This is a genomic window from Bacillus sp. PK3_68, from assembly GCF_003600835.1.
Taxonomy (GTDB): Bacteria; Bacillota; Bacilli; order Bacillales; family Domibacillaceae; genus Pseudobacillus.
Genome location: NZ_NQYC01000001.1, coordinates 3725687 through 3783357, shown reverse-complemented (window position 1 = coordinate 3783357; position 57671 = coordinate 3725687). Strand labels below are relative to the sequence as shown.

50 protein-coding genes, 1 pseudogene and 2 riboswitches (2 of these 53 running past the window's edge) are annotated in these 57671 nt (G+C 40.4%); of the genes and pseudogenes, 11 read left to right on the top strand and 40 right to left on the bottom strand.

The genetic code is table 11. From position 1 onward, the window contains the following. From CJ483_RS19015 to CJ483_RS18990, 6 genes are all read right to left on the bottom strand, one after another. Positions 1-57, bottom strand: partial view of a chromate transporter gene (locus CJ483_RS19015; protein WP_120036632.1) — the start only. The gene continues 540 nt to the left of window position 1, outside the view; the window shows 57 of its 597 coding nt (coding positions 1-57); the start codon lies at positions 55-57; the stop codon falls past the left edge of the window. 107 nt (positions 58-164) lie between these two features. After that, a complete protein-coding gene (locus CJ483_RS19010; RefSeq protein WP_120036631.1) occupies positions 165-644 on the bottom strand; it encodes a GlcG/HbpS family heme-binding protein in 480 nt (159 codons plus the stop codon). Between the two features lie 25 nt (positions 645-669). Next, positions 670-2136, bottom strand: a complete 1467-nt coding sequence (locus CJ483_RS19005) for an aldehyde dehydrogenase family protein (RefSeq protein WP_220702344.1) — start codon at positions 2134-2136, stop codon at positions 670-672. 165 nt (positions 2137-2301) lie between these two features. Then, positions 2302-3030 carry an iron-containing redox enzyme family protein gene (locus tag CJ483_RS19000; protein WP_120036629.1) on the bottom strand — a complete coding sequence of 243 codons (729 nt, stop codon included), beginning with the start codon at positions 3028-3030 and terminating at the stop codon, positions 2302-2304. A gap of 194 nt (positions 3031-3224) precedes the next feature. After that, positions 3225-4007 carry a creatininase family protein gene (locus CJ483_RS18995; RefSeq protein WP_120036628.1) on the bottom strand — a complete coding sequence of 261 codons (783 nt, stop codon included), beginning with the start codon at positions 4005-4007 and terminating at the stop codon, positions 3225-3227. A gap of 69 nt (positions 4008-4076) precedes the next feature. Further along, positions 4077-4409: a 2Fe-2S iron-sulfur cluster-binding protein gene (locus CJ483_RS18990; RefSeq protein ID WP_120036627.1), complete on the bottom strand. Its 333-nt coding sequence runs from the start codon at positions 4407-4409 to the stop codon at positions 4077-4079. Between the two features lie 253 nt (positions 4410-4662). Between CJ483_RS18990 and CJ483_RS18985 the strand changes: the two genes are divergently transcribed. The 3 genes from CJ483_RS18985 (at position 4663) to CJ483_RS18980 (ending at position 6835) form a co-directional block, all read left to right on the top strand. Beyond that, entirely contained in the window at positions 4663-4998 is a 336-nt protein-coding gene (locus tag CJ483_RS18985) for a hypothetical protein (protein ID WP_120036626.1), read from the top strand. A 455-nt stretch (positions 4999-5453) separates the two neighbouring features. Continuing rightward, entirely contained in the window at positions 5454-5855 is a 402-nt protein-coding gene (locus CJ483_RS25175; protein ID WP_259455717.1) for a hypothetical protein, read from the top strand. An 80-nt stretch (positions 5856-5935) separates the two neighbouring features. Beyond that, the gene (locus CJ483_RS18980; protein ID WP_259455716.1) at positions 5936-6835 is read left to right on the top strand and encodes a hypothetical protein; all 900 of its coding nucleotides are present in this window, start codon (positions 5936-5938) and stop codon (positions 6833-6835) included. Between the two features lie 72 nt (positions 6836-6907). On the opposite strand, the gene CJ483_RS18975 is transcribed toward CJ483_RS18980, so the two are convergent. From CJ483_RS18975 to CJ483_RS18950, 6 genes are all read right to left on the bottom strand, one after another. Next, the gene (locus CJ483_RS18975; RefSeq protein WP_120036625.1) at positions 6908-7603 is read right to left on the bottom strand and encodes an NAD(P)-binding domain-containing protein; all 696 of its coding nucleotides are present in this window, start codon (positions 7601-7603) and stop codon (positions 6908-6910) included. 110 nt (positions 7604-7713) lie between these two features. Beyond that, complete coding sequence (locus CJ483_RS18970; RefSeq protein ID WP_120036624.1) at positions 7714-9165, bottom strand: hypothetical protein; 1452 nt, start codon at positions 9163-9165, stop codon at positions 7714-7716. A 589-nt stretch (positions 9166-9754) separates the two neighbouring features. Beyond that, positions 9755-10441: a GntR family transcriptional regulator gene (locus CJ483_RS18965; protein WP_120036623.1), complete on the bottom strand. Its 687-nt coding sequence runs from the start codon at positions 10439-10441 to the stop codon at positions 9755-9757. Between the two features lie 153 nt (positions 10442-10594). Then, entirely contained in the window at positions 10595-11137 is a 543-nt protein-coding gene (gene yyaC, locus CJ483_RS18960) for a spore protease YyaC (RefSeq protein WP_120036622.1), read from the bottom strand. Positions 11138-11365: 228 nt separating this feature from the next. Continuing rightward, positions 11366-11881, bottom strand: a complete 516-nt coding sequence (locus CJ483_RS18955) for an isoprenylcysteine carboxyl methyltransferase family protein (RefSeq protein ID WP_120036621.1) — start codon at positions 11879-11881, stop codon at positions 11366-11368. Further along, positions 11878-12948 carry a type III polyketide synthase gene (locus CJ483_RS18950; RefSeq protein ID WP_120038155.1) on the bottom strand — a complete coding sequence of 357 codons (1071 nt, stop codon included), beginning with the start codon at positions 12946-12948 and terminating at the stop codon, positions 11878-11880. Before CJ483_RS18950 ends, CJ483_RS18955 begins: the two co-directional genes overlap by 4 nt. Positions 12949-13213: 265 nt before the next feature. Here CJ483_RS18950 and CJ483_RS18945 point away from each other — a divergent pair, with 265 nt between their 5' ends. Beyond that, positions 13214-13630 (top strand): PaaI family thioesterase, encoded by a 417-nt coding sequence (locus tag CJ483_RS18945; protein ID WP_120036620.1) that lies wholly within the window; start codon positions 13214-13216, stop codon positions 13628-13630. Positions 13631-13759: 129 nt separating this feature from the next. Here the strand turns inward: CJ483_RS18945 and CJ483_RS18940 are convergent, their stop codons facing one another. The 3 genes from CJ483_RS18940 to CJ483_RS18930 all read right to left on the bottom strand — a co-directional run bounded on the left by CJ483_RS18940 (position 13760) and on the right by CJ483_RS18930 (position 18234). Further along, the gene (locus tag CJ483_RS18940) at positions 13760-15202 is read right to left on the bottom strand and encodes an aldehyde dehydrogenase family protein (protein WP_120036619.1); all 1443 of its coding nucleotides are present in this window, start codon (positions 15200-15202) and stop codon (positions 13760-13762) included. 370 nt (positions 15203-15572) lie between these two features. Beyond that, complete coding sequence (locus CJ483_RS18935) at positions 15573-17072, bottom strand: class I adenylate-forming enzyme family protein (RefSeq protein WP_120036618.1); 1500 nt, start codon at positions 17070-17072, stop codon at positions 15573-15575. Positions 17073-17516: 444 nt separating this feature from the next. Continuing rightward, positions 17517-17604: riboswitch (cyclic di-GMP riboswitch) on the bottom strand. Positions 17605-17898: 294 nt separating this feature from the next. Beyond that, complete coding sequence (locus CJ483_RS18930; RefSeq protein WP_120036617.1) at positions 17899-18234, bottom strand: hypothetical protein; 336 nt, start codon at positions 18232-18234, stop codon at positions 17899-17901. Between the two features lie 306 nt (positions 18235-18540). Here CJ483_RS18930 and CJ483_RS18925 point away from each other — a divergent pair, with 306 nt between their 5' ends. Further along, positions 18541-20529, top strand: coding sequence for an S-layer homology domain-containing protein (locus CJ483_RS18925; protein WP_182917108.1), 1989 nt, complete (start codon positions 18541-18543; stop codon positions 20527-20529). 221 nt (positions 20530-20750) lie between these two features. On the opposite strand, the gene CJ483_RS18920 is transcribed toward CJ483_RS18925, so the two are convergent. Continuing rightward, positions 20751-21617, bottom strand: a complete 867-nt coding sequence (locus tag CJ483_RS18920; RefSeq protein WP_120036615.1) for an HD domain-containing protein — start codon at positions 21615-21617, stop codon at positions 20751-20753. Between the two features lie 303 nt (positions 21618-21920). Then, entirely contained in the window at positions 21921-22880 is a 960-nt protein-coding gene (locus CJ483_RS18915; protein WP_120036614.1) for a carbon-nitrogen hydrolase family protein, read from the bottom strand. Between the two features lie 132 nt (positions 22881-23012). Between CJ483_RS18915 and CJ483_RS18910 the strand changes: the two genes are divergently transcribed. After that, positions 23013-23753, top strand: coding sequence for a helix-turn-helix transcriptional regulator (locus CJ483_RS18910; protein ID WP_120036613.1), 741 nt, complete (start codon positions 23013-23015; stop codon positions 23751-23753). 330 nt (positions 23754-24083) lie between these two features. On the opposite strand, the gene CJ483_RS18905 is transcribed toward CJ483_RS18910, so the two are convergent. The 18 genes from CJ483_RS18905 to CJ483_RS18825 all read right to left on the bottom strand — a co-directional run bounded on the left by CJ483_RS18905 (position 24084) and on the right by CJ483_RS18825 (position 46930). Next, a complete protein-coding gene (locus CJ483_RS18905) occupies positions 24084-25796 on the bottom strand; it encodes a methyl-accepting chemotaxis protein (RefSeq protein ID WP_120036612.1) in 1713 nt (570 codons plus the stop codon). 182 nt (positions 25797-25978) lie between these two features. Continuing rightward, positions 25979-26881 (bottom strand): amidase, encoded by a 903-nt coding sequence (locus tag CJ483_RS18900; RefSeq protein WP_120036611.1) that lies wholly within the window; start codon positions 26879-26881, stop codon positions 25979-25981. Between the two features lie 49 nt (positions 26882-26930). Next, positions 26931-27017, bottom strand: a riboswitch (cyclic di-GMP riboswitch). 84 nt (positions 27018-27101) lie between these two features. Beyond that, positions 27102-28769, bottom strand: coding sequence for an FMN-binding glutamate synthase family protein (locus tag CJ483_RS18895; RefSeq protein ID WP_120036610.1), 1668 nt, complete (start codon positions 28767-28769; stop codon positions 27102-27104). Positions 28770-28937: 168 nt separating this feature from the next. Next, positions 28938-30377 carry an aspartate ammonia-lyase gene (gene aspA / locus CJ483_RS18890; RefSeq protein ID WP_406908852.1) on the bottom strand — a complete coding sequence of 480 codons (1440 nt, stop codon included), beginning with the start codon at positions 30375-30377 and terminating at the stop codon, positions 28938-28940. Between the two features lie 361 nt (positions 30378-30738). Continuing rightward, positions 30739-31842 (bottom strand): Zn-dependent hydrolase, encoded by a 1104-nt coding sequence (locus tag CJ483_RS18885; protein ID WP_259455715.1) that lies wholly within the window; start codon positions 31840-31842, stop codon positions 30739-30741. Next, positions 31797-32105, bottom strand: a complete 309-nt coding sequence (locus CJ483_RS25170; protein WP_259455714.1) for a hypothetical protein — start codon at positions 32103-32105, stop codon at positions 31797-31799. The genes CJ483_RS18885 and CJ483_RS25170 overlap by 46 nt, the downstream gene beginning before the upstream one ends. 490 nt (positions 32106-32595) lie before the next feature. Further along, complete coding sequence (locus tag CJ483_RS18880) at positions 32596-33063, bottom strand: RidA family protein (protein WP_041098752.1); 468 nt, start codon at positions 33061-33063, stop codon at positions 32596-32598. A 376-nt stretch (positions 33064-33439) separates the two neighbouring features. After that, positions 33440-34885, bottom strand: a complete 1446-nt coding sequence (nhaC, locus tag CJ483_RS18875; protein ID WP_041098754.1) for a Na+/H+ antiporter NhaC — start codon at positions 34883-34885, stop codon at positions 33440-33442. Between the two features lie 197 nt (positions 34886-35082). Beyond that, positions 35083-36564, bottom strand: coding sequence for an aldehyde dehydrogenase family protein (locus CJ483_RS18870; protein WP_120036609.1), 1482 nt, complete (start codon positions 36562-36564; stop codon positions 35083-35085). Between the two features lie 85 nt (positions 36565-36649). Continuing rightward, on the bottom strand, positions 36650-38029 hold the full coding sequence (locus CJ483_RS18865; RefSeq protein ID WP_041098758.1) for an aminotransferase family protein: 1380 nt from the start codon (positions 38027-38029) through the stop codon (positions 36650-36652). Between the two features lie 148 nt (positions 38030-38177). Beyond that, a complete protein-coding gene (locus tag CJ483_RS18860) occupies positions 38178-39548 on the bottom strand; it encodes a purine-cytosine permease family protein (RefSeq protein ID WP_120036608.1) in 1371 nt (456 codons plus the stop codon). An 81-nt stretch (positions 39549-39629) separates the two neighbouring features. After that, positions 39630-40748, bottom strand: coding sequence for a class II histone deacetylase (locus tag CJ483_RS18855; RefSeq protein ID WP_120036607.1), 1119 nt, complete (start codon positions 40746-40748; stop codon positions 39630-39632). A gap of 47 nt (positions 40749-40795) precedes the next feature. After that, a complete protein-coding gene (locus CJ483_RS18850; RefSeq protein WP_120036606.1) occupies positions 40796-42238 on the bottom strand; it encodes an amino acid permease in 1443 nt (480 codons plus the stop codon). Positions 42239-42980: 742 nt separating this feature from the next. Then, positions 42981-43670, bottom strand: coding sequence for a DUF1028 domain-containing protein (locus CJ483_RS18845; RefSeq protein ID WP_041098764.1), 690 nt, complete (start codon positions 43668-43670; stop codon positions 42981-42983). Between the two features lie 97 nt (positions 43671-43767). After that, complete coding sequence (locus CJ483_RS18840) at positions 43768-44214, bottom strand: RidA family protein (RefSeq protein ID WP_041098767.1); 447 nt, start codon at positions 44212-44214, stop codon at positions 43768-43770. Between the two features lie 58 nt (positions 44215-44272). Further along, the gene (locus CJ483_RS18835) at positions 44273-44845 is read right to left on the bottom strand and encodes an FAD synthetase family protein (protein WP_041098769.1); all 573 of its coding nucleotides are present in this window, start codon (positions 44843-44845) and stop codon (positions 44273-44275) included. 28 nt (positions 44846-44873) lie between these two features. Continuing rightward, positions 44874-46337 (bottom strand): 4-hydroxyphenylacetate 3-hydroxylase family protein, encoded by a 1464-nt coding sequence (locus CJ483_RS18830; protein WP_041098771.1) that lies wholly within the window; start codon positions 46335-46337, stop codon positions 44874-44876. 77 nt (positions 46338-46414) lie between these two features. Further along, entirely contained in the window at positions 46415-46930 is a 516-nt protein-coding gene (locus tag CJ483_RS18825) for a flavin reductase family protein (RefSeq protein ID WP_120036605.1), read from the bottom strand. A 258-nt stretch (positions 46931-47188) separates the two neighbouring features. Here CJ483_RS18825 and CJ483_RS18815 point away from each other — a divergent pair, with 258 nt between their 5' ends. After that, positions 47189-48490 (top strand): helix-turn-helix domain-containing protein, encoded by a 1302-nt coding sequence (locus CJ483_RS18815; protein WP_120036603.1) that lies wholly within the window; start codon positions 47189-47191, stop codon positions 48488-48490. A 99-nt stretch (positions 48491-48589) separates the two neighbouring features. Here CJ483_RS18815 and fdhD read toward each other — a convergent pair whose 3' ends face one another. Together fdhD and CJ483_RS18805 are read right to left on the bottom strand one after the other, a co-directional pair. Continuing rightward, positions 48590-49402 carry a formate dehydrogenase accessory sulfurtransferase FdhD gene (fdhD, locus tag CJ483_RS18810; protein WP_120036602.1) on the bottom strand — a complete coding sequence of 271 codons (813 nt, stop codon included), beginning with the start codon at positions 49400-49402 and terminating at the stop codon, positions 48590-48592. A 12-nt stretch (positions 49403-49414) separates the two neighbouring features. Next, positions 49415-49759, bottom strand: coding sequence for a Na-translocating system protein MpsC family protein (locus CJ483_RS18805; protein WP_041098779.1), 345 nt, complete (start codon positions 49757-49759; stop codon positions 49415-49417). Positions 49760-50069: 310 nt separating this feature from the next. Between CJ483_RS18805 and fdhF the strand changes: the two are divergent. The 4 genes and pseudogenes from fdhF to CJ483_RS18785 all read left to right on the top strand — a co-directional run bounded on the left by fdhF (position 50070) and on the right by CJ483_RS18785 (position 55297). Beyond that, positions 50070-52996 (top strand): annotated as a pseudogene (gene fdhF / locus CJ483_RS18800) (formate dehydrogenase subunit alpha). 18 nt (positions 52997-53014) lie between these two features. After that, entirely contained in the window at positions 53015-53497 is a 483-nt protein-coding gene (locus tag CJ483_RS18795) for a helical membrane plugin domain-containing protein (RefSeq protein ID WP_120036601.1), read from the top strand. 247 nt (positions 53498-53744) lie between these two features. Next, complete coding sequence (locus tag CJ483_RS18790; RefSeq protein ID WP_120036600.1) at positions 53745-54554, top strand: ABC transporter ATP-binding protein; 810 nt, start codon at positions 53745-53747, stop codon at positions 54552-54554. A 185-nt stretch (positions 54555-54739) separates the two neighbouring features. Then, positions 54740-55297, top strand: coding sequence for a hypothetical protein (locus CJ483_RS18785; protein ID WP_120036599.1), 558 nt, complete (start codon positions 54740-54742; stop codon positions 55295-55297). A 103-nt stretch (positions 55298-55400) separates the two neighbouring features. Here the strand turns inward: CJ483_RS18785 and CJ483_RS18780 are convergent, their stop codons facing one another. The 3 genes from CJ483_RS18780 to hydA all read right to left on the bottom strand — a co-directional run. Further along, positions 55401-55628: a hypothetical protein gene (locus CJ483_RS18780; protein WP_120036598.1), complete on the bottom strand. Its 228-nt coding sequence runs from the start codon at positions 55626-55628 to the stop codon at positions 55401-55403. A gap of 29 nt (positions 55629-55657) precedes the next feature. After that, complete coding sequence (locus CJ483_RS18775) at positions 55658-57124, bottom strand: NCS1 family transporter (protein ID WP_120036597.1); 1467 nt, start codon at positions 57122-57124, stop codon at positions 55658-55660. A gap of 127 nt (positions 57125-57251) precedes the next feature. Then, on the bottom strand, positions 57252-57671 hold the end of the coding sequence (gene hydA / locus CJ483_RS18770) for a dihydropyrimidinase (protein WP_120036596.1). The gene runs 990 nt beyond the window's last position; the window shows 420 of its 1410 coding nt (coding positions 991-1410); its start codon lies beyond the right edge, outside the window; the stop codon is at positions 57252-57254.

The window sequence follows — 57671 nt, the reverse complement described above, 5'->3', positions numbered from 1 at the left end:
ATAGCCGGTTACACCAGTTCGGGCAAACCCAATAGCTAAATCCACATAAGCTTTCAAATAAATCTTCCTTTCTCTCTAATAAAAATGAATGGGGCCTTCAGCCATTGGCGAATAAGGACCTCATCCACCCTGGACAGGTACTATGAATGAGGTCCCCGCTATGTTTATTTTTTTATATCAGCTTCTGTGATTACCTCTAAGCCGTCTTTTTCAAGGTGCTGCTGCAAGGCTTGCAAAGCAGCGGTTCCAACCGCCGTATCCTGTCCTCCATTCCCTCCGCTAATGCCGATTCCACCAATTACTTCACCGTTCACCACTATTGGAAAACCACCGACAAATACAGCAAACTTACCCGGGATCATCAATTGAATGCCAAATGCTTCATTTCCCGGAAGAGCAGGTCCATTTGGTTCTTTATTGAATAGATGGGTAGACCGCTTGTGACCGGATGCCGTATAAGCTTTTGCGATGGCGATTTCCGGTCCAGTGATTCTCGCTCCATTCATCCGTTCAAGGGCCAGAAGATTCCCTCCGTCATCAACTATGGCAATGGTTTCGAGCACCTGTATTTCTTCTGATTTTTGTTTTGCTGCTTCAATCATTAATTTCGCTTCTTCTAATTCTAGCTTTAATACTTTTTTCATTTATGTTCTCCTCTACTTTTCTTTATTAATAACCGATATAAACTGTTTTCACTTGAGTGAAAAATTCTAACCCCGTTCTACCCGATTCACGGAATGTAGAGGTGCTTGATTTTTTCAAGCCTCCGAAAGGAGCATTCATTAAGTTACCGGTGGTTGTTCGATTTACTTTGACCGTTCCCGCTTGAATTTCTTTTGTAAATTGATGGGCAATCTTCAGGTTATTTGTGACGATCGATGCTGATAACCCATACTCGACATCATTGGCAATTGCTATAGCCTCTTCGTATGTTTCTACTGCTATAACCGCCACAACAGGTCCAAAAATCTCTTCTCTTGCAATTCGCATATCCGGCCTGACATCTGTGAAAACAGCCGGTTGCACATAAAATCCATTACGATATTCTTTTCCCGTCAGCTGTTCACCGCCATACACTAAAGAAGCGCCGTCTTCTTTTCCATAGGAAATGTATTTCAAAACATTTTTAAGCTGCTTTTCATTGGCGAGCGGTCCAATTTTTACTCCATCCTCAAAACCACTGCCAATTTTCAACTCACTTGTTTTCTCAATTAGCTTTTGAATATAGCTTTCTTTCACGTCCTCTAGAACAATCACTCGGCTCGTTCCAGTGCACGCCTGTCCGGTTAAGGAAAATCCACCATTAATCGTTAAGTTCACTGCTAGTTCAATATCGGCGTCATCCATAACAATAATCGGGTTTTTTCCTCCCAATTCCATTTGTGTCCGGGTAGTAAAGGATGATTTCCGGTGAATATCCTCTCCTGCAGCCGTTGATCCTGTAAAAGTAACCGCCTTTACCGAGGGATGGGTAACAAGCAGATCGCCTATGTCCGATGACTTTCCTGTAACGAAGTTAATAACACCTTCAGGAATGCCGGCATTATGTAATGCCTCAACGAGACGCAAAGCAATGAGCGGGGTATCAGATGAAGGCTTGAATACAACCGTATTGCCAGTAATCAAAGCTGGCGCAATCTTTCTAGCCGGAATAGAAAGCGGAAAGTTCCATGGAGTAATCACACTAGCCACACCAAGCGGTTCCCTTTCCGTTGACACGTTCATATGAGGATCATCGTTCGGAAATGTTTCTCCGGTAAAGCTCTGCCCCTCTACCGCATAGTAGCGAAATGTTTGTGCGGATCTTATGACCTCATTTCTAGCATCCTTAATATGCTTTCCTTCTTCTCGGGTTAACTCCTCCGCCAGCTTATCTGCATTTTCTTCCAATATACTTGCTGCTTGATTCAAGATAGCTGCCCGCTTGGAAGGAGCTGTCTGTGCCCACTGCGGAAAAGCTCGGTTGGCCGCTTCAATAGCAAGCTGTATGTCTTGATCATTTGAGGCTTGAAACGTACCAACGATTTCTTCTTTATTAGCAGGATTAAGACTATCGAATGTTCGGCCGCTTGTAGACTCTGTCCACTGGCCATTAATGTAATTGCTGAACGTAATTACTTTGGTTGTCAACACAATTATCACCTTTTCTTCTTAATGTCTTTCCTTTCTTGCGAAAACAAATTCCCTAAGAAAAACGGACCGTCACTCACAACCTCGATTTCACAAGATTAAATTTGACGGTCCGCTATAAATGCTCATCCAGTTAAAACCTCTTTATTGAGCTGATTGTTTAATTGTTCATTAAGATTGGACTAATGCTCCAAGATCTTTCTCCAGATACTCTCTCCATAAGCCATCCATATACATCCGCCGCATCTTTGCCCCTACACGAACGATTTCTAGGCAACGTTGCTGGAGTTCAGGTGTATCGGCATGGTCGAGTACAATTTTGTAACCGCGCTCTCCATGAATCTCATCCGATACAATATGCAAATCGAAGAATTCAATTTCTTCATCTGTAAATCCGTATGCCTCACGTAAAGCTGGTGTTTGCTTTCTATAAATATCAGGAACTTGAGATTCTAAACCGACAACTAAAGCTGCAGTGGCAACAACAAAATGTTCACGAGCCGCTACTGCATAGCACCAGCTTTGGAGGCCCAATGTAGTAGGTGCCATATTATTTGGATCCATTACGCGTTCGCCCGTTGTTCCACAAGCTTCTGCAAATCGAATGAGCAAATCAGTATGGCGATCAGCAGCGATTTCTTCTTCATACATGTTTTGTAAAGTAAAGTCTTTTGCAGAAGTGTATTTGGGATTATCAGGAGTATTGTGATAAATGTAGGCCAGGTAATCCGCGAACGGCCCGACGTAATGGTAGTGATTTTCAGCCCATTTAGCAAAATGCTTTCTTTCCAATTTTCCTTCAGCCCAAGCAATAGTGAATGGCGCCTTTTGGCTGTGATTGCCCTTGATCGCTTCTTCTAACTCTTTCCGAAATTCGTCTTTCGATAACAAACCTGTCATAATGAATCTCCTCCTTAGGTTTATTGGTGCACTTAAATTGGTATTTGATATTTTGTATACCAAATGTGTTTAAAAAATAAAAAGATTGGCTCTTCTATCCCTCTCTTTTTGAACTATATTAAACTATTTGGTATACCTCTAGAACTGATACTAAACTATTTCTCTTTATTTGTAAACATAATATTTCAAATTTTTCAAAAATTCAACTCATTGATATTCACTCTCTCTAAATCTAACAACTCCAAAAGCTCTTCCGTCAGACGGTTAAGCGCCTCCTCGACAATCTTTTCTCCTATTTCACGACTCGCCTCCATGGCATTTCCAATACAGCCGTTTTTTGTCATCTCCTCATAACGATAAAAGCCTTGAATAGCACCGCCGGGCCTTAGCTGCCGCCACCTTCCCTCAATTTGAATCTCTCCCTTTGTTATCTTATCTTTACGTACAAGTTCTGGAGCTAAATAAAGGGCTTCGGACACTTCTCTCTCACAGCTGTGTCCAAATAATGGAGAAGAAATATAACTTTTTATAGATTCTTTTGCGGCAGCAGTCGTTTTAGCATAATAAACTTCCACTTCAAATTCTTTAGACAAAAGTGCGGATGCTGTATTTAGGGTAGCCATATTTCCACCATGCGCATTTAAAAACAAGAACTTTTTAATACCGTGATGTTGTAAAGACGAGACAACATCTCTTAAAATAGCGATTAACGTATCTGGCTGCAGAGAAATTGTCCCAGGAAAATTCAAATGATGTGGCGATACGCCCATACTAATTGTTGGAGTAATCAGCACGTAAGGAAACATCCTATCACCGAGCCGCTCAGCCATTTTCTCTGCCAGTACAGCATCGCAGCTTTCTGTCATATGCGGTCCATGCTGTTCATGAGCACCAACAGGTACAACTGCAAGCTGAACAGTTTCTAACGCTGACTCCACTTCTTCCCACGTCATTTTCGTTAAGTTGTAACACTTCATTGCCAATCAACTCCTGAACAGCTTTTGACTTTTGGCATTTTGTATACCTTTATTGTTAAAAAATAAAAACTACTTCATCGTAGCAGTGGTTCGTTTTTTGGGCGGCTTTATTGAAATGTTTTCTTGCGACAATTCAACATCACCTGTGATTGTTAACTGACAAGTTAGCCGGTAACCCTCATTTACTTTGTCACCGAGCATTTTTTCTTCTTTCCAGTTTGGCGGTCCGAGAGACTCTGTACCTTCAATCACTTGACAGGTGCATTTCGTGCATCTACCCATCCCACAACCATACTTTAATTTAGGAAATTGTCTGATCGCTGCCAAAACGACTAAATTAGCATTGTCCTTTACTTCTTGTTCTACAATGGATCCATCTACATGAAGTTTGACTTTCGGCATAGCACTGCTCCTTTTCTGTTTATTAAATGAAAATGGATATCTGCCCAAATTATAGCCTTTCTAAAGAAAAAAAGCAAATATATATTAGAATTATTAAAATATTTAGAATACAGCTTGAACTTTTAAAAAATATCGTTTAGACTGGGATATAGAATTATTTGGTATACAAAACACCAAAAAAGATAGTTACCTTTCTTTGTCTTCCTTTCCAAGAGTAGTTTAAATTAATTAATCTAATGAAGGAGTGTTGAAAGTGGGAAAATATGTAGTATTAACAAATAAAGATACGTTCCAAACCGTACTCGATAATGAAGGATTAAAGCCGGTTGAAACTTATCACTTTTATTTCTTTGATAATCTAAAGGCTAAGTATACCATTGCGGAAGTGTTAGATGACGATATGAAAATTCAGTTGTTTGAAGAATATGAAGGAAAAGAATACGTCAATCACATTGGCATTAAATTTTTTGAGAAATTTGAAAGCATTGAAGCGGCGCGTGAAGAATTAGATGAAATTGTTAAAGCTTCTGGGAATAGTACCGATTCGATGCATTCTAAACTTGTTAAATCAGAACATGTAGCTGTTTAGCTAATCGTGCAGACAATCGGCTTCCCAGTCGGAGAGAAAAACTATTCTCTCCGACTTTTTTATTTACCTTCTTTTGAAGCCTCTATGTATAAAAATAGGGCTATTCAATGGAATAGCCCTGCAATTCTTTAGAAATTAAGTGTTTTTCTCAATCTCAATAATTTTTTTTCTGCTTTCTCCATTGCTCTTTTAGAACCAAATAAAAAGTTATACATTTTGACCCCTCCACTGATTAATTAGTTTTATTATACTATGAATATTAAAAAAAACAATAAAATTGTATACCAAATACCAAAATTATTATATAATTATGAAAAAACTAAGAAAATATTGCTTGAACAGCCCTTTTTGGTATACCTTTTTCTATAAAAGAACGTTCCACGATTAAAAGAGTGGTGTTTCGAATTCACATTATACACCGGGGTCCGCTCTATTATTAAAGGCTAGGTGATCATATGCTCAGATTTTTGTTTTTGGTTCTTATCACTTTCTATTTATTCTCTGCTCTCTTCCCCCAGTGGGATATCCAGCCGCTTCTCTCTGTTCTTTGTCTTACGGCGGTGGCAATTACATTTTGGGCAACCAAAAAATTCGTTCAAATATTGGGAAGTATTTTTCTAGCCTCTGGCCTATGGCTGCTTTGGACAAGCGGGGCATCTTGGCAGGAATACCTTCTCTCCTTCGGCCCGATGCTCGACTTGCTAACCATGTTTGTACTTATTCCTATATTAGGCATACCTATTCGACTTGGTGAATATGGAAGCAGTATTCAGTCTCTTATTCAGAAGAAGGTAAAAACATCTGGACACCTTTATATGCTTACTTCTGGTATCTCTTATTTTTTAGTATTTTTATGAATTTAGCTACTTTGCCAATGACTTATCATTCCATTAGGCCCGCCCTCAGCATTTTCCCTGTTCAGCATAAAGAGCGCTTTATGAGCCGGGCAATTACACGCGGGTTTGCCATGCCTTTAACATGGGCACCAGTAACCCCTATCGTTGGAATTGTAATTGTAATGACAGGTGTAAGCTGGGTTTCTGTTCTTCCTTACCTTATTCCATTAAGTTTATTTGGATTGCTGATGGATTGGTACATAGGCTCCCGCAAAGCCAAAAAGATGCCCCTCTCTTCTGACAGTATCTCGATGCATGAAATGGCTGTCAGTGTAGAACAACATCCAGCGAGTCGTGCGGGCCGGGTATGGCAAATTTTGCTCGCTATTCTTATTTTCAATGTAACTATTTCTATCGCTGAACTGCAATTCTCTTATTCCTTTTTAACTCTTGTATCATTAGCAGTTATTCCCTTTGCGTTTGTCTGGTCGCTCTTATTAAGGAAAGGAAAAGCATTTGGCAAACAATTATTGGAGCATTTTAGAGCTTTTTCTATTGGCATGAAGGATCAGTTTTTTATTTACCTGTCTGCTGGTTTTTTCATTTCAACCATCAAAATCTCTCATACCAATGAATTGCTATATGATTGGATTACAAGCCTGATCAATGTCATTGGCGTAGAATTCTTTTTAATATTGCTGCCTCTTATCCCTTTGGCTTTTGCCTTTATCGGTTTGCATCCTGCTGTTACGCTCGCTCTAATGGCAGAGGCTTTAGCTCCTGATGTCATTGGAATTTCTCCAGCCGTTCTGACTGTTGCCATGCTTGCTGGGGCGGTGTCTGCATTCTTAGTAGGACCGTATAATGCAACGATTGGTTTGATGTCCAATATTGCAAAAGAAAGCTCCTACAAGATATCTAATTGGAATCTTGGGTTTACCTTCCTTTATATTGGGTGTGTGGCGATATACCTATTTATGTTGCAGCTACTGACCCCCTAAATATTCAAAAAGACTGGCTCGTATGCAAATAAACTTCACATATGGGCCAGCCTTTCTTTTATGCCTTCCCTTTTATGTCCTGTCGAGAATATTTCTACGCTCCCTCTGCAATTCAGCTGCGACCTCTCTCCCGAAATGACCAAGTGTTCCTTCACTGTAAGAACGCAACACTTCGGGAGCAATGGAAGTTAACGCTCGTTCGACATATTTTATATCAAGTTCTTTCTTTGTGAATTCACGTTCAATGTCTAAGGCTGTTTTAACTGCATGATAAGTTGCTAATTTATTCACTTGAACTAGCCGCTCTTCACTATCCTGCTTGATTTCACCGAGAAATTGAAATATTTTTTGGATGCTAGATGGCAATGGGGACTCTGCAATAAATAGGCCATTCCCCCGCTCCAGTAACTCTCTGCTATGACCCATAAACTTTACCCCATAAATGGATAAGTGCGGAAATTTGTGTTTTACTTCTTTCGTATAAAGAGTGGTAGCCATGTTAACGACATGCATGCTGGAAGTACCGATTTCTTTAGCTATAAATTGCTCAATAAACGGAATGACCTCTTTCGCCGGCAAAGCTAGAACAAGAATATCTAAGTTTAGAAGATCTTTCTCCATGAGTACCTGTCCGTGTTGATAATGTTGAACAAACTTTTCTGCTTTCAACTTGTCTGGGTGATATACTGCTACTGTTTGATTGCTGTCAGACCAATGCTTCATCATGGCCGTGCCTAATTTTCCTATCCCTATCAAACCAACTCTCATAATCTCACTCTCCTTTCTTTCCTACTTTAAAACAGGACGATCCAAAAGAACAGTTGGTTTCTGTCTTTCAGGTCGTCCTGCATGCTAAACAATCGCCTTTGAAGCTGTCATTACCAAATTACAATAGCCAGCAATGTCGCAATAAATAACCCAACTATAACCGGGATAAAATTCTTTCTGGCCAGTTCAATCGGCGACAATTGAAGAAAGCCTGCTACAGCTACAAGTGAAGACCAGGCAACAATGGTTCCTCCTCCCCAGATCGCTCCCATTTGTCCGATCGCGGCCATCGTTGACGGGTCCATCCCTACTCCGTCTGCTAATGCACCAGACAATGCCCCTGTTAGTGGAAGACCAGAAAATCCAGAACCATCCAGTCCAGTAATTAAACCTACAATAAGAATACCAATCCCAGCAAATAGAGCGTTCTGAGGAATAAAAGTTTGACCTGCCTGTACCATATCAAAGAGAAAGGCTGGCGTAGCAGCTCCTTCCTTTAAAGAGAGGATCGAGCCTGTGAATTCTCCACTACCCATAAAAAAGAAGCCAGCAATCGGAATAACAGGAGCCATCGCTCGAAAAGCAAAGACAAATCCTTCTGTTAAATGGTCACTAATTTTATCAAGCGCATGAATGCGATTAAAAGCAATCGTAGCTAATATTAATAGGATAGTCGCTACCCCTCCGACAAAAGCCGCTCCGTCTGTTCCTTCAAATCCAGAACCGCCAACAAGCTTTGTTGAAAACATATAAATCATAACCGCTAACATTGATAAAGGAACGATTACTGCAAATACTTTCCCCCATGTTTGTTTTCGTTGAACGATTTCTGCATTTTCATCTACCGTTGCAGCTAGTTCATCAGCGACATTGAAGTAAGCCTTTTCCTCTTCATTAAAATCAGCTTCCGATCTAGCAGCTGAATTTTGTGAAATCGCTTTTCGGGCTTTCATATAAACAATGGAAAGAGCGCTCAAGCCAGTCACAAGGGAAAGAACCAACACTTTATCAGTAACCAATAGTTTATCAATTCCCGCTGCCTTTGCGCTGAGCATAGGGGCGACCTGGATAATATAATCGGAAGAAAGCGCCATTCCTTGCCCTGCAATGACAATAACCATTCCGGCAGTCATCAATGGAAGGCCTGCCCGGACAGCTGCTGGTACGAGCAAAGCACAAATGAGCGGCACAGCAGGAGTGGGCCAGAAAAAGAGTGAAATAACATAAGTGATAATAATTAAAATAAAATAAGAGACATGTCCGTTTACCATTACTTTTTGTATAGGAGCAATTAATTTCTTATCAGCTCCTAAGTCCTTTAAAGAATTGAGGAGAGCAATCATTAAAGAAATGATAAGAAAGATGCTGAAAAGTTCTTTAGCTGCTACAAGATTCGCGTTAAAAACTGCTTGAAATCCAGAAATAACATTGCCTTTATATACAATAGCTACTAAAAATGTACCAATGATAACAGGCAAAACAACCCCTTTTCTAAAGAGCATTGTAGAAATAACTGCCACAGTAACAAGCGCATAAAGCCAGTGAGCTAATGTTAGTTCCATATCTTTCCTCCAATGTTTAATAAGATAAAAAGCCAGGCAAATCAATGCTTTATTTCATACTCATTGGCAAGAAGGAAGAGTTGAGCAGCAAAAAATACTTGTACAAAAGCAACTCATTATATTTTCCTTTTATAGACAAAAACAGCAAATAGAAAGCGCTTTTATTTTTTTACAGAGATAGTATTCTCTCTTTAATCTTGTTTTTCATCTTTTGTATACTGTGCATTGTATACCAACATCTCCGAAAAATTATTTCTTGCCATTTTTCAGCCTAATCTCCAACAGGCTGATGGACAAGAATTCCCTCAATCGGCTTTTTATTCTCTGTCTACTATCCAAATCCCTTCATCTTATCCCTCCTTCTTTTAGTATCTCTAGTAACAAGTCAAAAAGATTAAAATCAATATATCACTAAAGATAGTTTTTAGTCAAATGATTTTAAAAATTTAGACAATTGCAACAAACTATTCCTGTTCCTCCGTTTGCAAGTCTGATAGTCTTCATACGTTGGCTATATAATAGGAATGATGTAGCTTCTCCTCATTTCAAATGAATGAAAAAGAAGGACTTCTATGTCCTTCCTGATCTTTTAGAGTTTTTCTTTAGCTTTTTTGTCTTGATTGACTGCCTCTATATAAGCTTTTTTTGAATTTTCAATGTGGATTTTGGTTAAATACTCTGCCATTTCAGCTTCCTGATTAATGATTGCCTTCATAATATTAAGGTGTTCTTCCATAGATTGTCTGGGTCTTCCCGACTTTTTAAATCCTGTTTTTGCAAAAGCCCTTATGTAATCGGTTAAGCTGCTTAGCATTTCATGTAGTTTGGCATTTTTTGCAGAACTGTATAACAAGTAATTTAATTCGGTATGCAAGTCCGAAAAATCTGATTCTTTCTCATCTTTTAGCTGTGTTTCTACCTCTTCTATATAGTGAGCAAACTTTTGCTTCGTTTCATCGTCAAGCTTTTGAACAGCTAACTTCGCAGCCAAGACCTCCAAAGAAGAAAGGATAGTGAATACTTCAATAATCTCTTTATCTGAAATATCCGCCACAATAACACCTTTTCTTGGCACTGTTTTTACAAAACCCTGTGACTCTAATCTGAATAAGGCTTCACGGATCGGTGTGCGACTAATATTTAGTTTTTCAGCCAGCTCCCTCTCTACTAGACGATCTCCCGTCTTAAGCTCACCGTCCAATATTAAGTCTTTTAAGTGCAAATATGCTCTTTCCCGTATAGAGAGCAAATTCTCCTCTGACCAATTGTTTGCCAATTGTCCATCCCTCTTCCCTTTATTGTATATCGTATACCTTATAAAAATTATAACTTACTCTTTCTGTAAAGATCAAACCCCTTCTATTACACTGGAAAAGTACAGATAAATAGGAAGAATAGCGATTTTGCAGAGCCAAAAAATTTTTACTTTTTATGTTAATGAAATCTTTTCAGTAGAAAGTGTCTTAGTGATCACTTTCGTAATTGCTTTTGCAAGATTGATCACTGTGTAAAGCCGGGTGTTATTTAAAGACTGTGCAGGTGATAGCGGATCTAAATAATTCACTATTGCTCTCAAATGCAAATCCCCTACTTGAGGCAAAGCTTTATTAAGAGCGTTTCCCGGGATAAACGGTTCTTCTTTAAAGAGAATAAAGCCAATTTGATGTTCATCCCCTAAACAAGCATCAATTCCAAACACCAATGGATCACTATGTGTTTTATAAATTTCCTTTAAAACCTTTTCTAAATTTAAAGCGTGGACAGGCTCTTCCAGCGTACCGTATATAGGATAGGGAATTTTTTCTTTTTTCAGCATCGTTCCAACGAGAGGGCCGAGCGAATCTCCTGTCGAACGATCGGACCCGATGCATAAAAAAATAATTTCTTTATTAACTGAATGCTGCAGAGCCCATCTTACTTTACTAGCCAAAATCTCTATTTCCCTCTCATCGATTTGGTCTTTGGCAGCCATGTAGTATCCTTTTTTGCCTTTACTTCATTCTTTTTCCGCTTGGGAAAAGGCCACATATTCATCCCTATCCTCTCTATCTATATAGGTGTAGTAGTAAAAATAATCAAAATCTTATGTTCTATTCTATCAGGTATTTGTTATTTTTCACATCCTTCCTCTCCTTGTTCAACGATTGTTCATCTTATTCTTATGATAGAAAGGGGATAATAAAAGAAAATATCGGCTGCTTTAAATTCTTTTCAATTTTTGCAGTGCCTTTTCTTCTGCTGGGATTCGTACGAAAAGCAATAACAGTGCATTTGCAACAGAAAAAATTAATGCTGTTCTCCATGCTCCGAAGATGAGCGGAAGTGTGACAATCTCAGTAGCTACTACTACATAGTTTGGATGGGAAATCCAGCGGTATGGACCACGTTTTACTCTCCATGCTCCTGGAAGAACAAGAATTTTTGTATTCCAAAATGGACCAAGAGACGCAAGAGACCAGATACGAAGTACTTGAGCAATTAAAAAAACAGTAAAATACCACTGCCACCCCCATGCCAGCTCTGTTCCCAAATAAAGGGCCTCTGCTAGCAAAGAAACAAAGAACAGGATGTGGAGCCATACAATCCATTTATAATGATCCGCTCCTATTTCTATAGCTCCCTGAGCTCTCATTCTCTTTTCATTGGAGCGAGCATAAATAACTTCCAACAGCCGTTGGATAACAACAAAAATGAATAGGATAAAAAAAAAGTTCATGATTGCTTCTCTCCCCATTCCATCCAGACCATCTCTGAACTAAACCCCGGTCCAAGCGCCGTGAGTAGTCCCTGTTCACCAGAATCAGGCTGCTGACTCATCACTTCCTTTAAAACGTATAGCACTGTCGGAGAGGACATGTTCCCATGAGAGGCTAACACGTTTCTTGATGGGGCCGTTTTCTCTTTTGGAAATCCTAGTGACTTTTCGTAGGCATCAATTACTTTTTTTCCACCTGGATGGGCAATAAAGTGGTCGATTTCAATTAATTCTTTGCCGAGCTTATCTAAAAAAAGAGCGGCATTGGGCTTTAACCAGTTTTCAATAATATTTGGAATATCCCTAGAGAAAACGACGTGCAGCCCTCCTTCTTTTACATCCCAGCCCATAACGTCTTCAGAATCAGGCATTAGTGTGGACTGTGTACCTTTAGTATAGAATCCTGCTCCCTCAACTTGTGCCTCTTCACCGGTAACTAGCGCACACGCTGCACCATCGGCAAATAAGGACGTGCCGATCAAATTGCTTTTTGACATATCAGCATGCTGAAAAGTTAAGCTACATAATTCGATGCAGAGTACGAGCACTTTAGCGTCCGGATAAGCAAGACAATAATCATGTGCCCGGCTGATCCCCGCTGCACCACCTGCACAACCGAGTCCCCAAAGTGGGATTCTCTTTATATGAGCAGGAAATTTTAGTTCATTCATAATACGGGCATCAATAGTCGGTGTCGCCATTCCCGAGCTGGAGACAAAAATAAAGGCATCAATGTCCTCTTTATTGATCTTGGCTTCTTGCAAGCACTTTGTGACAGCTCTGCTTCCGAGACGGACAGATTCTTCAATATATTTCTGATTTTTTTCCTCTAATCCTCTCTCTTTCTCAAACCATGATAATGGAGCTGCAAAATATCGGCTTTCAATTTGTCCGTTACCGAATACCCGCAATAGTCGCTCAATGTCGGTGTAATGCTCTCCAAACAAACTCCTTACAACTTTTACTACTTCTTTTTGATCAAAACGATACGGCGGATTCTCAGTCACTACACTCCGAATAAACGGCATCTCTTTCTCATCCCTTCTACCAACTAAATAATTTACTTGTATCTTTCCCTCTTTAAATGGCTCATACACCCGTCTGTATTGGTTTTTGAAGAGTTTGTTCATCCTCTGTGCCGCCACATTAATTTATCCTTCTAGTGTATAAATTCAATGTAACACTCTTTTTACGATCGTTCATTTAATGTTAATGCAGGAGATCTAGCATACGTTGACGAATAGTTTATTTATTGTTTTGAAAGCGCTTATTTACATAGGAGGATGGATAAGAATGATTAAGACGATTAATTTAAATGAAGTGATCCGCGGGGAAAGTGCTCCACCGGCCTGCGATACAACACTTGGTGTAAAAGTAGTGGAAGCAGGGGAAGGGTATTCAAAAGGAACCTGGTCGATTGAGGACCGGCTGCTAAATGGGAATGGTGTCATCATGGGAGGTTTCGTAGCAGCGGCGGCTGATATTATGATGGCTTATGCCATTACTCCGTTATTGCATGAAAACCAAACGTTTGCGTCAATTAACTTGCAAACAACTTTTCACCGCCCTACCTTTACCGGCGAAGTAGACATCGAAGTCAAGGTAGAAAAGTTCGGTCGCACGGTTTCCTATCTGACTGCAGAATTAAAACAAAATGGGAAATTGACTGCTAGTGTGACTTCTTCTGTTATGATCATGGAGAAAAAGTGAAAATCAATTACCTATTTACCTGCTACTAGCGATATGATTTAAACAAGCGAGGTCTACTTTCTACGACATAACAGCCCCTTTGACGAAGCTGTCAGAGGGGCTGTTCCTTGTTCTTTTAATAAGAAGAAATTACATTCGATCCATGTAAACCGTTTTAACCTGTGTATAAAACTCAATTGCCGTTTTGCCTTGTTCGCGTGAACCCGTGCTGGATGCTTTACAGCCGCCAAACGGAACTTGCGGCTCAGCACCAGCTGTTTCTGAATTTACATGAATAATCCCTGCTTCAATGTCATCCGCAAAGCGATGAGCAAAGGTAAGATTATTTGTACAGATAGCTGCACTTAAACCATATTCTGTATCATTAGCCATATCAATTGCCTGTTCATAGCTCTTTACTTTGAATAAGGCAATGACAGGTCCGAAAATTTCTTCCCTGGCAATTCGGGCATTCCGAGATACATTTTCAAAAATGGTTGGCTGCACATAAAAACCGCTGGCAAGCTCTTCATTCGCTGCCATCTCGCCTCCGCACAGAAGAGTCGCTTCTTTCTTGCCAGCTTCTATCATAGCTAGCACGCCGTCTCTTTGGTTTTTTGATACTGCCGGTCCCATAAATGAATCTGCTTCAAGGGGATTTCCCACTTTTAATTCTTTCGTACGTTCAACTAAACGATCACGAAATGCTTCATAGATTCCCTCTTCGACAATCACGCGACTCGTTGCCGTACATTTTTGTCCGGTAGATTTAAAAGCGCCATTTATAGCAATACTCACAGCTTTTTCTACATCAGCATCTGCGAGTACGATCAATGGGTTTTTTCCACCCATTTCTAACTGCACCTTTTTCCCATTTGCTGTTGCTTGATTTTGAATTTGCAAACCAACCTGATTAGAGCCGGTGAAAGAAATAGCTTTGATTCCCGGGTTTTCTACAAGCTCATTGCCGACTACCGACCCTCTTCCGAATACACAGTTTACAACACCCGCTGGCATCCCAGCTTCGTCAAAGGCTTTCATGACGTGATAAACAGACTTCGGAGTAAGATCTGCTGGCTTAATCACTATTGTGTTTCCATAAATAAGGGCTGGTGCGAGTTTCCAAACTGGAATAGCGATTGGAAAGTTCCAAGGAGTAATTAATGCAATTGGGCCAAGTGGGACACGGTTCGTATATAAAAGTGTGTCTGCATTGGCAGATGGAATCACGTCACCGATTGGCTGAAGACCTTCTGCTGCGTAATACTCTAGAATACTAATGGCACGCTGTGTCTCTCCAATTGATTCTGCAAGTGTTTTACCTTCTTCAAGCGCCAAGTCCCGCCCTACTTCTTCTATATTTTCACTTAAGATCGCTGCTGCCTTACGCAGATAGGATGCCCGTGTTTGGGAAGAGCATTTTTTCCATGACAAAAACGCTTCCTTCGCTGCTGCTACTGCTTCTTGAACATCCTCTTTTGAGCTAGAAGGAAATTCCCCTAGAATTTCTCCATTATGAGGACTTGTATTTTCTTTGTATTCCCCTGTAATTGGTTCTTTCCACTGTCCATTAATGTAATTTAAATAACGCATTGTTTCTCCTCCTCTTTCAACAATAATCACTTATACTGCTTTATCAAAAAAGCAATCGGGCATCTGTTCCTATCAGTTTGTCTATCTATCGTTCACTCGCAAATGAGTGGCAATGTTTCCCCAGACTATGCCGAAAAGTGAGAGGGAATGCGGATTCTACATTTGGTAAAAGTGTCATGAATAGTGGAACTTTTTTTAGTTTAGCATATTTTCAGTTATTAGAAATAGCGAAATGGTTGTCTTGCAATCAAATGTTAGATGATTTTTCAGAGACCTGTACTTCATTCTGATTTCCTTCCTCTTCAGCTATGTATGAGCTTTTTAAAAGGAATGCTTTTATTAAGATAAACCGTCTCACCATGTAAAAGAATTAACTCTTTTCTTCAATATTCGCAATTAATTTTTGCGCCTCTTTCTTTAAGGTCACTTTATCCACTTTTCCTTGAACTAAAGGAATATCTTCCAAAATAAAAATCTTATCCGGAACCTTGAAACTGGCCAAACGGTCTCTACAATAATTGTAAATCTCGCTTAATGGAATTTCTTTCTTTTTAATAATAAAAGCAATGACTTGTTCGCCAAAGATGGCATGAGGCATTCCTAAAACCGCTGCTTTTTCTACTGCTTCATGCTTCGTTAGCATTTGTTCAATTTCACCCGGGATAACCTGTTGTCCGCCTTTCTTGATCATATCTTTTTTTCGACCAACGACTTTAATTTTTTGCTCACTCGTGATTTTCGCCAAATCTCCTGTACTAAACCAGCCTTCTTTATACAGTTCTTCTGTTAGCTCCGGGCATTTATAATAGCCAAGAAATTTACAAGGTGTTTTAAAATGTAATTCACCTACGCCTTCTTTGGATAGATTCTCCAAATTATACGCCACTCCAGGTGTTAACGACCATTCCACTCCCTCCCGAATATCAGACTCTGTGTACATAAGGGCTCCTAATTCCGAGAGACCATACATACTAGTGATTTTACAATGATGTAGGGGGTCAAGTCCTTCAAAAAATTCGGCCGTAATCATTTCCCCAGCCAAGCTTACTTCCGTTAGCGATTTAAGCACAGATATATCACTAACTTTGTCAAACATACATAAAGCTTTGAATAACGAAGGACTGGTCACTAGTTTATTCGCAGGATTCCACTTCATTAGTTTTAAAATTGCCGGAAAACTAAATGATTCAGTAGCAACAATCGTGATTTGAGAATGAAGCCCCGCCAGCAGCCAGCAAAGCCCATACAACACCGATGTTGGAACCACCAGGAAAACCTTGTCTTCTTTTGAGAGGCTAGCCCCCTTAGTTAGTGCCCTTTCGGCAAACTCAAAAAAGGCTCTATCAACTATTATTCCCTTTGGTGTTCCCGTGCTGCCGGATGTACACCCGATGATGTAAGGCGAGTGGTCCGCTTCCCTTCGTTTTGGTTTCCCAGCAATGATCTCCGTTTTCCATTCATGACCATCGGCTGATTCAATGATCGCAACCTCCTCACCCACAGAGTCTGCCCATGCCCGCACAGTTTTTTCTAAATAGAAACCGTTGTGTTCCTTGACTGTAAAGACGATATGCGGATCAATAAAGGTTAGGATTTGAGTTAAATCTTCTTTTCTTAAGAGTGGGCTTATCGGGACAACTGTTCCGCCTAACCTGTTCACCGTTAGTAAGATACTTAAAAAAGTAGCCACCCCTGGTACAATGATCGCTACTTTTTTCCCTTTGATATCACCCATATCTTTCAAAATTGAATGATATTCTTTGACACTTTTCTTTAGGTCTCCTAACGTGTACGTCCCTGTTTGTGTAATTAGAGCTCTTTTAGATAAATCTGCTTCTTCACAAAAAATCCAATTATATAAATCCGTCATACGGACCTTCCTTTCGTAAGAAAACGTGCCATCTTTTTTAACATGTATAGCATCTATCAAAAAGAATGAACGCTGCTTTCAATTTCCTTTAAATGTAGACCATCAAGCACATTAGACAACTCTTGTTTTACGTTGAATTTTTATTAGTAACATAAGTTTTAAGCAAGCTTTCTATAATTAACTTTAACAGAGCAGCTTAACAAAGAGGGCGCCTTTTAAAAAAACATATTTTTTTGATGCTTCGATAAATAGTTGCATGAACGCTTCTATTCTTAGAGAGTTTTTGTTAACTTATCTATTTAAAATTAAATTCCCTCTTAATATTCCGCATCTTCCCCCTACAATTTAGTGAAAGTCATACAAAAAGGCCTGCCAAAGATTGGCAGGCCTTTTTGTATCAGGGTACTCTCATAAAGAGCATCCCTGATTTTTGCCCAATCCTCTTTCTGTAACCAGGAGGCCATAGCTAAAAAATAGCCACAGGCCCTTAGCTTTGCGTCCTTATCTCTGGACAAGCTTTCCATCCTCGTTTGTAAATACAGCTTATTCCTGACAAATCTTAAGTCACAGAGCCTTCTCATGGTTATGATAATCGTTCTAAAAATAAATGTAAACATCAATGTATAAATTAACCATTTCTTGTTCATATTTGACGAAAAAACCAATTATAGTTATTGCTTACTTCATATTTCTTCGTAGCAAGCTCTTTTATCATCGACGCTCACTTAGCTTATAAGCCCCCAAAATACATAGGCTCTTTCATTGACATTCATTAACGAGTGATGAATGGTAGAAAGAATGAAAAACTCCGGTACGTCTCCTCAGCCTATGAGTGAGCAGTTTCCTGCACACTCTCTTTTCCCTTTACTTTGTCAATCTTATCGATGAACATTTGAAACACTTTTTTCTTTTCTTCCAAATCCTTGATTTCTTCCTTTAGCTGATTAAACCTCTTTTCAAAAGGGGTATGATAAAGCTCACGGATATTGCGAATAATGTCTTCGTTAATTGTTGACTGAATCACTTGTTTAGTGATGCTGAATTTATAAGAATACACCTGTAGTTCCCGCTTGATTTCCTCATATTCCTTATCTATATCTTTTAACAATTCGCCAATCTCGCATTTCCATTCTTCTAAAGACTTCTTTACATGTTCCTCCATGTGTGGACTCCTTTATCCGTCATAGTATGTATCTTATTTATTGCTACCTTTCATTGTAGCAATTGAACTTTTCATCTTCTTTTCTATGAAATTACATGGAAATAAAAAATGAGTAACATCTTTTATTTTTTACCGTAACAGAAAAAAAGATTGCTGTATTTTCTTAAATCTTTTTCCTTCTATAGTAGAATGGACCCCTTATCTTGTTCTTTATTTTCTGTTACGATTAATCGGTAGATGAAAAACTATCATATTATGGAAGATTACAAAAATCATAGGAAGTTTTTTGAAAGAAAGGAGTCTATTATGAGAAAACTAACTACGTTTTTCCTCACTCTTTTGTTGGTTCTCCCGATTATACCCTCTCCCTCTGCCGCAGATGACATCAGCGGTGCATTAGAAAAAGAAATGAGAGCGATGGTTGAGAAAGGAATTGTCTCTGGCTACGGAGAAGGACGCTATGCCCCAAAGGAAAAAGTAACAAGAGGACAATTCGCTGCTTTCTTAGCGCGAGCTCTTCATTTAAGTGGCGGAACGACAACATTTTCTGATGTTCCCCCTACATTAACACTGGCACCAAGCATCAATGCAGCAGCCCAAGCAGGGATCATTTCTGGTTATTCAAACGGGAAATTCGGTCCTGATGACTTTATCAACCGGGAACAAATGTCCGTCATGATCGACAATTCGCTTGATTTTCTTAAAGTATCGAAAATAAGAGGATCGCTTGATTTTACTGACGCCAATGAAATCACCTCCTCTATGTTCCGGTTAGCTATTGCTCACATGGTAGGACTTAATATTACCGCTGGCATTCCAAATGTTGACAAAAACAATAACAATCTCGGAACCCTTAGGTTTGAACCGAAAAGCCACACAACACGCGAACAAGCGGCGGCTTTTATTTATCGAATGCTTAAGGTTGCTGAAAAAGAAGAAGAGCCCGAGCCGGATGGGCCATTTAGAGTGGGAACAGTGGACGCAAACGGCAGCCTGAATACCGGCGCTAAAAGCTTTGATACATACGAAAAAGCCGCAGCGGCTATGGCAAATGATCCGGCACAAGTTATTATGTCCGGCAACCAAATCGTTAAAATGAATGCCGGCATCGTCGTTGCTAAACCGACCGTTGAACATGCGGCCACATTAATCTATGATTCTTCATTAAAAAACTTTTATTTCAATGTGGACGCCGGAGCTTATGGTACTCCTCCAACTGAATTGGAATACGTCACATCGGATGCAGAAAAAATAGAAATCAAAATTGCTGGAAAAACAGGTTTTGTCAAGCACAGCGATGCCTACCTTTTGCCTCAACCAATGATTAAGCGTCGAGCTTATTATTCAAAAGAGAACAACGGCCAATTGGTTCATCATTTATATAACTTTAATACAGATAAGTTTGTTACATACAGCGTAGGCCCTGCCCCTTCATTCATGAATTCTGGGGTGGAATATTACAGCTGGGATGGTGTTCATTTTAGAACGAAGCAAGGGGAAGCAGGAGCAGCTTATCAATATTTCAACATGCTATCTGCCCGTGCTAAAACAAATTATACTGCAGCTGACTTAGATCGGTATATTGATCAGGAGTTAGCAAGAAGAGAACAACTGCCAGGCTCTACATATAAGGACGCCACAAAGCTTAGCAAACTAAAAGGAATGGGCTCTTATTTTAAAGCAGCCGAGCAAAAATACAAGATTAACGCCCTGCTAATGCTTGGTATCTCTATTAATGAAAGCCAATTCGGCATGAGCGGCAATGCGTTGCAAAAAAATAACCTGTTTGGCCTGAACGTAACGGATAATAATCCGGAGAACGGCGATGCGTTTAAAACGCCTCAAGACAGCATCAATAGTTTTGCCAATAATTTCTTGAACAAAAAATATATCCCTATCCCACAAGATGGCCGGTTACTTTATCAAAATGGCGCTCACCTTGGCAATAAAAATAGCGGAATCAACGTAAGATACGCTTCTGATACAAACTGGGGCTACAAAGCAGCCGGTCATATGTATACACTGGATAAGGCAATGGGCGGCAAGGATTTTGTTAACAATCCTGCTCCATATTCAATCGGATTGACCACACAGTTGGTAAATGTGAGAAGCGGAGCTGGAACAAGCTTTGCCAAGCAGTTCACTTACCCTTCAGCCGGCTATTCAGTCGTCATTGTTGACACGGTTAAAGGAACAGATGGATCAACCTGGTATAAAGTTCTATCCGATAGTTTGGAAAATGAATTTTCCTATATTCATTCGGACTATATTAAAAAAATTAATATTGCCCGTTAAATAAAACAACGGTACGCTTTTCATTTGCGTACCGTTGTTTTGCCATTATCGCTTCTTTGTAAATGTTTTATTGGAGGCTTTCCTTCATTATTACGATATACCTTTTGTTCTAGATAGAAATTGAAAAAGAAACTGAACCATTTTCCAAACAAAAATAGCGCTGCTCAATTTGAACAGCGCCTTTCATATATAAAGTGCCTAAATTTGATCGCCAGCATCATTTATAGCTTTTTTTCATTGCGTTTAAAATACCGATAAACTTCATCATCAGACCAGGCGAGCCGCTTTTGCAAAACGGCTGTGTATAGCATTAAAAGGAGCGGCCCATCCGAATTACTTTGAAATTCGGTCCCTCGCTTTTGAAAAGCTTCCATTAGCGGAAGAGCAAAGTCCATTCGACCGTTTCGATAATAAAAATCTACTTCTGCATGTACTTCTTTAACAAATTCCAAAAGTTCAGCCTTTTCTAAAAGTGGAATTTCCTCCTCTATCACTTGATAAGGTACATCAAATAACAAATCAATGGTTTCATTTGTAAGTTTTTCTCTACCAATGAATAGCCGGTTCACATCTTTTTCCAAATCACGAATCAGCTTAAACTCCCCTCTTCGTGGCTTAAGCTGTTTTACAATATTTGAATAGTACCAGTGTTGATTGCTTTTTCCTTGATTAAAATGCTCCCATGCTTTCGCTCCTTCTTCTTCCATTACCTTGTGAATGCTGCGGACATTATGAATCTTGTCACAGACAATAACTTGAAGTGCCTCTTTCGACATAAACGGCAAAGCAGCAATCGTTGCCTGTTTTCTCTCTTCCCAAGATAAGGATTTATCCTGCTCTGAAGCTGCTCTCACAATATCCGCTACCCGTCTACCAAACTCTGTGACTAGCTGATCATACGTGGTCTCTGTGTCCTCCAGAGTATCATGAAGGATTCCTGCTGCAATGACTCCCTCAGAGCAGCCTGCTTTTTGCAGCATCATCCCCACGGCAAATGGATGAGCAATGTAAGGAATAGCAGCCGCTTTACGCACTTGCTCCCTATGAGCGATTGCAGCAAAGTTGATAGCTTTTTCAATAAGTTCCATTGTATTTCCCCACCTTTTGAAAGATTTCACTTTTCTATTCTTATACCCTATTCAATCGATATTTTTCAGGAAGAAGACCTTGATCTATTCATTATAAACCTTCCGTTTCAAAGAGACAGATACAGTTCGGAGGAATTTTGAAAATACTCTGCGAGGTGAATGGAGAAGAAGAAGAGAGGTAAACGGCCGCTGACAGACATGGCAGAACAACTATTATCATTGCCATGCCTGTTTCAACAGCTCACTTTAACAAACAGCTGACAGATTATCATTTAAACAGCTGCCTGTGTCCAAACTGATTAATTAGTGAGACGAAGTCTTTAATTCTTTTGGGCCTTTATAGCGAGTAATCTGGTCCGGCGTCTTTGCATGAGGAAAGGAAAGATTTTTATATACATCTGCATTCTCAATGCCGTTTCTATAACATTCGTCCACATTACATCCCTCTTCTTTAAATTCCTTTAACATTTTTAGAAAACCAAACATCCCGCAGGAACCATTTTCTCTCACACGTCTCACTTCCTCTAAGTTTAAGTGAACGAAAGTAAAAGACTCCGCAATGCCTAACTCTTCAATGATTCTTCCTTCTGGATCAATTGCTACTGAATTCCCCATCCCAACCGGTGACGGCTGATTAATGCTGACAACAAAACACTGGTTTTCAATTGCCCGGGTAATCGCCACCGGTGTATGATTTCGCAACCCGCCAATCCACTCTCCTTGAAGAGTAGGCTTAATAATCACTTCTGCTCCCTTTAAAGCAAGGTTACGCGCCGATTCCGGATAATGACCGTCCGCACAAATCAAAAAGCCGATCTTTCCAATGTGAGGGATTTCAAATACAGGAAATTCGTTGCCCGGAGAAGACGGCTCTAACGGGTAAGGAATGAATACCATTCTATACTTGAGAACAATCTCTCCCTGAGGAGAAATTAATATCATTGTATTGTACACTTTTTCATCTTCACCCAGCTCAAAGAAGGAACCTGGAACGAGCCATTTGTTTATCTGTTTCGCTTTTTCTATCAGCTTTTGTACAATCGGGCCATTTGGTATTGGCTCTGCCATTTTTCTCCATTTTATAGGTTCTACTCCACTCAAATACAGTTCTGGAAAAGCGATCAGATCAATAGTCGGGTTTATAAAACAAACTTGATCGATGTGCCACATCATTCTTTCTAGATTTTCTCTCTTTTTCTCTCCTGGATCAGAGCTCGCACTTGGTGATGCTACTTGAATGATTGCCATATTTAAATAACTCATTCTATCCTCTCCCTTCTTTTTTTATCATAAAATAGATAGAATAGTATGAATATTATTCGAAAGTGTAATATTCCTTCTGTTATATCAACAACGGATTTAGTAGGAATGTACAGAATTTAACGAGGTGAGAACATGGGAGAAATACTGTTCAGCACTTGTAAAGATATGCTGCTTCAGTTGGATGATCTGGAGACATTCTCAGAATTCCAGGAACAGGTACTATTTTTATTCGATAAATATTTTGGGCTCGAACGCTCAATTTTCTGGCTATGCAGGGAGGAAGGAGAGATTTACAGTCCTGTCACTAGAAATACACCCGAACAATCCCTTCGCCAATATATGAGTGACTATTCCGACAAGGACCTTCTATTGCCTATACGTGTATCTTCCCTGCTATCCAATACAAGAGTGCTAAGAATAGAAGATATGGTATCTAAACAAGAATATGAAAATAGTCTTTTTTATAATGACTTCATGAAGCCCGGTAACATTTATCATGAAATGGGCGTTTATTTGATGAACCAAAACAAGCTAATCGGCGGAATCTCTTTTGTAGGAGAACAAGAAAACGCGGGCTTTAAGGATGAAGCGGCCAAAAGCATCGATCTCCTTTCACACTTTATCTCGATGAAGCTTTACTACATTCTGAAACACCCCTTTAGGAATATTCCGATGGAGGATGTACATTTAACACCTAGTGAAGAAAAAGTTTGCAAACTTTTACAAACGGGTCTCACGAATCAAGAAATGGCTGACCATTTATTTGTCAGCTTACATACGATAAAAAAGCATCTGCAAAATATTTATAAGATGCTCGGTGTAACAAACAGAACAAGCCTTTTATCCTTTATCATGCATAAAAGTTTATCATAGGGATATTTTCCTTCTATATGAATAATGACAATCGGCTAAACCGTCCTCCTGTAGAAAGACGGTCAAGCCTTCAATCTCACTATTTCACCTTGACAATCACGAAATTTTCCTTGTAATTACGAAGCGTCACCTCTTCAATTGTTTTCTGCGCTCATACATTTGATGTTCAGAAAAACAATTAAGATCTAATTTACTCGTGACTGTAACTGTCAGGCTCCTATCAAAAACCCCCGAAAGAAAATGTCTTCTTTCGGGGGTTCTTTCAATTAACGGATGAAACAGATTGTTCAAACCTGCAAAAAACGAGAAGCCTTCCTCTGTCTCCATCCTTTACACTTTAAACCTCATAATCAACTGCTGCAGTTCTTCGGATATCTTTGCTAGAGTCGCAGAAGCTGTGGAAATCTCATCCATCGAAACTAATTGTTCTTTTGTTGCTGTTGAGACGCTTTCATTGCTTGCCGCTGACTCTTCAGCTACATTTCTAACGACATTCATTGAATCGGCAACTTGAACAGTACCTGAAGATAGTTGGTTAATCGCGCTAGCAACATCTTTAATTTGGGAGACGACTTCATGAATGGAAATTTCGATTTTCTCAAATGATTCTCCGGCTTCCTGCACTACATTAAGGCCTGCTTCTACTTCTGTTGCCGCAGAGGTCATAGATTGTAAGGTTTGTCCTGTGTTACTTTGAATGATTTGAATCAAGTTTGTAATTTGCTCGGCTGAGGCTGCTGATTGTTCAGCAAGCTTCCGTACTTCATCAGCAACTACAGCAAACCCTTTGCCTGCTTCTCCTGCTCTTGCTGCCTCGATGGCAGCATTTAAGGCAAGAAGATTGGTTTGAGCAGCAATCGCTGTAATCACCTCATTAATTCTCCCAATCTCACTTGAGCTTTCGCTAAGTTCTTTAATCGAAACTCCTAATCCTGTAACATTTTCATTGATGGAATTCATCTGTTGCATAACTTTTTCAATCGACTGCTTTCCCTCAGAGGACATATCAGACGTTTGGGAAACTTTTTGTGACACTTGCTCAGCATGAACAGTGATTTTCTCTGCATAACCTGCCATCTCATTAATAATTTTTGTGCTCTCTTCCACACTTCTTAATTGGCGGCTTGATCCTTTAGCCAATTCTTCAATATTAGTAGATACGCTCTCGCCAGCGCGGCTGCTTTGTTCGGCGCTTGCGCTTAATTCTTCAGAAGAAGCCGCAACCAACTCAGATGTTTCGCTCACTGTTTTAATAATTTGCTTTAAGCCATTAATCATGTTGTTAAAAGAGGACACCAGCTGGCCGATTTCATCTTTAGAGCGATAGTTTCCTTCAACCGTAAAGTCTCCGTCTTCCGCCCTGGACATTAAAGATTGGATTTGTTTGATCGGATTGACGATAATTTTCGTAATCATGAGCCCAATGAAAATCGAAATAACGATTCCCAACAAACTAACTGTAATTAAGATCAGCCTAGCTGTTCCCAATTTCTCGTTGTTTTTCTCTTTAATTCTCTTCGCTAATTGCTCATTGTAATCTTGAAGGTCATTAATTGCCTGATTGATTTGCTGGCGTTTCTGAGAAGCTTCTCGATTATAAAGAGCATATGCCTGATCGTTCTTATTTTGAGCAGCCAAATCAAGCACTTTTTGCCTCAGCTCTCGAAACTCAAGCAATCTTTTCTGAAAAACTGCTAATCCTTCTTTCTCTTTGGAGGATAATTCTGTTTTTTTGTATTGCTCCATCCATGCATTATTTTCCTTTATTGCTCGATTAATGCTATTCATCAACTCTTCGTATTTGGCCGGGTCCTTAGTGACCATAATTTCCAAGGTGAAAGCATCGATTGCACGGTTATTGGCATTTATCCTCCCAAGCCAATCAAGCGGCTGCAAGTGCTCCTTATACATTATCTCTGAACCATGAGCCATCTCTTTCATATTTTTATATCCCACTACACCGACAATGCTTGTAATAACAGCAAAGAGAATAATCAGGGTTAATAATTTCTGTGATATCTTCAAATCATGTAGAATCTTCATTGTCTAGCCCCTTTTTTGTAAAGTTTTTATTAAGTTATATCGGACATTTATCATCTAAATATAGAGCTAGTCTCGTCTATAAAAAAAAATTTTTTAGGAATGTTTAAAACATGACACAAATTCAGTAAAAGACATCTAAAACAACTAAAAAAACGCAACTAGAAAAGTTGCGCTTGATATTTTCATGACTGCCATGCCATCCAGCTTTGCAAGGAATGAATAGAGAAACCTTCAAAACTTGAAAGATTGCCGTAATAAGACTTAACGATCGCTAATTGCTCCCACATATATGTCTCGCCTTCTTCAGAAAAAGAAACAAAGTCAGCTTCCGTGGAAGGAACTGTTTCCACTCCAACAGAAACTTTTTTATTCTTTGCTGCAGCGTTATTCATCTCATTTCGAACGAGCTCCATTATTCCGTTCGGGCTGCCAGCAGTATCCCGATAAGCCATAATGGTAATGGCATCCGTATTTGCAATGACCCACTCTGATAGCTTTCCTTTTCCTAAAGTGTTGCTGTAATTTTTTTCATCAAACCAAAATGGAATATCTACTGCAAGAGGCAGACCTAAGCGCTGGGCGGATTGATGGGCCTCTATCAAAAGTGTTTGATAAGCTAAAACTGTTTTTTTATATTGACTGTTCCATCCCTCATATAAATACGGTTCCACATCTAAATGAATTCCCTTAAACTTTTCTTCCGGCAATGCTTTCACCTGGTAATTGGTTACCCAGGAGAAAAAACTTCGCTGCTGGGCAAGCCCCTTGCTGGAAACCCAGGAAGGAGCACCGTCCAGCGCATGCACTTGAATTCCTTTTGCTGCTGCCTGTTTAATAAATTCTTTATAATGCTCTGTTGAAATGCTCTGATCAATCTGCAAATATACTCGTCCCACTTGACGATCCTGCATAAACGCAAGCAGTTTATCTTTGCTTGTAACAATTTCCTGTGTATCCCATAGCCAAGTTGACCGCGGCTCCGTCACTTCATTTGCTGCCGCTCTGTCACTTGTCATCAGAAATACTGCACTTCCTGCCATGAATGCCATCACTATCAACAAACACACATTCTTTACGCTGTACACACCGTTCTCCCCCTTTTGTTGAAAGCCATTGCTCTTCAATGCTGAGGAGAATGGCAGCCCGGCGGCCATACAGTCTCTGCTGCTTAGGTCCGTAGCTTTGCGTCCCTGCCTTTCGCCAGGTTTGCCTTTTACACCTTTATTATCGGTGGAGAAGAAAGGAATGTTTAAGAAATGTAGCAAAAGCAATTAGTTATCTAAAACTCACTGTGTGACACCCACTTTAGACAAGCTCTGTGCCTAGAGGAGGCGACTTTCGCAACGGCTCTTCCCGATGATTGTCTAGTTTCTGATCCCCCCCTATTTGCTGCTCCACCTCCCGGAGGATGTCGGCAAGTGGCGTAACAACCCCCTTATCGTCTTTGTATGCAACATGTTGAGGTTTAAAATGTACAGGCGACTCTAAGCCGGCAGCTGCTGCAAGACGGAATAATCCTTCCCGAAGGGTGATCAAATAGTTGGCTGTCCGGTATTTTTTCTCATCAATGACAAGTGCTTTTTGTAGATCTGGATCAGTGGTGGCCACTCCAACCGGACAAATATTCGATTGACACTTCAATGTTTGAATGCATCCTACTGTAATCATGAATCCACGCGCAATATTAACGAGATCAGCCCCCATCGCAAGAGCAATTGCAATCCGGTCAGGGGTAAACAGCTTGCCGGAAGCGATAATCTTTACCCGGTCACGCACCCCATATTTCTGAAGAGTAGCTACAAGAATAGGCAAAGCGGATTTAATCGGCAACCCTACACTGTCAATCAGTTCCTGGTACGAAGCTCCTGTGCCCCCTTCTCCTCCGTCCACTGTAATAAAATCAGGTCCTTTTCCGGTTTCCTTCATATATTTAGCCAATTCTTCTACACTGTTATTGCTGCCGACGACAATCTTCATTCCCACTGGTTTCCCAGTATGGTGGCGAATTTTCTCAATGAATTCACATATGGAGGGCACATCGCTAAATTCCCGAAAACGGTTTGGACTATCAATTGATTTATAAGGTTCAACTTTACGTATAGCGGCAATTTCGGGTGTTACTTTTTCGGCATCAATATGTCCGCCTCGCGCCTTTGCCCCTTGTGCCAATTTGATCTCAAACGCTTTAATTTGCGGAATTTCACTCTTTTTCTTTAATTCTTCCCAGTCGACTGCTCCTTGTTTATCGCGTATGCCAAATAAACCAGGACCGATCTGCATAATAATATCGACTCCGCCTTTTAAGTGATAAGGGGATAATCCGCCTTCTCCCGTGTTCATCCAAGATCCTTTTCCTAAAGCTAACCCTTCGGATAAAGCGGTAATAGCCTTGTCTCCCAATGATCCATAACTCATGGCTGACATGCCAATCTGTCCTTTTAAAATAAACGGATGCTTAGTAGTTGGGCCAATCACCACAGCCTCCTCATCATCCAGCAAATAAGCGAGTGCCTCTTCATCCTCCCGCTTTTCCTCTCTCTGCATAAAAAGAGGATCTTTTAATAAAATATATTTTTTTGTTAACACTTTTTCTTTTCTGTCTACTTTCAGTTCCTCTGTCAGCTTCGGAAACATATCATTTCGTATGAAAAATCCCTCTTCCTCAAAGTCACGTTTTGATCCAAATCCGACAACATCACGGCTGTATTTTGCACTTTTAACAATATGTTCGTAATCCTCTCTAGAGAAAGGCCGGCCTTCCGTATCACTATTGAACCAATATTGTCTCATTTCCGGTCCAATCTTCTCAAAAAAATAACGAATTCTTCCAAGAAGTGGGTAATTCCTTAAAATGGAGTGGCTTTTCTGATTCCGATCAAATAACATCATATACACTAGAAAAGAAATAAATATAATGAAAATAACGGCCAGCAGCACGGATCCTAAAATAATTAAAAAATCTGCAAGGTTCATTATTATTCCTCCAATTTATGACGGTTCAGGTTTCCTTAATTTGCACGTACGTCGAGGAATATATGCAGGGAAGAGAATTTCATCAGACGCTTGTTATTTCAGTAAAGAAAAGAGCCTCCGAAAATGGACCATTCCCATGTTTTTTCGGAAGCTCTTTTATATTAATTGTTATTTATTAGCGACAGCGTTATCACGTAAAAAAGCAGCCCCAGCAATGCCTGGCTCAGTCATCTCAAAAGGATTTAAAATAAGCTCAATCTCTTCTTCTGTTAAAATTCCCTGCTGCAAGCACAATTCACGAACCGATTTTCCGCTCGCGATCGCTTCTTTGGCAATTTGTGCAGCTGTTTCATATCCAATATGAGGATTGACCGCTGTAATGATTCCCACACTTTTTTCTACGTATTCTTCCAAGCGAGCCACATTGGCCTCAATGCCAGAAAGACAACGGTCTGTAAAGGTACGGAATCCATTCTCCATGATATTGATAGATTGAAGTAAATTAAAAACTAACACAGGTTCCATAACGTTCAACTCAAACTGTCCTGCTTCAGAAGCTAAACAAATCGTGTGATCATTACCTATCACTTGAAAAGCGATTTGATTGATCACTTCTGCCATGACCGGATTGACCTTTCCAGGCATAATCGATGAGCCAGGCTGACGTGCCGGCAGGCTAATCTCAGCAAGCCCTGCGCGCGGACCCGAAGCCATCAACCGAAGATCATTGGCAATCTTAGACATATTAATCATACAAATTTTTAATGCGGCAGACACTTCCGTATACGCATCCGTATTTTGAGTGGCATCAACAAGGTGTCTCGCACTCATTAAAGGAAATCCGCTCAATTCCGCAAGATAGTTAGTCGCGTTTTTTATGTAGTCAGGATCGGCATTCAACCCTGTTCCTACAGCTGTGGCCCCGATATTGACTTCATACAAGTGCGTGCGTGATCGCTGAATTCTTTCCATATCACGTTCTACGACACTGCTATAAGCTTTAAATTCCTGGCCCAGGCGAATAGGAACAGCATCTTGGAGATGGGTACGGCCCATCTTTATCACATGGTCAAACTCCGCCGCTTTTTCCTCAAATACTTTATGCATCTTGCTCATTGTCACAAGCAAACTTTCTAGTGATGCCAATACAGCAATGTGAATAGCAGTAGGAAAAGCATCATTTGTTGACTGCGACATATTTACATGGTTATTAGGACTTAAATAGCTATAGTGGCCTTTTTCGTACCCTAACAATTCCAGGGCACGATTGGCAATCACTTCATTGGCGTTCATATTGATCGAAGTACCGGCCCCGCCTTGAATCGGATCTACAATAAACTGGTTATTCCATTTTCCTTCTATTACTTCTTCCGCTGCCTGTGTAATGGCCTCACCAAGCTCTCTATGTAAACGGCCCGTTTCCATGTTTGCCAAGGCAGCGGCTTTTTTCACTATTCCTAATGCTTTAATCAAAGATCCATGAATGTGATAACCAGTAATAGGAAAGTTTTCGGAAGCGCGCATTGTTTGAATGCCATAGTATGCATCTGCTGCAATCTCTTTTTCACCTAAAAAATCTTTTTCAATTCTTACTTTATCTTTTATCATTATCATTCCATTCCTTTCAGAAACATTTCTCCTGACATGCTGTACCTAGAGTAGTTCTCATCATTGATTCTAAAAAAATGTCTGAAATAAAATATACATTCTTTACATCATAAACAACCTTCTTTTTTAGAACAGTCGACTCACTACCATTTTAAGGAATTATTCCTAAAATATTCTTAATTAAGAATACAACCGGATTATGTATAAGTCAATGTTCCTAGAAAAATATTTTTGGGCTTTATGAAAATTTCGCTCCACATCCAACTATAGCATATTCTTATCTATCTATATCATTTAAAAAATATAAAAAGAAGGAGCTGGCCACTTGCAAGAGCCTGCCCCGTTATAAAACAAAATGCTATTATCTGTTAGCGGCTTCGCTAAATATTCCCTCTTTTATATTGTTTTGTGATAGCTCTCGATCTATGTTTATAATACCTTGTAACATTAAGTTTCCTGCCTTTTCAATATCTTCAGCCAGGCTATTTTCCTCGGGACAATGGCTTTTTCCGTCTATGCTCTTTACAAAAATCATTGCTGACTTTGCAACAGCAGCCATATGGGCAGCATCATGAACGGCCATACTTGCCATGGTGATATGTGGTTCATTTGTTTCCTCAGCAGTATGCTGTAAGATTTTGACGATACTTTGATCCAGATCAATCGGATTCTGATCTAGAAATGTATTCTCGTCAACCTCGACTTGCCGTTTTTGGGCAATCCCCCGCCAACTTTCCCGAATACTTTCTACAATTCCCCGAACTTTTTTGCCGTCTTCTCCTCTAACTTCAAAATTAAATTCAACCTGCCCTGGGATGATATTTGTAGCATTCGGGAAAACCATCAACTTGCCAACTGTACCGACTAAATCTGTTTGGTCTTCCCGGCATAACCGCTCCACTTCAAGAATCATTTCAGCAGCAGCAGTTAGGGCATCATTGCGATGTTCCATCATTGTTGTACCCGAATGATTTGCTTGTCCGCTTACTCGGACGGAACTGCGATACATGCCAACAAATTTATTAATCACAGCTACAGAAAGATCTCGGCTTTCCAATCTCTTGCCCTGCTCAATATGGAGCTCTATAAATACCTTTTTCTCTTTTGCTATTTGCTTCATTTCAGGGAATTTATCCAACCCTCCGCCAACCTTCTCTAATTCTGTTTTAATAAGGACTCCATTTGAATCACTCATGTTCTCCAACATATCGGCCGTTAATTTCCCGGCAAACGATCGACTTCCGAATGTGGATAAATTAAAGTCGTTTGACTCTTCAGCAGTGAATGAGACAATTTCTAAGTCATGATTTAAAGTTATATTATTTTCTATCAAAGTCTTAATAATCTCTTTCGCTGTAAGGACTCCTAATGGACCATCATATTTTCCGCCGTTTGGAACAGAATCTAAATGTGAGCCAATCACAATCGTGCCTTGTTTTTTTCCTGTTCCTTTTTTCTTCCCCAAATGTTAGCGGCTCCATCAATGGTGACAATTAGTCCCATATCCTTCAGTTCTTTAATAAATCTTTCTCTCACTTCATAATCAGCCTTTGAAAAACTCGGTCTCGTGATACCTCCTTTGTCGTTTTTTCCGTATTCGGCGTATTTTTCGATATCGCTTAATAAGCGTCTTATATTTATTTTCATGTTCGTTCTGTTCCTCACTTTCTTTTCAATTGAATATGTAAATCTTTTTATTTGCATAAACGCCGCAAATGCTGCTGCCATTCTTTTGGGCTTTCTAGTCTCTCTTTTGCCTGTTATCCGCCGAGCCAATGAAAATATGCTGTCATCGGATAATTATCACCGATTGCTGATGTAGTCTTTTTTCTTTGTTTTCGCAACAATAGGGAACTTCCGTATTCCTCTTCAAACCTTGCGATTACATCAGGTAATCATACAAACTGGTATTTGTAATCCGTTCCATCTAAGTGCAAAGACAACCGGTGTTTTGTCGCCTCATCAATCGATACAAACAGTTGTTTAGCAGAGGACTAAAATTCCTTTACCGATTTTACATACCATGAACCTGCCCTACATTTACTTTTGGCGTTAAATTCATCATATAATTCCTTATTTGATTTATTGAGATACCACCCTCTATCGAAAATCATCTCACTTCTTATTGTTTTTCAAATAAATGAAAGAAACCGCAAATCTCTATATTTTAGAGTATTGCGGTTTTGCTATTCCTTTTGATCAGGATTACGTTATCCTATTAGCCTTCATTGCTCTCTTCGCTAATCACAGCCTCAACATCAATTTCCATTAACATTTCGGGCATCGCAAAACCGCTGACAATCAAACCAGTGCTGCAAGGATAAACATTTTTGAAGTGTTCAGCTATTACTGGATAGACTTTACTGCGGTCTTCTCGCTTGAGTAAATATACAGTAATCTTGCAAATATCATTAACCGTGCCGCCCGCTTCTTCAATCAGTTGTCTGACGCACTTACATGCCTGGTCTGCTTGCTTCGCCACGTCTCCAATTCCATGGAAGTTTCCCTCTAAATCAAAGCCAGTTTGTCCTCTTAGGAAAATACGATTTCCCGCCCGTACAGCCATACTAAACTCATTTTTAATATGATGCTCCGGCTTCCCTAAAGTGGAAGGATAATATTGGTCTGTTTTGAACTTTCTAAATCTTTTAATCGCTGGGCTTTTTACCTCTCCTTGTAATGACATAACTGCCTATCCCTCCTGATTTAGTTATTAAGGAATTTTTCCTTAAATGAACCTTATTTAAAATATACTATCAATTCATTCAGCGGTCAACAATGTTATAAAATATTTCAAACAATCAGAATTCTTAACTTTTAAAAGTATTCAACGATCTAAGGAAAAGGCAATACAAAGATTGAGAAATAATACTACACCTATGGCTAATATAACTCCCCGACCAGCAACAGCCGCCGCCAAGCCTATCTTTCTTTTAGTTGTTTAGTAATCCTCCCATTGTTAAACAAGACTTTTAATACGTTACTCAAATATCTGCGTTACTCTATGGGAAGTTTTCATTGAATCAATTATGTTTCACTTAAGCTGAAAATCTGTCCGACATTTAGATATCAATTGCTTTTTTTACGTTAACATCTATTTCTTTCGTTTGTTCTTCTAATGGCAGGCGGTTAATCTTTATATTGAAATAACCAAAAATAATTGCTACGAAAGTACTGATATAGCAAAAAAATGCATAAGGGGCATATTCAACTGCAGAAACGCCAAGCACAGAGAACATAAAAATCCCGCAAGTGGTCCAAGGCATAAGACAGGCTGTTACTGTTCCGCAATCTTCTAACGTACGTCCAAGCAGCTTGGGATGCAGCCCTCGCTGTTTATATTCATTTAAATACATGCGTCCCGGAATAATAACAGACATGAATTGATCGCAGCCGACAATATTGGAGGTAATACATGTACCTGCAGTGGCCGCTATTAGGCTGCCCGTTCGCTTGACTTTACTAAGCAGCGGGCCGAGAATCGCTTCCAATATCTTTGCTTTCTCAAGTACGCCACCAAATGATAAAGCAATCAGAATAAGAGAAACCGTATACATCATTGCCTGAATGCCGCCTTGGTTTAATAATTCATCGGTTATATCATATCCTGTATCGGCAGTATAACCGGAATTCATGACGGTGATTATATCTCCCAGTGAAATGTGCTGGACAAAAAGAGCACAGAATGTACCAACAAGAACGCCGACAGTTAGACCAGGAATAGCTGGTATTTTTAATACAAAAATTAATACAATAACTAAAAGCGGAAGCAATAAAAACGGTGAAATAACAAACTGATCAGAAAGAATTTCTCTGATTTTGACAACTTGTGTTAAATCGGTACTTTCTCCACGAAATCTAAATCCAAGGAATGTATAAATTAAAAGCGAGATAATAAGAGTAGGAACTGTAGTGTTCATTAAATTCCGAATATGTTCAAAGAGGTCTACATTTACAACTGCTGAAGTGAAATTTGTTACATCTGACAACGGACTCATTTTATCGCCAAAATATACACCCGAGACAACTGCTCCGGCAACCATCGGTAAAGGAATCCCTAAGCCATGACCAATTCCCATCAGGGCTACACCAATGGTGCCAGCGGCAAACCAGGCATTTCCTGCTATACTGACAAGCACTGAAATCAGGCAGGCAGTAACCAAAAAATACGTTGGAGACAGAATCCCTAAACCATAATAAACCATTGAAGGAACAATACCAGAAGCTACCCATGAACCAATAAACGCTCCGATAATCACCAGTATAAGCAAGGCCTTGATTGATACACTAATTGTTTTTGTTAAGTGCTCTTCAATTGAATTCCATTTATGTCCTAGCCTTAAAGCAACAATTACTGCAACCACCGTACTTAATAGAAGAGGAACATGCGGATCAGTGCCAAAAACTCCGATCCCTATTGCCAGAGCACAAGCCATAAATATAATCGGTACTAATGCGATCCAGACAGAAGGGTCCTTTGTCGTGTTCTTATTACTTTCTTGATTCATTGTTCTCACTCTCCATTTATTTTCATTGTGCTCCTGGCAACCGTTTCTTCAGAAAACGCTCCGTTTGGAAAACGTTTCCATAATAATTAAACGGGATAAAAAGCTGTTTAAAGAACATCTATCGAACAGTTCTTCGGAACAGCTTTTTCCATTTCATACTCTTTCCATAAAATTCTCTTATCCAATTTATCTTTTTATTAATCTAGACTTACCCATACACTTTTTACTTCTGTGTAATTTTCCAGTGCATAAGAACCCATCTCTCTTCCGAATCCCGATTCCTTATACCCGCCAAATGGAGAGGCTGGGTCGATCGCATCATAGCAGTTAATCCAAACACTTCCTGATTTCAATTGATTCGCTATATTGTGGGCTGTTTTTAAGTTTTCTGTCCAAACACCGGCACCTAGCCCATAGGCTGAACTGTTTGCCCGTTCAATCACTTCTTCTACCGAATCGTAAGACATAACAACAACGACCGGTCCAAAAATTTCTTCTTTGGCAATCGTCATATGCTCCTCTACATCTGTAAAGATTGTCGGTTCAATGAAGAAACCTTCTTCCCTCTTCCCACCGCCTGCAGCTAATTTCGCTCCTTCTTTGATTCCAATATTTATATACTCAAACACCCGGTCTTGTTGCTTTTTAGATACAAGAGGTCCCATCGTTGTTTCTTCATCAAGTCCGTTTCCAAGCTTAACCTCTTTCGCCAAAGCAACCATGCCAGAAATAACTTCTTCATATTGGCTTTTATGAACATATACTCTTGAACCGGCACTGCACACTTCTCCCTGATTAAACATAATTCCGGTAAATACACCTGGAATCGCTTTTGAGAGATCGGCATCTGGAAGAATAATATTAGGGGACTTTCCACCTAATTCAAGCGTCAAGCGCTTCATCGTGTCCGCAGCCTTTTTCATCAAATGCTTGCCAACAGCAGTAGAACCAGTAAACGCAAGCTTGTTTACATCTGGATGTTCTGCAAGCGCTTGTCCGGCTATCTGGCCAAATCCAGGGACGATATTCACTACACCAGCTGGAAATCCTGCTTTGTGAACAAGCTCGGCAAAATACAAAGCGGAAAGTGGTGTTTGTTCGGCAGGCTTCAATACAACTGTACATCCTGCTGCTAACGCTGGAGCAATTTTCCACGAGAGCATATTAACAGGGAAGTTCCATGGAATAATCTGCCCGACTACACCAACAGGTTCATGTCGTGTATAATTTAAGAAGTTTCCGGAAACAGGAATAGTCTGTCCCATGTTTTTTGTTGTCCATCCTGCAAAATATCGGAACATTTCGAATGTACCTGGTATATCAACTGTCCTGCATTCACTAATTGGCTTTCCATTGTCCAGCGTATCCAGCTGTGCAAACTCCTCTTTGTTTTCTTCAATAAGATCAGCTAGTTTAAAAAGCAGCTTAGCTTTTTCAGCTGCACTCATTCTTGACCAAGGACCTTCTTCAAACGCCTTTTTGGCTGCTTTCACAGCAAAATCAATGTCTTTTTCGCCCGCCTCATACACTGTTGCCAGTACTTCACCTGTAGCCGGATTAACTGTTTCAAATGTGCGTGAAGACGCAGATTCCACAAATTCCCCATTGATAAATAGCTTTTTTGTTCCCTTTAAAAATTCGCTTACTCTGCTGCTTATTTCCAACATCTGATTGGTCATTTTTAACCTTTCCTCCTTAGTTAAAAAATAAGCATGACAGAGAGCTGCTAAGCTGGTATATTCTCTGTCATGCTGTCATCATGTATTACTTAATTGTCTTTTCAAACTGAGTTACTGCTGCATCAATAATATTAATCATCTCTGAAACTTCTTCTTTGTTAATGATAAGCGGTGGCGCAATAGCAACAATATCTTTGCCTTTTTCAAAGTCTGCCGCTCTTAAAATTAAGTTGCGCTGGAAGCACTGCTCGACAACATAGGACGCCGGTCTGACTGTTTCTGCAAACGGGATATCTGCATCACGGTCTTGCTGAAGCTCAAACCCGGCAAGCAGCCCAACCGCTCTTGTTTTTGTAAAATAACGATGTTTATCTGTTAAATATTCAAAGCCTTTTTTCAGCTCTTTTTCCATATTGTTTACGTTTTCAAGAATGTTGTCGCGTTCAAGAATTTCGATTGTTTTTAATCCTACGGCACAAGCTGTCGGGTGTCCGCTGTACGTAAAGCCATGTCCCAAAATCTGGTCGTATTGGACGATCGTGTCTCTAATCTCCTTGTTCACTAATACTCCGCCTAACTGGGCATAGCCACTGGTAATCCCCTTCGCTACGCTCATAATATCAGGAACAACATCCCAGTTATCCACACCAAACATTTTTCCTGTTCGGCCAAATCCGCAAATCACCTCATCAGAAATCATTAAAATTTCATTTTCTTCACAAAGTGATTTCACTGCTTTTAAATAACCATCAGGAGAGACATGAACACCACCTGCACCTTGAATTGGCTCAAGAATAAGAGCAGCAATGGTGTCAGCTCCTTCTTTCGCAATCACATCGCGGATACACCCTTCATAATTTGGATCGCTCGTATCGCCTAGCTCACAATTCGTTAAATGTGATTTCGCTCTTACCATATCAGGGTCTTTTGAACCTGAAAAACTATGGAAACCGTCAATGCGTGTAGCAGTGCCGGCTGAAACTGTAGCACCATGATAACTGCGGCTAATGGAAATGATCTTTTTCTTGGCTGGACGGCCTTTTAAATTCCAATAAAAACGCGCCAATTTAAATGCTGTATCATTCGATTCAGATCCGCCCGAAGTAAAGAAGATAGCTTCTAAATCCCCCGGTGCAAGGGATACTACTTTTTCCGCGAGGCGTACTGCCTTTTCATTAGAATAACCGTAGAAAGAAGAACTGTAGGCAATAGTAGACATTTGATCGTAAGCCGCCTGGGCAATTTCTTTATTTCCATGCCCTAAGTTAACATTCCAAAGCATAGAAGCGCCATCAATATATGATTGGCCTTTAATATCCTTTACACGGATTCCTTGGCCCTCAGCGAAAATAATCTTAGGACCGTTTTCAATAAATGTTTTTGGAACTGTCGTTGGGTGTAAATAATGCTTCTTGTCTGCTTCAATTAACTGTTCAACGCTTGATAATTTTTGAGAAATAACCATGTTTATGCCTCCAGTTCTAATATTAAATAGAATGAGAGAAGTAAACTGCTCTCTTAATGAATTTTAAAGGAATATATAAAGAATAATTCCTTAATAAGAAAATACAGACTTTTCAGATAAGTGTCAAGAGTTTTTTTTCCTATATTTCTTATATCGCTTTCTTAATTGATTTCGGTGAAGAATGATCTTTAACCTTCTCAAAAGTGTAATACAAACTAAAGGAGATGAGGATTCCTACTAACCAGGCAACATCTAATCCATCCATCATTTTAGATATAGCCCCTTGATAGATTCCATTGTTGATAAATGGGATCTGACAGGCAATAGCTATTAGATAAATAGTTAATGAGCTGATTTTTAACTTTCTAAATGGCCCTTCTTTATCCATAAATTCATCCGGTTTATGGTCCTGACGCCGCAACAAATAAAAATCTGTTAAATTAATAACGCTCCATGGCACGATGAAGAAGAGAATAAACCCTAAATAGATTTGAAAGTTATTCATAAAGTTCCCCGCCCCAACAGTAGCTGCAAGGGCAAGAAGAACCCCAACGATAATACAAGTAAACACACGTATTTTAATGGTAGTTGCAAATTTGAAGAAGTTACTTGCTATTGATAAGGCAATAATTCCCGCCCCATAAATATTTAATGAATTAATAACAATTAATCCAAGAGATAGCAAAATAACAATCACTATGCCAATGCCATTACCCAATTCCTTTATTTGGGCCATTACGTTTCCATCTGCAACCATGCTTGCCAGGGCTGCCCCTAGAAGCATCAGCCAGACAGAACTCAAATAACTCCCTAAGTAAGTATAGGCAAAGGTTTTTTTAGATTCACTCGGGTGCATATATCTGGAGTGATCAGAAACATAGGGACCATAAGTAATCTGCCAAGTAACTGAGATCGAGGTAGCCAAAATAAACTCGCTAAAGGAGAAGCCTCCCCGGTTAAGCATTTCCATAGATACTTGACTGACTACAAGTATCGTCAGTGTCCCAAAAATCACCGTATAAGCAATGGTATACAGCTTCATCGATTTCTGAATTAATCGCTGGCCGTAGATCGCTAACAGCACCATTGGAATTAAACTGATGATAACAGTTAAATTAAGAGGAATGCCAAGCGTCTCGTAAATTCCCTGCCCTACTAATACTGTATTGCTTGCTCCATATCCTAAATACATCGTAAAAATGATCAGCATCGGCAGAATAACCCCAAAATATCCGAACTGTGCTCTGCTTTGCATTACTTGGGGAATGCCCAGCTTTGGCCCTTGAGCGGAATGAAGCGCCATTACTGTTGCTCCAATGGCATGCCCTAATAAAATCGACAGAGCAGCCCACCAAAAATTCAAGCCAACAATAACTGCTAGAGCTCCAGTTATGAGGGTAGTCGAAACTGTATTCGCAGCAAACCAAACAAAAAACAGCTCTTTCGGATTTCCTCTTCTTTCGTCTAAAGAAACATATTCATAACTTTTCTGCTCTATTGAATTAGAGTTAGCACTCACCTATCATTCCCCCCATCGCTTTAAAAGCTGTCCACAATATAGAGACACTGATTATTTTAAAGTTCATTCGCACAGCAATTATTACACCTGAACTCGAAGATTACTCCAAAATTCTGACTGAATATCGATAACATGATTGATCGCTTCTTTTTGATGATCATATACTTTATCAGGATATCCGTTTGACCCCGCAATGAAAGGATCTTCTACATTGCTTTGTATTTCACTTAACTCTTCAATAATACGGAGTGTACAAAATGGAACATAAGCATTGCTGTATCCGCCCTCATGACAAAAAACTAATTTTTTGCCGCAGTGTTTCGCAGCGATCTCCTTCATTACTTCCGTCATTTTTCCAAATCCTTCGGCCGTCACCCTCATTCTTCCCAGCGGATCAAATATGCTTGGGTCCTGCCCCGCTGAGACAATGACTAGTTCCGGTTTGAACTCGTCTGCTAACGGACGAATAATCGATTCAAAAACACTTAGGTAACCAGCATTGCTCATCCCCGGGGGCAAAGGGATATTCACATTATAGCCGCGTCCTTGTCCCTCTCCGACATCTGTGGCATACCCCGTATTACTCGGAAAGTTTAGGTCTTCGTGAACAGAAATAAACAAAACACCAGAGTCTTCATAAAATGCCTTTTCTGTTCCGTTTCCATGATGGACATCCCAATCAAGAACCATGATTCTTTTTAGTCCATATTTTTCCCTTACATATTTTGCAGCGATTACTACATTGTTAAAGAGGCAAAACCCGATTCCTTTGTCTGTTTCAGCATGATGTCCCGGCGGACGGGTAAGTGCATAAACATTTTCCACCTCTTCCCTCATAACCGCATCAACTGCTGTTAATGCGCCGCCTGTAGAAAGCAGGGCAATCTCATAAGACCCTCTTCCAACGATGGCATGGTCTCCTGCATCTCCGCCTGTCGTATCGCTCAGCAATTTAACCTTATTTATATAATCCGTTGTATGAAACAATTCAATCTCTTGTTTAGTGGCTGACCGCGGTTCAATTTTATTTAGCTTTTTCATCAATCCGCATCTTTCTAGTAAATTGTTCACCCGTCTCTTCGTTGCAGGATCTTCGGAGAAAACATCCTTCTCTAAATAGCCGCCAGAGGGCAAATATAATGTGCCACTCCCCGTATCGTGCCAGAAATAACTCTCATCATAAATATATCCTGTTTTCATTTTCACACCCCTCAAACCTTATTATTCTATTTAAGCCCACGGGCTCTTTACCCCTTAGATGCGTCCACATATTCTGCTTCTTGCTCCATAGGGGAGCTCTCTGACTGCTTGCTATACCTACTGCGTAACATATAAGCTATCAGAATTATCGCAAAGCTGGTCAGGCTTAGGAAAACTTGTGAACGTGTACCTGAGATCCATATCATCGCTCCAACCACTGTCAACATCCATGCAATAGTTATATAAGACAAATAAGGAAATAACCACATTCTCAACTGCAATTTCTCAGGTGCTTCCTGTTCCAGTCTACGCCGCAAACGAATTTGAGCAAAAGCAAGTATTAAGTAATAGAACAGCGAAATGGCTCCCGCTGAATTAATCAAAAACAGAAATACAGTTTCAGGAAAGAAGTAATTTAAGACAACACCTACATAGCCAAAAACCGTGCCGGCAAGTATGGCCCTTACCGGTACTCCCCGTTTATTCAATTTGACAAGGAATTTCGGGGCATCTCCTTTCTTAGTTAGAGCAAATAAGCTTCTAGATGTTATATAAAGACAAGAATTGAGCGAGCTAAGCACAGCAGTCAAAACAACCGCCTCCATAATGAATGGAGCAAAAGGAATACCTAATTGTTCTAATGCAATAGCAAAAGGACTTTGAATAGCAACGCCGGCGAACTTAAAGTTCCATGGCACAATAGCTACAATAAAAAAGACAGAAACTACATAAAAGAAAAAGATACGATACATGACTTGATTAGTGGCTTTTGCAGCATACTTAGCAGGCTGGTCAGATTCTGCAGCTGCAATAGTAGCAATTTCAGCTCCTCCCATTGAGAAGAGCACTGTCACACTTCCAACTAATGCAGCAACAGTTCCGTTAGGGAAAAAACCTCCCGCAGAGTATAAGTTTGAAAGACCTGGTGATTCACCAGGCCATAATCCAAGCAGATAGATGGCACCAAGTGTAATGAAGAAAATAATCGCAAATATTTTTATAGAGGCAAACCAAAATTCAGTTTCAGCAAAAGAACGCACCGAATAAAGGTTTGTTAAGGTAAGAACAACTAACAGTATGAAGCATAGAAACCAAGGAGGTATATTCGGAAAATAGTTTACTAGAATGCCAGCCCCTGCTACCGCTTCAATCGCAGCTACAATGACCCACATATACCAATAAAGCCAGCCGACACTAAACCCCGCCCAGTTTCCTAAACCTGCGCGGGCGTATTCGGAAATAGAACCGGCAGTCGGATAGGCCACCGCCATTTCACCAATCATACGCATCACTAAAAATAACAGCCCGCCAGATAGGATATAACTAACAACTGCTGCTGGTCCGGTGGCATTAATCACTGCTCCGCTTCCAACAAAAAGCCCAGCCCCAATGATCCCGCCGAGCGCTATCATTGTTACATGTCGGTTCTTTAACGTACTTTGCAGCTGTCCTTCTGTGTGGAGGTCTTGCTGGATACGATTGCTCTCCATTACTCCCCCTCTTTTCTCTAGCTTATTTAATCAAACAATTCACTCTCTTCATATTCTGCATTGAAGAATCCGCTTACAATATTTAAGTCAAAAAAACAATATTCAGTCTAAATCAAAGACAGTAAGTTTCCTGAGGCTCTTGATTTATTACCTCTCTTCTCCCTTCTTTTAATTGAGTTTTTTAAATAAAGGAATAAATCCTTAAATGTTCCTTATAAAAATCATACATCCCATTTTTAGCGGTGTCAATATTTATTTGAATATTATAAAAATTTAAACTTACGTATTGTTGTCTCATATAATGCTAAATTTTTTCTTAAGCAGCGCTGATTTGGAAATTCATGGTTCAGTCATTTCGCAAGGGTTTAAAATAATATCTAACTCCTCGGTTAATAAGGCTCCTCTATTCGCACTTTATTCTCTAGCATCTTTATCCCATCTTGTTTTTTGTATTTTAAAAAGATACTAAAAACAGGGAGCTGGTTTTTCATCCAATATACCAGCTCCCTTCCTATTTAAAATGAGAAGCAGAATACAATAACATGACCGCTTTTCTACTAGATATCTCTTTTTACCGTTCTTCTACCATTGATAGTTTACCAAGACCTCCATCTGCCCCGCTGCCTTACTTCTTTCCCGACCCTTTTATTTTAGCCGGCTCTAAATATTTACAGCATCGTTCCCAATCATTTTCAGATCTATACTTTTCAATTCTTTAACCACTCATATGGATTCTTTGCAATTATTCGTCACCTTTTACTCCATAAGAAGGTGCGCGTTCCGGCTCAATGGCTCTAATCTTATAATCCATTGCCTGCGGACTGTAAATCTCCCACAGCTTCTTCAAATCCTGAAGCGGATCTTCACTGTAATCCACCCGTAGATCAACATAAGCAAACGGCGCATCTGGATGATAGACTAAAAGAGCAATAGAATGCTCATCATCTAATTCCCCGCCCATATTAAATCCGAGTTCGATCGCCGAAATTAAGCGCTCAGGCAATGGAAGATCTTTACGATCCATAAAGCGCTGGCCCATTGCAATTGGAATAGATGGATCGCTTAACAGATTACCAATGCTTGCTACGTCCTCGGCATAAAACTCTCCATGCACACCGAGCGCTTTTTCACCTGTAAATACACTCGATCCACCTTTTGCATCGACAACAGCCAGCTGTCTGAATTCTGGAAAGTCCGAAGCAGCCATCATCGTGCGGATCGCTGCTTGTGCATTATATCCCTTTTCCATAGCAGATAGCCCGATAGCTGCCAGACGTGGATCGGTTACATTCTGCGTGAGAATAACTCCTACATTCGACTTGACCCAGGGACACCTTGCCCCAACAGATGGACTGCTGGAAGTTACGACCGCTCCCAAAGCTCCTGTTGCTGCACAACGTCCCGCTACAGAAAATGTACTCGTTATCTTCATTTTGATTTCCTCCTTAAAAGATAAGGAGCAACAAATATAGCTCTTCCTAATGTTGCTGCTCCAGCCATGCAATTATAGTGAAGCAAGACTGCTTGGCTTACTTATCGTCGCTGATGATAGCTTCTACATCAATTTCCACAAGCATTTCAGGAAGAGCCAGCCCGTTAACAACTAACCCAGTACTTACCGGGTATACACCTTTAAAATGTTTAGCGATGACACTGTAAACATCTTTCCGATAATTCCGGTCCGTTACATAGGTTGTGAGTTTACAAACGTCTGTCATCTTTCCCCCAGCTTCTTCAAGAAGCTGCTTAATGCAGCGGCAAGCGTTTTCTGTTTGGGCAATAACATCGTTCTCTCCATGGAAATTCCCGTCTAAATCAAATGCTGTCTGACCTCTCATGAATATGCGGTTCCCAGCACGAACAACCATTGAAAACTCATTGGCTACATGATGAGATTCTTCTCCCATATGAGAGGGATAAAACTTGTTTGTTTCAAACTTGCGAAATCTTTTAATTTCCACTGTCTCAGTTTTCATCGTTTTCCTTCTCCTTTGCTTCTAACATAAATTAGTACAAAAAAATGAAATTTGGCCTTTATGAATTTGCAACATAAGATTTTTCCAAAATAGATCCATTAAAGCGCTCTTCCCCCAGCAGCTTTGCTGCCTGAGAGAATTTCCCCTGCTTTAACAGGCCGCGTATCCGAGTGGAAGAAATCATTTCTCCTTGCTCACATGTTAACGGCTGTACAATACCTATATTGAAGTAACGGCGCAACACTTCGATTGTGCCTTTTCTATTTTTACCAAAGAGAAAATTTGGGCCCTCCCATACTTCAAGGGGATTCATTTCTTGTATTTCCTCAATAAAATCTGGTACTTCTTGTTTCATGAACGCCTCATTAAACGGGCCGACAATCACATGGTCAACCCTGAGCATGTCAAGCCGCTGCAACTTTTCTTCTACTGTCATTAAGAGCTGGCAGCCTGTAAAAAACACTTTGGGAGGAGGATCAAAGGTATAGACAACAAAAGGTACCTCAAGCTTTTTAGCCCGTTCTTTTGCTTTTAGTAATAAGGCCTGATGTCCCCTGTGAATCCCATCAAGAGCGCCGATTGTCAGAACAGATGCAGGCAGCTTCAACGTACCTGGTGTGTGAATATCCAATGAAACCTTCCCCTTTCTATTTTTAAGATTACAAATTAGTAACAGCTATGGATGGCTTCAAATCAGCTGCTTTACGAACGAGCTCACGCTGGTTTTCTGCATCGAAGTTGCTGAAAACAGCCATTTGCTGAGCGAACGGCGGGCTTTGCGCAAACAATTCAAACGTTGTTCTATGCCCTGCATAGGAAGAATTTAAAAGGTCCCTTGCAAAATACAGTAATTTCCCTCTCTCTTCCGGACTCCATTCACCAACAGAATAATACTTATCGATATATTCCTGGACCGACGGATCAGCCATCGTTGTTGAATCCGGTGTTACAGCTAATTGCCCACCAACGAGCTCTCTCGTTAAATGAGCCATGGCCGGGAAGTTCGACAAGGCAAACACACGTCCAGTGTAAAGCAGAGATTGATTCGGCATCATTAAACCGCCCGGGCTCACTTCTGCATTGGCCACTGCCGCTGTTAAGTGAGCATTGATACTTTCACGGTAATTGATTAATTGCGAAACTTTTTCCTTTACTGCTTGGAGTTGAGTAAGTCCTGTTTGTTCTACATTAAGCAAAGCTACTCCAATTAAATAATCAGCTCGGCGCAGCATTCTGAGTGTATAGTTAAAGGCAGAATAACGGTGCAATGTTGAACGGATGTAAGCAGCTGATTCTAAAGAACGGTGAAACAACACATTTTCCCATGGAATAAGCACATTATCGAAAATAAGTAGCGTATCAATTTCTTCAAATTTAGTTGCGATTGGATAATCTGTTTCATTTTTATTGGTGCCGAGCGAAGAACGGCAAATGTGCTTCAATCCAGGCGCTCCCATGTCACAAATGAATCCGCACGCGAAAGGAGCCATTTTTTCTGACCCTGCATTCCAATCCAAGATGGTTGGTTTAACGAAAGCCTGGTGAGCGTAAGCAGCTGCTGTTTCGAATTTAGCTCCTTTTACGACAATACCTCTGTCGTTTTCTTCAACAACATGAAGCAATGTGCCGCCGTCTTCTCCGCTGAACAGCTTGCTGCGATCGCCCTTCGGATCTGTATTAGCAGAAACATGGAATAAATCCTCTCTTGCCACGCGATCGATATGATAATCAATGTTCTTTGCATACGTAGGGTCAATTTCATTCAATTTGTCCTTCGCATCGTATAAAGACCACATTTCACCGATCGTTTCATCACCGACACGGTAAACGACCCCGCCAAGATCATCCAGTACAGTTTCCACGTGGGTACGGATTGCTGTTAAATCTTCTTTTGTTTTCGGTGTCTTATATGCACGAGAAACAACTTCTCCATCCTCCAGTGTCGTTGTTAAAATATCCTTATATTGCGCTTCATGAGCCATATCATACATTCTGGCTTTCACATCAATAATTGGCTTAAACGATGGATGTTCTGCCACATTTGTAACCTTCTCACCATCAATGTAAATCTCCCGGCCATCATTCAGTGATTCGCGGTATTGTTTGCCCGTCATTAAGGCCATATTTTTTTCCTCCCTATATATTTAGCTTTTAATCTTCTTTAAAAAGACTTATAGATCCTAAAATATTTAACACACTGCTATTCAGCAGGTTTAAATTTGCCGAACTTTCCTCTGAAATAAGCTAATGGATTTCCGTCTTCTGCATTGGCTTTTTGAACTTCCGCAAGAAAAACGGAATGGGTGCCGCCAGCTACTTCTTCGACTACCCGGCATTCAACTTGTGCCAGCGTGCCATTCAACACCGGATTTCCAAGTTCACCGTAGGACATCTCCACACCTTTAAACTTCTCTGTATTTGCTCTTGCAAACTGCATTGCCAGCTCACTTTGCTGCTCTGCAAGAATATTTACAGTGAAAGAGCCTTTTTTAGAAATGGCGTGACATGTACCAGTGCTTCTATTAGCGCAGATAAGCAGCATTGGTGGATCTAGCGAGACAGAACTTACCGCACTGGCCGTAATGCCGTAATCCACTTCCTCGTCTCTTACGGTAATGATCGATACACCGCTAGTAAAATGGCCAATTACATTCCTAAACTCTTCAGAGCTTACTAACCGCTTAGAGCTATTCTCTTTGGAAGAAAGTGTACTCATTCCGTTGCCTCCTTTTTAATTAAGGAATTATTCTTAATATGTTCCTTAATTAAAATATATAGATTTTCAATTAGAAAGTCAACGAAATTTTCTAAAAATTCTATTTCTATTTTCTTTTTAAAATCTAGACTTTTTGTCGAATGTCCAGAAAGAAGAAGGAATAGTTGAAAAGCATAAACGTTTATGCTAATAGTTCCCGTAGTTGTTATAATTAAAGAAGAGTAAATATACATAATTTTGAACGAGGTGGTAGCAAATATGAAACCAAGAGCGGGCATCGTCGGACCGAGCAACTCTGTCCAGCTTATATCTGACATTGCAGAAGAATACAGCGACAAACTCCTTCCTATTCCATTTGTTTATCAAAACACTGAAGAAACCACTCATATTTTACAAGAAAACCAAGACCAGGCGGATCTGTGGGTATTTGCGGGTCCCGCCCTCTATACCCCTTCCCGGAAAAGCGGAGCGAAGCAGCCGTTTTTCTATCTTCATTTGGACGGATCGAGTCTTACGAAAACGCTTGTGGAGATTGGCTATAAAGATAAGAAGAGCCTCGAGCATGTAAGTATTGATATGCTATCAAAGCGTGATGTATATGAAACCTACCGAGACCTTAATATCCCTATTGAGCATGTCTATGTTCATGAATATTCACATGATACTCCCATTGCAGACCTTCTAGCTTTTCATAAAAAGCTATTTGAGGAAGAGAAAGTAGAGATTTGCATTACTTGTTTGCGTTCTATATATGAAGATTTGTGTTTAGAGGGGATTCCTGCCTACTGGGTGACTCCGACACGAAGTAATATTCGCGATACCTTAACAGAGGCGATTCAAAAATGGGAGACTATGCATTTTAAGCAGTCACAAATAGCTGCGCTGCTCGTAAAGGTAGAGATTATGGAGAAAAAAGCAGATTACCATATGGTATCATACGATCAGCATCGCTTAAATTTAGAACTGCAATCGGCCGTATTGAATTTTTCAGAATCGATATCCGGATCATTCATGTCTCTCGGTGTTGGTGTCTTTATCATTTTCTCGACGAGAGGTTCCTTGCAGGATTCAGAACAACAAATCGGTGCCCTGTTAGAAAGGTTAGCATTAATTACGGAATTGCCGTCTAATATAGGCATTGGCTATGGAGACACAGCACTTGTAGCAGAGGAAAATGCCCGGCTTGCCTTAAATCATGCCCAAAATTACGATGCATTTTGCGCTTTTCTCGTTGACAACAATGGGACAATTGAAGGTCCACTTAAGGAAAGAGAAAATATCTCGTTTGGATACCGTACAGAAAACAAGGAGATTAGTGAAAAGCTAACACGCTGTGGAGTAACAATTACTACATTTAACAAAATTTTGTCTGTACAAAAAAGAATGGGGAATCATTCCATCACTGCTGCCAATGTTGCAGAGTGGTTAAAAATGACACCAAGAAATGCACGTCGGATTCTTAATGGTTTGGTAGATCAAGGAATCGCAGAAATTATTGGTGAAGAAGCCCCTACATCGAAGGGACGTCCAAGAAAAATATATCGGGTGAGTATGGAGTAGAACGACTCTCCCACTCGTCTGTGAACGGAAAAAGGTTTTTCACAAATCTAATCTCGATTTGTGAAAAACCTTCTCTATGAAAAATTTGGATTTTATAGTCTATTTGCCGGCAGAGGGTGCATTCATGTTAATCCTCTCCGGGCACGTATACACATTGAACGATTGATTGCGGACAAATCCTACAGCTGTAACCCCTAATTCTTCGGCCAATTGTAAAGCGAGTTCTGTAGGCGCCGACTTTGTCAAGACGACTTCGCAGCCGATTTTGGCTACCTTCGACAAGATTTCCGAAGATAAACGGCCACTGAATACAAGGACTTTATCGCTAATAGAAATTTCATTTCTTATGCAATAACCATAAATTTTATCAAGCGCATTATGGCGGCCAATGTCCATTCGGCTTAGTATTATTCCATCTTTATTACATAAAGCAGCGTTATGAACACCGCCTGTCTCCTGAAAGAGAGCGGCCGACTCCTGCATTTCATTCATGAGGCGAAAACAATCCTCAGGCGTGAGAGTGACGTGAATCCCCTTCATTTTCTTAGCGGTTAACGCATCGTTAACAAAAACAAATCCTTGTCTGCTCATGCCGCAGCAGGAAGTAATGTACCGTTTGCTCTGAAAGCGCTGCGAGTAAGGATTTAACTTATCCGTTTCCACATGAACATAGCCTTCCTTCTCTTGGACTCTCATCTCTTTAATGTCCTCGTAACGACGGACAATTCCTTCTGACGCCAAATAGCCAATTACCATGTCTTCAATATACTCAGGAGTACAAACCATCGTTACGAACTCTTCTCCGTTCATCTTGATCGTCACAGGGTATTCGGTCACAATGCGGTCCTCGACTTGCTCTGCCTGTCCGTTTGCAAAACGGAGAATCTTTCGTTTTACCTCTGTTTTGTTCACTGCTTTCACCTTCTAAATAATATTTTTATCAAAGACAAATACAGAAACAGCAATATCTTCTTCTACCTTAATATCAGAAAACAAATGAACGAGCTTTGCTCCAATCAGCTCTTCCAATCCCTCGGGTGGATTAGCTGCGTATACTTCTTGAATCAACTTTGTTCTGGCTGCATGCACCATCTCTTTTCCCTCTGGTGTTTTGGCAATGAATTTCTCTGTTGGCGTCAGATTGCCGTATAAAGTAGAAATAGCCATATTTTCAACGAACACACTATGAATGCGATCTGGTCCTTTTCCCAATAAATCTTTACGCAGCTTGCGAATGATATCATTAAATTCATGGATTTTTTTAGACATACCTTTAATCTCCCTGCCATTCACTTTTTAACTGAGCAATTAATATGCTCCCAATGATCTCGTACAGCCTTCCATCATGCTTTTGTTACAAAATAGTGCATCTTGTTTATTTTTCTTCTAAACACTATAATAGCTAAGAAGGACTTAGAATATTGACAATTGTTCTGGCTCTTTCTATTTTAACATTTAACTGGATTGGCTGTTTAGTAAGAACTGCTAAATAACTATTCCACCATGAGCATATTATGTCTATTAACCAGGCATAATTTCATGGTGGATTTTTTTATTTCTAAGAAAGGGAGGAAACATTATGGTAACAATTATGATCAATGGAAAAGAATACATAACAGAGCCAGGGTCAACTATTCTGGAGACTGTTAATCAACAGAATATCCCTCACCCACAAATTTGTTACGTCCCTGAAGTAGATCCTATTCAAACATGTGACACTTGCATTGTTGAAGTTGATGGAAAGCTCGTCCGCTCCTGTTCAACCGTAGTGCAGCAGGGGATGAAGATTGAACTTTCCTCTCCTCTCGCTAAAGAAGCTCAAACAGAGGCGATGGATCGTATTTTAGAAAACCATTTGCTCTATTGCACGGTCTGTGATAACAATAACGGTAATTGTAAGCTGCACAATACAGTCCAACAGATGGAAATCGAACATCAAAAATATCCTTACGAGCCAAAAGTGCCTGCTTGTGAGGTCGATATGTCTCATCCGTTCTACCGCTATGATCCGAATCAGTGCATTGCATGCGGACAGTGCGTGGAAGTATGCCAAAATCTGCAGGTAAATGAAACCTTGTCGATTGACTGGGAAGCTGAGCGGCCACGTGTTCTCTGGGATAAAGGAAGCTCAATTAATGATTCCTCCTGCGTTAGCTGCGGGCAATGCGTAACCATCTGCCCTTGTAATGCTTTAATGGAAAAATCTATGCTCGGCGAAGCCGGCTTTATGACCGGAATGAAGGAAGAAATCCTCACTCCGATGATTGATCTCGTCAAAACGGTTGAGCCAGGATACAGCGGTATTTTTGCCGTGTCTGAAGCAGAAGCGGCCATGCGGGAAACGCGCACGAAAAAAACGAAGACTGTCTGCACGTTCTGTGGTGTCGGCTGTTCATTTGAAATTTGGACAAAAGGGCGTAAAATCCTTAAAGTTCAGCCGACTTCTGACGCACCAGTAAACGCTATCTCTACCTGTGTAAAAGGAAAATTCGGCTGGGACTTCATCAATTCGGAAAAACGTCTGACAATGCCTTTAATCCGTAAAAATGATGAGTTTGTGGAAGCAACATGGGAAGAGGCATTAGAACTCGTTGCAAGCAGACTCGGCACCATTCAGCGGGAGCACGGCCCGGGTTCTGTCGGATTTATTTCTTCTTCTAAAATTACAAATGAAGAAAACTATCTTATTCAAAAACTAGCTCGGCAAGTATTTGAAACGAACGATGTGGATAACTGCTCCCGTTACTGCCAATCCCCTGCGACAGACGGATTGTTCCGGACAGTCGGCATGGGCGGCGATGCGGGCACGATTCAAGACATCGCTAAAGCAGGACTCGTCATTATCGTTGGGGCCAATCCTGCTGAAGGACATCCAGTTCTTGCTACACGTGTGAAACGTGCCCACAAGGTTCATGGTCAAAAGCTTATCGTAGCCGATGTGCGCAAGCACGAAATGGCTGAACGCTCGGATATTTTCATTAGCCCAAAACAAGGAACCGATCAAGTATGGCTAATGGCTGTCACAAAGTATATGATCGATCAAGGTTGGCATGATCAATCATTCATTGAAGAAAATGTTAATTTCTTTGACGAATATAAAGAAGTCCTCCAAAAATATACGCTTGAGTATGCAGAAAAGGTAACCGGCATTGCAGCGGATACTCTTATCCGTGTAGCCCAGATGATTCGGGATGCAGATGGCACCTGTGTGTTATGGGGAATGGGTGTCACACAAAATACAGGAGGTTCCGATACATCTGCAGCGATTTCAAACTTATTGCTCGCTACAGGCAACTATCGCCGGCCGGGCGCTGGCGCTTATCCGCTCCGGGGCCATAATAACGTTCAAGGAGCCTGCGACATGGGTACGCTTCCTGGCTGGCTTCCTGGCTACCAGCATGTTACAGATGATGCCGCCCGCGAAAAGTTCGAAAAGGCTTATGGGGTGAAAATTTCCGCTGTTCCGGGGCTTGATAATATCCATATGTTAAAATCTGTTGAGGCTGGCAACATGAAAGCAATGTATCTTGTAGGTGAAGATATGGCGCTTGTTGATTCCAACGCCAATCATGTACACGACGTTTTATCAAAGCTTGACTTCTTTGTTGTTCAAGATATGTTCCTTTCTAGAACAGCCCAGTACGCAGATGTCATTTTGCCGGCTTCTCCATCTCTGGAGAAAGAGGGAACGTTCACCAACACCGAACGCCGTGTCCAGCGTCTGTACCAGGTTCTCCCTTCTCTCGGCCAATCCAAACCGGACTGGTGGATCATACAGGAAATTGCGAACCGCCTTGGCGCGAGATGGAACTATAGCGGTCCAAGCGATATATTTAACGAAATGACAGGCCTCGTTCCCCTTTTCAGCCAGGCAAGCTATGACAAATTAGAAGGATGGCAAAGCTTTCTTTGGGGAAGCCATAGCGGAGCGAGCACTCCTCTTCTTTATACAGATGGCTTTAACTTCCCTGATAAAAAAGCGCGTTTTGCTTTATCGGATTGGGTGCCGCCTGTTGAGTTTCCAAAGGAGTATGACCTTCATATTAACAATGGCCGGATGCTAGAGCATTTCCATGAGGGCAACATGACGAATAAATCAACTGGTATCCAATCAAAGGTACCGGAAATTTTTGTAGAAGTATCCCTGAACTTGCCGACGAGAGAGGAATAAAAGATGGAGCGCTTGTACGTCTTGTTTCTCCTTTTGGAGCATTAAAGCTGCCTGTTTTAATTACCAGCCGTGTGAAAGCAAATGAGTTATTCTTGCCGATGAATTCTGTTGATAAGGACTCAGCCATTAACTTTTTGACAGGGCCTGCTGTTGACCAGCGTACAAATACCCCTGCTTATAAGCAGACAAAAGTAAGAATGGAAGTGCTCACCAACTGCGGGGAAACACCATTGCCAAGAACAAATCCTCGCAACAAAAAGCGGCATCCTCAAAACGGTGTGGAAGTACAGCGCAAATGGAAACGCCCTGGATATGTTCACTTAACGACTAACTAATAGAAAGGAGATACATTTATGGCAGCACCGATTACTTCGATCAGGAAACAAGAGCAGACTGAAGAAGAACGCGCCCAGCAGAAATTGACTGACTTGCAAAAGCTGTTGGCAGAGAATGAAAATGCCTTAAACAGCATTCTGAACATTATCAGTGAATTAAATGACATGGGGGCACTGGAAGCAGCCAACTCCCTGCTGCAGGCAAAAGAACGCGTCGCTAGCATTGCCATTCATCAAGTCTCCCGTGAGCCGGTAACCAATCTTATGAATCACTTTCTCAGTGTAGCGGACACACTGGCCAGCACAGATCCTGACATGATAAAAAAGCTGACAGGAAGCATCACAGCTGGCGTGGAGGAGGCCAACGAACATCTTCACAGCAGTAAAACAATTGGTGTGATGGATTTACTGAAAGTATTGAAGGATCCCGACATCAATCGGGCGATCCGATTTGGCATGCACTTCCTTAAAGGCATGGGAAAAGAATTGAAAGAAGAATAATTGATTGTATTTTATTGTCTATAGGACATTCAACTACTAACTTTATATAACGCAAAAAGTGTTCCAAAAAACCATTGGAACACTTTTTGTTGTTCTCTTCTTCCCTCCCTCTGCATGCAAGTTCACAAAGAAAGTATAGAGAGATTTAACGAATTAAGAATAATAAAAAGAGGAATTTTTCATATAAACTATAAATATATAGATTATGTGTTTAAAAGCAGCAAGTTATTTGCAGGAGGATTTATAAATGATGGAAGAGAATAAAGTAATTGAACTGGAAGAAGTCACCTGGAAAAGAGAACAGAACAATATACTCAGCCGCATTTCATGGAGTGTTAAAAAAGGAGAACACTGGGCCATCCTTGGATTAAATGGCTCAGGAAAAACATCCCTTCTGAAAATCATCACTGGTTATCAATGGCCAACGAAAGGAAAAATTTCTGTTTTAGGACACTTATTTGGCAAAACGAATATTCCTGAGCTTCGCAAAAGCATTGGCTGGGTGAGCTCCTCACTGGAAGAAAAATTTCATTCCCGACCAAATGACTCTGTCCTTGAAGTCGTCTTAAGCGGGAAAAATGCCTCTGTCGGCCTGTATGAGGAGATAAACGAAGAAGATATTAAAAAAGCCAACAACCTTCTTCAACAATTCAGAATCGAGAGCTTGGCTGACCGAGCTTTCTATTCCCTATCACAAGGAGAAAAAAAGAGAACGATGATTGCCCGGGCACTAATGCCGTCTCCAAAATTGCTTATCCTAGACGAGCCCTGCAATGGATTGGACTTATATTCAAAAGAAGAACTGCTTTCTGCGATTGAACATATGAGCCAATCATCTGAAGGCCCAACTCTTTTGTATGTGACTCATCACATTGAAGAGCTTATGCCGTCTTTTACACATGCCCTCTTAATTAATCAGGGAAATATTGTTGCCGCCGGCCCTAAAAGAACAGTTTTAACCGAAGAGCTGCTCAGCAAAACTTTCCGTCTCCCAATCTCATTGGACTGGGAGGATGAACGTCCCTGGATTCATATTAAGTCAACGAACAAAATATGAATTGATTAGCAGATTGCAATCAATCAACTTCTTTTTCTATGGATCTTCCACTGGAAGTGTCCATAGACGTCCACCATGAATGTAAGCGCTTAATTTCCTTCTTTTTACCTTAACTAAAAATCCCAAACCATAATCAGCTGTTAATTTTTTTGTGTAAATGAACACTTATAGAGGGAGGGTTTTACTTGGAAAGAAAAGCTTACCGAGGAGTCAGTTATGGAGAAGCGAAAAGAGTCATACTCAATCAAAAATATGAGCGTGGGGAGTGGCGGGCTTTTAATAATGGAGTAGCTGCTCGTTCATTATTCGGACAAGGTATTTATCTGATTAACGATCTCGGCCTGGCGGCACAGTATGCCTTTTGTCATGCAGAAGTGGAAGGCGATGAAACAGCTGTCGTATTAAACCAAAAGATTTTTTTCCAAAACCCCTTCATTTTAAACTACCAATTCAGCGAAGCCCGCTTAAGAAAGGAAGCTCTCCGCTGGAAATATGCAGGGAAACATTTTCCGGATCATCAAGAATTCCGCAGTTCATTAGAGCTCTCTAGACAAATCGGAAACAGCGTAAAGGACTATCTTTTATCCCGCTCCAACGATGGCATTATTTATCACATTGATGATGAAATTATTTATTATGTTTTATACAATCAAGAAAGACAGATCAAAGACATAGACGTAGAGGTAATCTTCAATATTCAAAGACCCCACGAAGTAGAACGGGGAAATAAACTTCCTCTTTAGATATTAATCTGCTGTTAAGTATTTCCCCGCCGAAACAACAAATCTATATCTAATCCGGCGGGGAAATATTGATTGATCGTTACATCCTAATTGATCAATTACACTAACCTTTCTGATTGGCCATAATCAAATTGGAAAAATACTTTCGAGCGTCCGCTGTCAAAATTTGCAGCTTTACCTTTTTCTCTGTATTCTTTAAATCTAGAGATGACCGTTCAAATGTCAAAAAAGCCCCGCTTAAGTTTTCCTCTACACCGGTGATTGTGTATCCATTTTTATAAAGTTCATCAATCTTCTCTTTTTCCTTTACAAACTCTTTATAAGATGACATTGGTTCTCCTCCCAACTCGCTAATGTCCTTTAGATAGTGGCTTGCTCCTCATCTGTCCGGTCATCCTCTCCGTTCGCAATGACCCAATCGCGTCCTGCAGTAATGCCTAAATATTTCTCATCGCTTGGATCCTCCAGTTCAGCCTGTTTGTATTTTTGGAACCACCAATATTTTGACAATACATAGTAACTAGCAGCCGAAAGCAAAAAACCGACGATAAAGGAATACTCCGAAAATATAACCGAAGCTCCTCCTCCTACTGCCCAAGCAATAACTCCTGCCCAATTTATCCCCATATGATAACTATACTGACCTGCTTGCTCATACAAATCGGGCACATTTACTCTGCGCTTGCGGATAACATAATAATCCGCAAACAAAATACCAACGATGGCGGACAGCAGCCCACCGCTAATCAGCAGAAAAGGCATTAATGCATCAAAAAGATTCCATGGCTGCGTGACCATTCCGATAATCCCTGCTGCAATAACCCCCACATAAAAAGGCACTTTCGGCCCGCCAATATTAGAGAAAACAGTAGCTGCCGGTACTAAGTTAGCTGCCGTATTAGTCGACCATTGGGCGAAAATAATCATCAACAACAAAACTCCCAATATGAGCCCGCCGGCAGCTTCCTGCAACGCCACAATTGGATCATAATTACCTACAGCAATGTAGGCCACTCCCCCGATCGCAACAACAAATGTTTGTGTCAGTGGCAAGGCGATCATACTCCCAACTAAAGCCCCTTTATTTCTCTTAAACCAGTTTTTTTCATATTTCGGAGCTTTAATAAACCTGGAAATCGAAGAGATGTCTGCACACAGTGTAGACCAGTATCCCATATTTCCCAATACTACCGTCAAGAAAGCAGCGAATAGTGCAGTTCCTGATACAGGATTTTCAATCCATGTCCATACGTTCTTATCTGCAGCGCTCGCTCGATCAGCTAAAGTATAATACATCCAAATGGAAATCAAAATAATAGTCGGGGCTGCCAAATTCGCAAATTTTTCTATCGCTTTAATTCCAATAGATGTGTTAATGACCTGAGCTGCTACAAATAAAAGCAAGCAAATAAACCAATTGTCGAACCCCATCAGAATGTTTAAAATGCCATTAATGGCCGCGGCGCCAAAATAGGAGTTAATGCCAAACCAAATAGAAGCGGCTATTCCACGAAGAAGAGAAGGAAAATGGGTTCCTAATGTGCCAAAAGGCGCTCTTAAATAAATAGGAAAGGAAATTCCATGCTCGATGCCTATGTCTGCTATAAGAGTAATGAGAAAACCAATTATGAGACATCCGACAAAAGATGCTAGCAAAACCCATGTCAGCGGCATAGATTGTACTCCCGCTCCACCAATCGCAAAGGCTGCCAGTACAACTGCCATACCTACCCACATTACTGAAAATCCAAGCGTACCGATTTTTCTATCACAATGAGCAATAGGAAGAAGATCCGGAGACTTTAAATACTCACTATTTCTTTTCATCACATATCTCCTCGATTCATTATCTGAGTTTCAGGAATAGCAGTGATGGCAAAGGAAGAGAGAGAACGCCTCCCTTCCTTAATTGTCAATTAGCTTTTAAATGAGGGAGCGAGAGATTTATCTGTAGTTAAAGTACTTGCTCTGCTTTCTTCTTCTTACTTCCAAAACGATCTCTCTTTAAGTACTGGCCTGCCCCCGGCTTCCCAACAAACTCCTTTTCACGAATGACAAATTCGCCTCGCGATAAAACAGAAATAGGTTCTCCTGTTACCTTCATTCCTTCGAACGCGCTGTAATCTACATTCATATGATGAGTTTCAGCTGATATTACTCTTTCCTTGTTCGGATCGAAAATGACAATATCAGCATCGCTTCCCACAGCAATCGTTCCTTTTCTTGGAAAAAGACCGAACAGCTTGGCGATTCTTGTTGATACAATATCAACAAATTGATTAATTGAGATCCGTCCTTTTTTGACACCTTCCGAGAAAAGAAGACTGAACCGATCCTCGATGATTGGGCCTCCATTCGGAATCTTAGTGAAGTC

Coding starts and splice junctions, on each gene's coding strand:
- CJ483_RS19010 (WP_120036631.1), bottom strand. CDS start 644: ATGAAAAAAGTATTAAAGCTAGAATTAGAAGAAGCGAAATTAATGATT.
- CJ483_RS19000 (WP_120036629.1), bottom strand. CDS start 3,030: ATGACAGGTTTGTTATCGAAAGACGAATTTCGGAAAGAGTTAGAAGAA.
- CJ483_RS18995 (WP_120036628.1), bottom strand. CDS start 4,007: ATGAAGTGTTACAACTTAACGAAAATGACGTGGGAAGAAGTGGAGTCA.
- CJ483_RS18990 (WP_120036627.1), bottom strand. CDS start 4,409: ATGCCGAAAGTCAAACTTCATGTAGATGGATCCATTGTAGAACAAGAA.
- CJ483_RS25175 (WP_259455717.1), top strand. CDS start 5,454: ATGCTCAGATTTTTGTTTTTGGTTCTTATCACTTTCTATTTATTCTCT.
- CJ483_RS18980 (WP_259455716.1), top strand. CDS start 5,936: ATGAGCCGGGCAATTACACGCGGGTTTGCCATGCCTTTAACATGGGCA.
- CJ483_RS18975 (WP_120036625.1), bottom strand. CDS start 7,603: ATGAGAGTTGGTTTGATAGGGATAGGAAAATTAGGCACGGCCATGATG.
- CJ483_RS18970 (WP_120036624.1), bottom strand. CDS start 9,165: ATGGAACTAACATTAGCTCACTGGCTTTATGCGCTTGTTACTGTGGCA.
- yyaC (WP_120036622.1), bottom strand. CDS start 11,137: ATGGCTGCCAAAGACCAAATCGATGAGAGGGAAATAGAGATTTTGGCT.
- CJ483_RS18955 (WP_120036621.1), bottom strand. CDS start 11,881: ATGAACTTTTTTTTTATCCTATTCATTTTTGTTGTTATCCAACGGCTG.
- CJ483_RS18950 (WP_120038155.1), bottom strand. CDS start 12,948: ATGCCGTTTATTCGGAGTGTAGTGACTGAGAATCCGCCGTATCGTTTT.
- CJ483_RS18945 (WP_120036620.1), top strand. CDS start 13,214: ATGATTAAGACGATTAATTTAAATGAAGTGATCCGCGGGGAAAGTGCT.
- CJ483_RS18940 (WP_120036619.1), bottom strand. CDS start 15,202: ATGCGTTATTTAAATTACATTAATGGACAGTGGAAAGAACCAATTACA.
- CJ483_RS18935 (WP_120036618.1), bottom strand. CDS start 17,072: ATGACGGATTTATATAATTGGATTTTTTGTGAAGAAGCAGATTTATCT.
- CJ483_RS18930 (WP_120036617.1), bottom strand. CDS start 18,234: ATGGAGGAACATGTAAAGAAGTCTTTAGAAGAATGGAAATGCGAGATT.
- CJ483_RS18925 (WP_182917108.1), top strand. CDS start 18,541: ATGAGAAAACTAACTACGTTTTTCCTCACTCTTTTGTTGGTTCTCCCG.
- CJ483_RS18920 (WP_120036615.1), bottom strand. CDS start 21,617: ATGGAACTTATTGAAAAAGCTATCAACTTTGCTGCAATCGCTCATAGG.
- CJ483_RS18915 (WP_120036614.1), bottom strand. CDS start 22,880: ATGAGTTATTTAAATATGGCAATCATTCAAGTAGCATCACCAAGTGCG.
- CJ483_RS18910 (WP_120036613.1), top strand. CDS start 23,013: ATGGGAGAAATACTGTTCAGCACTTGTAAAGATATGCTGCTTCAGTTG.
- CJ483_RS18905 (WP_120036612.1), bottom strand. CDS start 25,796: ATGAAGATTCTACATGATTTGAAGATATCACAGAAATTATTAACCCTG.
- CJ483_RS18895 (WP_120036610.1), bottom strand. CDS start 28,769: ATGAACCTTGCAGATTTTTTAATTATTTTAGGATCCGTGCTGCTGGCC.
- aspA (WP_406908852.1), bottom strand. CDS start 30,377: ATGATAAAAGATAAAGTAAGAATTGAAAAAGATTTTTTAGGTGAAAAA.
- CJ483_RS25170 (WP_259455714.1), bottom strand. CDS start 32,105: ATGGCAGCAGCATTTGCGGCGTTTATGCAAATAAAAAGATTTACATAT.
- CJ483_RS18880 (WP_041098752.1), bottom strand. CDS start 33,063: ATGTCATTACAAGGAGAGGTAAAAAGCCCAGCGATTAAAAGATTTAGA.
- nhaC (WP_041098754.1), bottom strand. CDS start 34,885: ATGAATCAAGAAAGTAATAAGAACACGACAAAGGACCCTTCTGTCTGG.
- CJ483_RS18870 (WP_120036609.1), bottom strand. CDS start 36,564: ATGACCAATCAGATGTTGGAAATAAGCAGCAGAGTAAGCGAATTTTTA.
- CJ483_RS18865 (WP_041098758.1), bottom strand. CDS start 38,029: ATGGTTATTTCTCAAAAATTATCAAGCGTTGAACAGTTAATTGAAGCA.
- CJ483_RS18855 (WP_120036607.1), bottom strand. CDS start 40,748: ATGAAAACAGGATATATTTATGATGAGAGTTATTTCTGGCACGATACG.
- CJ483_RS18850 (WP_120036606.1), bottom strand. CDS start 42,238: ATGGAGAGCAATCGTATCCAGCAAGACCTCCACACAGAAGGACAGCTG.
- CJ483_RS18845 (WP_041098764.1), bottom strand. CDS start 43,670: ATGAAGATAACGAGTACATTTTCTGTAGCGGGACGTTGTGCAGCAACA.
- CJ483_RS18840 (WP_041098767.1), bottom strand. CDS start 44,214: ATGAAAACTGAGACAGTGGAAATTAAAAGATTTCGCAAGTTTGAAACA.
- CJ483_RS18830 (WP_041098771.1), bottom strand. CDS start 46,337: ATGGCCTTAATGACGGGCAAACAATACCGCGAATCACTGAATGATGGC.
- CJ483_RS18825 (WP_120036605.1), bottom strand. CDS start 46,930: ATGAGTACACTTTCTTCCAAAGAGAATAGCTCTAAGCGGTTAGTAAGC.
- CJ483_RS18815 (WP_120036603.1), top strand. CDS start 47,189: ATGAAACCAAGAGCGGGCATCGTCGGACCGAGCAACTCTGTCCAGCTT.
- CJ483_RS18805 (WP_041098779.1), bottom strand. CDS start 49,759: ATGTCTAAAAAAATCCATGAATTTAATGATATCATTCGCAAGCTGCGT.
- CJ483_RS18795 (WP_120036601.1), top strand. CDS start 53,015: ATGGCAGCACCGATTACTTCGATCAGGAAACAAGAGCAGACTGAAGAA.
- CJ483_RS18790 (WP_120036600.1), top strand. CDS start 53,745: ATGATGGAAGAGAATAAAGTAATTGAACTGGAAGAAGTCACCTGGAAA.
- CJ483_RS18780 (WP_120036598.1), bottom strand. CDS start 55,628: ATGTCATCTTATAAAGAGTTTGTAAAGGAAAAAGAGAAGATTGATGAA.
- CJ483_RS18775 (WP_120036597.1), bottom strand. CDS start 57,124: ATGAAAAGAAATAGTGAGTATTTAAAGTCTCCGGATCTTCTTCCTATT.